Genomic DNA, 54,956 nt, shown 5'->3' with positions numbered 1-54,956 from the left:
ATCGCGACGACGTGCTGCACGCCGAGGCCGATCGTCCGGGGCCAGGTGAGCCGTTCGTCGGGTGCCACGATCGTCGTCGCGGAGACGGTCTTGCCGTCGCCGTGCAGCTTCCACGGAAGTCCCATGCGATGACCGTACCGGCAGCCGTGTGCCGGTGACGACCCGGATCGACCTGCCCCATGGGGTCGGTGGCTATCGTGGACCGCATGACCGACGTCGCACGTGCCTCCGGCATCCACACTGACGAACTCGACCCCGCGGTGCGCCCCCAGGACGACCTGTACCGCCACGTGAACGGGACCTGGATCGAGGCGACGCCGATCCCCGACGACAAGGCCCGGTACGGCTCCTTCACGGTGCTGGCCGAAGCCGCCGAGATCGCCGTGCGCGACATCATCGAGCGCTCGCAGCAGGCCGCCCCCGGCACCGAGGAGCGCAAGGTCGGTGACCTCTTCACCTCGTTCACCGACGAAGCGCGGCTCGAGGAACTCGGCACCGCACCGATCGAGCACCTGCTCGCCGAGATCACCGAGATCCAGTCCGTGCCCGAGGTCATCGCCGCCGTCGGCCGCTTCGAGCGCATCGGCCTGCCGAGCTTCCTGCAACTCTTCGTCGACAACGACCCGGGCGACCCCGAGTCCTACGTCGTGTTCCTGGAGCAGTCCGGCCTCGGGCTGCCCGACGAGTCGTACTACCGGGAAGAGCGCTTCGCCGACATCCGCGAGAAGTACCGCGAGTTCGTCGCGGCGATGTTCCCGCTCGCCGGCCTCGACGACGGCGGTGCCCGCACCGATCACGTCATCGCGCTCGAGACGGCGCTCGCCGCCCAGCACTGGGACAACGTCACGACCCGCGACAGCCAGAAGACCTACAACAAGCTGCCCTGGGCCGAGGTCGCCGCGCTCGCGAAGGGCGTCGACCTGCAGACCTGGTGGCAGGCCATCGACGCCCCGGCAGGCGCCTTCGAGACCGTCGTGGTCCGCGAGCCCTCGTTCATCACCGGCCTGGCCGACCTGCTGAACGACCAGCCGCTCGAGGTCTGGAAGGACTGGCTGCGCTGGCAGGTCATCCGTGGCTCCGCCGCGTACCTGACGAGCGCGTTCTCGGCCACGAACTTCTCGTTCTACGGCACCGCACTGACCGGTGCGCCCAAGCAGCGCGAGCGCTGGAAGCGTGGCGTCTCGCTGGTCGAGGGCGCGATGGGCGAGGCCGTCGGCCGCATCTACGTGCAGGAGCACTTCGACGAGACCTCGAAGGCCAAGATGGACGACCTCGTCGCCAACCTGGTCGAGGCGTACCGGCAGAGCATCACGGCGCTCGACTGGATGACCGACGAGACCCGTGCCCGTGCGCTCGACAAGCTCGACAAGTTCACGCCGAAGATCGGCTACCCGGTGAAGTGGCGCGACTACTCGGCGCTGCCCGTCCTGTCCGACGACCTGGTCGCGAACGTCCGCGCCGTCGCCTCGTTCCAGGTCGACCGCGAGCTCGGCAAGATCGGCAAGCCGATCGACCGCGACGAGTGGTTCATGACCCCGCAGACGATCAACGCGTACTACAACCCCGGCTTCAACGAGATCGTGTTCCCGGCGGCGATCCTGCAGTTCCCGTTCTTCGACGCAGACCGCGACGCCGCCGCGAACTACGGCGCGATCGGTGCCGTCATCGGGCACGAGATCGGCCACGGCTTCGACGACCAGGGGTCGCAGTACGACGGCGACGGCAAGCTCGAGAACTGGTGGACCGAGGCCGACCGCGCGGCGTTCGAGGAGCGCACGAAGGCCCTCATCGCCCAGTACGACGCCCTGGTGCCGACCGAGGTGCCCGACAGTCACGTGAACGGTGCCCTGACCATCGGCGAGAACATCGGTGACCTCGGCGGCCTGTCGATCGCGTGGAAGGCGTACCTGCTGTCGCTCGACGGCCAGGAGCCCCCGGTCGTCGACGGCCTCACCGGTGCCGAGCGCTTCTTCCTGAGCTGGGCGCAGGCCTGGCGCATGGCGATCCGCCCGGAAGAGGCGGCTCGTCTGCTGAGCATCGACCCGCACTCGCCCAACGAGTTCCGCTGCAACCAGGTCGTGCGGAACATCGACGTCTGGTACGACACCTTCGGCGTGACCGAGCAGGACGCGATGTACCTCGACCCCGCCGAGCGCGTCGCGATCTGGTGATGACGGAGCCGGACGCGGCCCGGTCGTCGCGCCGCCGGCGACCGGACGACCGCCCAGCAGGTGGCGGCCGCGGTCGTGGGCGGCACAGCGGCCGGGCCGACGACCGCTTCACCGCCACCACCGAGGCCCTCGGCGCCCTCGCGCTCGAGGGCGCCGGGGTCAGTGCCTCGGTGATCGACACCTCCAGCGGCAAGGCCCTGCTCGCGATCGACGACACCCTGGTGCAGCCGGTCGCGAGCCTGGGCCGCGTCCTGCTGCTCATCGAGGTCGCCGCCCAGCTCGAGGACGGCCGCCTGCACGGTGACCGACTGCAGCGCATGGCCCGCGACACCGCGACCGGTGCCGGCCTGTGGCAGTTCCTGCAGGAGCCGACCATGCAGGTGCCCGACCTGGCGACCCTGGTCGGGGCCACCGCCGACGCCTGGGCCATGAACGCGCTGCTGTCGACCGTCGGCATCGACGCCGTCCGGGAGCGTGCGGAGTCCCTGGGCATCGAGCGCACGGCGTTGATCGACCGCGTGCGGGACCGCCGCGGTCCGGACGACGCCCCCGACGCCTCCGTCGCACCGACCGGGGAGCTGTCGTGGGTGATGCGCGGACTGGCGCTCGGCGAGGTCGTCGACGAAGCGGTGTCGAACCGGGTGCTCGGCTGGTTGTCCCTGGCGAGTGACCTGAACCTGGTCGCCGGGTCCTTCGGGCTCGACCCCCTGGCGCATCGGGCGCTCGACCACGGGTTGCAGGTCGTCGCGGTCACCGGGTCGAGCACGGGCGTGCGGGCCGAGGCGGGGATCCTGCGGGGGCCCGGGTCGTCGGTCAGCTACGCCGTGACCGTCACGTTCGACGACGCTTCGTTGCAGCGGCGGTTGGCCGTGGTCGAGGCGCTGCGGACCATGGGGACCGAGGTGCTCGAGGCGGTGCACGCCCCGGCTCGTCGCTGAGGCCGCTCGCCGATCGCCGCTCGGCGCCCGCGGGGAGCGTGGACGCCCGGTGTTGTTCGTGGCGGGTGCGGTGTCGCCGGGTCAGGGCCGCGGGACGCAGACCGACTCCGCGCGCAGGCTCAGGCCGTCGACCGTGCCCCGGATGCTCGCCGTGGCTGGATCCGCATCCGTGGACGACGACCAGTAGTCCCGCCCCATCGCCCGGCCGCTGACCTCGAAGCCCTCGGAAGTCCACAGCGCGGTCACGGCGTCGAACGGCCCCTGCGCGTCGTCGACGATCTGGAACACGGGCACGATGCTGAACGCCGTCGCGCGCGTGCCGGTCGCATCGGGTGACCAGGTCGATCCGGGCGGCGCGCACTGTTCGGTGCCCGTGGTCACGGTCGCCGGGACTCCGGCGGCCTCGGCCGAGCGCTCGAGGAACGCCCGGAGCGTCGCTGCGTGGTCGCTCACGTCGGCGGCCACCCAGGGGGTCGGCGACGGTCCCGACGTCGGGGTGCCCGGGGCAGTGGCGTCCTGCGGCTTCTCGGCGTCGAGGGGGAGTCCGAGCCAGCCGTTCGTCCCGTCGAGGCCGACGGAGAACGCGGTGCGCGGAGCGCGGTGTGCATCGGCGGCTTCGTCCTTCGTCCGGACGAGGACGTCGGCGACGGCGCCGAGTCGTTCGCCGTCGATCGACAGGGAAGGCCGTTCGGGCTCGGCAGCCGCTCCGTACTCGTCTGCGGGTGCTTGCGCAGCGTCGGCGTAGGTCGTGCCCGGTGAGTAGTACAGGCCCTCGACGTCTTCGTCACCGTCGCGGTCGAACCCGTCGATCGTGCGCATGAGTGCTCGCCCGGGGTGCGTCGCCGTGATCCCCACCGAAACGTCACCACGGATCAGGGAGGCCGGGTGGTCACCGACGATCGGACGGGCCTGCGCGACGGCGTCGGTGAAGCTGACGCCCGGCACGAGCCAGATCGTGGAACGCGACGGGGTCGCCCGCAGCCGGTGCACGAAGGGCTCCGCGCGCAGCCGTGCGGCCAGGTCGACGACGTCAGGGTCCATCGGGTCGACTGCGACCGGCGCCGACGCCCGGCCGCGGGGCACGTCCACGGTCACCGACAGCGTCGTGCCGGTGACACCCCGCGCTGCCGTGTGCCGGATCCGTTCGGCGACGGCGAGGTCCGTCGTGTCGGCCTGCACCTCGAGCGAGGTGATCCAGTTCTGCGGGTCGTCCTTCGCGTCGACCTGACGGATCTCGCCCTCGGCCGTGTCGACCCCGGGCAACCGCTCGACCCGGGTGATGAGCTTCGCGAGCGCCGGTTCCGACCCGGCCGGCGGTGGTGGCGACGTGCACGCGGCGAGGGCGAGCACGACGCCGAGCGCGGTCGCGAGGGCTGCCGCTGAACGTGTCCGTGCGCGAGCCCCCATGCGTCCGAGTCTAGGAACGGCGCCGTGCGGACGGAATCGGTCGCGGGACCCATCCGTGCTCAGCGCAGGAGCACGAAGGAGCGCAACGGCTGTGGTTCGACGTCGTGGGCCTCGACGAAGCCACGTGACTCGTAGAACGCCCGCTGCCCCGGCTCGTCGTCGGTGAGGAGGACCGTCTGGCGAACGCCGGCGTACCGCTGCAGCACGGCGTCGAGGAGTGCGCCGCCGATGCCGGACCGGTGCGCGGACGGCAGGACGAGGACGTCCTGCACGTACACGATCGTCACGCCGTCGGAGACCGTGCGGAGCAGGCCGAGCAGGTGTCCGTCGTCGTCGCGGGCGGTCAGCACGGTGTGGGAGCCGGCGATCGCCGCGGTGAGGGCTGCAGGGTCCTGCGTGTACGCGGTCCACCCGACGGCGTCGTACAGCGCCACCAGCTCGTCGGTGCCCGGTTGTTCGTCGCTGATCGTGGTGGTCACGGTGCCCATCGTGCCCGAGCCGGACGCGTGATGCGGCCTCGGGATCGCAGCGGGGCGACCGTCAGCGATCGGCGGAGTCCGCTTCGCCGGACTCGACCTCGCGCATGGACGCGGTGATGTCGATCGGTCGGGTGTCGGGGAGCGTGATGTCCTCGGGGCGGATGGGACGCATGCTCACGCCTCCTCGTGGTCGATCACGCGTCGGGCGCCGGCTTCGACGCCCATCGCGACGAGCAGGGTCATGAACCCGGCGAAGCGGACGACCTCGGAGACACCCATCAGGGCGGCCCACGCGGTGAGCTGCGGTGCGCGGGTGAGGGAGTGCCGTCGGGCCGTCGGAGCGGAACGGGGAGCGGTGATGGTCGTCATTGGGTGCCTTCCGGTGGGGTTGGTGCCAATCCTCCGGATCGGGACGCGGCGCCTCGTCGTCGTCACGGATCGTCGAACCTACTGCGTCCGCAGTACGTGTCGACGGGGTGGAGGCAGGAGACTCGGGGGATGACGAACGACGGCGATCTCGTGCTGCCACCGAACCCGTGGTGGCTCCGGTCCCCGGCGCTCCTGCCCGAGCTGGCCGCGGGCCTCGCCGTGGCCGGTGCAGCGGTGGAGATCGTCCGAGTCGTCGTCGCGGGCGCCGGGGTCTTCCCGTTGGTCGGTGTGCTGCTCGGCATCGCCGGTGTGGCCGTGGCTCGTCGGTACCCGTGGCCGGGGGTGCTGCTCACCGTGGTCGGCTGTGCGGTGGCAGCGGTGCAGGGGTGGGATCCGATCGTGGGGTGGACGATCGTGGTGTTCGCGCTGTTCTCCGTCACCCTCCGCGGTGCGGCCCCGTTCCGCATGGTCGTCGCGACCGCGCTGCCGCTCTACCTCGTGGTCGCGGTGGAGTCCGGCGCGGGGCTGGTCAGTCCCGACGCGTTGGCGGCGGTCGCGGCGTGTGCGGCTGCTGGCGCCACGGGGGCCGCGGTCTGGGCACAGCTCCGGTACTGGTCGGCACTGCGGGAGCAAGCCCGCGAGGCGATCGCGTCACGGGACCTCGAAGCCCGCCGACGCGTGGACGCCGAGCGGCTCCGCATCGCCCGCGACCTGCACGACGTCGTCGGTCACCAGATCGCGGTGGCGAGCATGCACCTGGGTGCGGTCGAGGTCACCGTCGACCGCGACCCGGTGACGGCAGCACGCGCAGCAGGTGACGCGCGAGAGGCGTTGCGGATGGTCACCGCCGAGACGCAGCAGATCCTCGAGCTCCTCCGGTCACGGGATGCCGCTCCCGACCAGACGGTCGCCGGGCTCGGCTCGCTGCCCGCGTTGGTGTCGTCGTTCACGTCGATCGGGCTCGACGTCGTGGCCGACGTCGAGCTGCCGGACGAACCGGTCGCACCCGTGGTCGAGGTCACCGTGTACCGCGTCGTGCAGGAGGCCCTGACCAACGCACACCGGTACGGGATCGGCACGGTGACGATCACCGTCCGCGCCGAGCAGGGTCGACTCCACGTGGTCTCCGACAACCCACGCGCGCCGCGGACCAAGCAGACGCAGGGGTCGGGGTTCGGGCTCGTGGGCATGCGCGAGCGCGTCGGGGCCGCAGGCGGGACACTGGACGTCGACGAACGACCCGATCGGTTCGTCGTGCACGCCGTGCTGGCGCTGGACGGAAGGAAGCTGTCGTGACGACGATCCTGCTGGTCGACGACCAGGCGATGATCCGCGTCGGGCTCCGCACCATCCTCGAGGCGCACGACGACCTCACCGTCGCTGGCGAGGCCGGCGACGGCTTCGAGGCCCTGCGGTTCCTCGAGACGACGACGGTCGACGTCGTCCTGTTGGACGTGCGGATGCCGGGGATCGACGGCGTCGAGACCACACGCCGCCTCCGTGAGCGGTTCTCCGCCGAGCAGCTCCGCATCGTCATCCTGACGACGTTCGAGCAGGACGAGATCGTGGTCTCGGCGCTCCGGGCCGGTGCGAACGGTTTTCTCGGCAAGACCATCGGACCCCGCGAGCTCGTGGCGGGCATCAACGAGGTCGTCCTCGGTGGTGGAGCACTCTCCGCGGCTGCGCAGGCCGCGGTCATCGCGCAGGTCAGCTCCCAGTCCGACCGCGTCATCGACACCGATGCGCAGGAACGTCTCCGAGCGCTGACCCCGCGTGAACACGACGTGGTGGTGGCGATCGCCCGCGGTGGCGACAACGACCGGATCGGCCGGGAGATGTTCGTCTCGCCCTACACCGTGAAGACCCACGCCAACCGCGCGATGGCGAAGCTCGGCGTCCGTGATCGCGCGCAGCTGGTGTCCCTCGCCTACCGCGCCGGACTCGTCGACTGACCCGGACCTACTGCGGACGCAGTAGGTCCGTCGCTCCGACGGGACGACGGCCGGACGGAGCGTTGCTCGGAGCATTGAGGAGTACCCGCCGCGACGGTCTCCGCGTGGCTTCCTCTTCTTCCCTCCGGGAGCATCATGCCCAAGGTCCTCGCCGCGATCGGACGCTTCAGCGCCCGGCACCGGCTCATCATCGTCGCCGTCTGGTTGGTGCTCTTCGCGGGCCTCACCGCGGTCACCGCCGCCGGCATGGACACCAGTGCCACCGGCTCGGCCGGCAACACGACCGCCGCCGCGAAGGCGCTCACCGTCGTCAACGAGAAGTTCGACCTCGGTTCCTCGTCGTCGGGCGACGCGAAGACGCTGCAGCTCGTCCTCCAGGCGCGAGACGGAGCGAAGGTCACGGACCAGGCCACCGCCGCCGAGGTGCAGGCAGTCCTCGCCGACGCGAAGAACCTTCCGCACGTGCAGACGGTCTCGGACCCGTTCGCCCAGCGGAACCCGATGGTCTCGAAGGACGGCACCACGGTCATCTCCACGCTGACCTTCTCCGGCGTCACCGAGGCGAACCAGGAGAAGACGTACGACACCGTCCTGGACTTCGCAGCCGACCACCGTGCTGCCTTCCACGCCGAGGTCGGCGGGCACCTGTTCGGTGACACCTACGCCACCTTCGGTCCCGGCGAGGTCATCGGGATCCTGGTCGCGTTCCTGGTGCTGTTCCTGACGTTCGGTTCGCTCCTGGCCGCCGGAGCGAACATGCTCGTCGCGATCTCCGGGGTCGCCGTGGGGACGGTCGGTGTCCTCGCGTACTCCGCGATCAACCCGATCCAGGGGACCACCCTGACGCTCGCGACCATGCTCGGCCTCGCCGTCGGGATCGACTACACGCTGTTCATCCTCACCCGGTTCCGCTCGGAGCTCCGCGAGGGACGCAGCGTCATCGACGCGGTCGCCCGGGCCACCGGCACCGCGGGCACCGCAGTCGTGTTCGCGGGCCTCACCGTCATCATCGCCCTCGTGGGTCTCGTCGTGACCGGCAACGAGGTCATCACCGTGATGGGCTTCGCCGGAGCGTTCAGCGTCCTGATCGCGGTGCTGATGGCCCTCACGCTGCTCCCCGTCATCCTGGGGACCCTCGGGTTGCGCGCCCTGCCCCGGAAGCACCGGGAACTCCTCGCTGCCGGCCAGCCGATCCCGCAGCGTCCCGCGAACCGCAAGAACTTCCTCCGCGGGTGGGCCAGGTTCGTCACCGGACGCCCGTGGCTCGCACTCTTCGGCGCCGTCGTCGTCCTCGGGCTCGTCGCCGCACCGGTCCTCGACATGAAGACGGCCTCCAACATCCCCGGTGGCTCCGACCCGACGTCGTCCGAGCGGAAGGCCTACGACCTGATCGTCGACGAGTTCGGCGGCATCCAGTCCCCGCTGCTCGTGCTCGTGCAGGGCGACGACGTCACCAGCAACCTCACCGCGGTCGAGGACGAGATCACGGGCCTCGACCACGTCGAAGCCGTCGTCCCCGGCCAGGTCACGAAGACCGACGACGCCGCACTCCTCACCGTCATCCCGACCGGCGGTCCGATCGCCGAGAGCACGAAGCAGCTCGTCACGGACATCCGCGACGAGACCACGGCGATCAGCGGCGTGCGCGTCGAGGTGACCGGCGAGACCGCGATCGGGCTCGACGACACCGCGCAGATGAACCGGGCACTGATCACCTACATCATCGTGATCGTCGCGCTGTCGTTCCTGCTCCTGATCGTGATGTTCCGATCCCTGCTCGTGCCCCTGTTCGCCACCCTCGGGTACCTGTTCTCCGTCGGGGCGGCGTTCGGCGCATCGGTCGCGATCTTCCAGTGGGGCTGGCTCGACCCGCTCATCGCCGCGCCCCAGGGTGACCCGATGTTGAGCCTGCTGCCGATCATCCTGGTCGGGGTCCTGTTCGGGCTGGCGATGGACTACCAGGTGTTCCTCGTGTCCCGGATGAAGGAAGAACACTCCCGCGGGCTGAGCCCGAAGGACGCCGTGTTCTCCGGGTTCACCAAGTCCGGCACCGTCCTCGTCGCAGCAGCCACGATCATGGCCGTCGTCTTCGCCGGCTTCGCCACGAGTGAGATGGCCGTCGCAGCGTCGATCGCCGTCGGGCTGCTCGTCGGGGTCCTCGCGGACGCCTTCCTGGTGCGGATGATGATCATGCCGGCGCTCCTCACGCTCTGCGGGGAAGCAGCCTGGTGGATGCCGAAGTGGATGCAGAAGGTCATCCCGAACCTGGACACCGAGGGCCACGGACTCGACCGGGCTCCCGAGCACGACCGGGGGACCGGGGCCGTCCCGGTGCCGGTCAGCTAGTCGGCCAGCACCTGAGGACCGAAGAAGCCGTCCCGCTGCGATCGCAGCGGGACGGCTCCGTCCGTGGCGGCAGCAGCCCGTGCTCGGGACCCGCCGAGACCGCCCGGCTGACCGCTACGAGGTCGCCTGCCCCTCCGGCACGAACGCCTGCACGGACAGCAGCGAGGCATCGGCCGACGCACACGCCTGGTAGTCCGTGTCCTTCACGAACAGGGACTGCTTCGACCCGGGCGGGTACACGCGGAAGCCGTCCGGGGTCTCGGGCGAGCAGTCGCCCGCCGAGTAGTTCTCGGCCCGGACGATCCTGAGCGGTGCGACGGCGGTCTTGCCGGGAGCGAGTGTGACGGTCGGGTGCGGGGAACTCTTCTCCGCGACGGCCGCCGCTCCGATCTGCTTGCCGGTGCCACCCCCGACGAACGAGACCCCGGGCCACCCCTGCACGGTGCAGGTCGTCGACCCGGTGTTCTCGAGCACCAGGTGCACGATGACGCTGCCGGCGGCACCACCACTGCCGGCCTCGATGCGTCCGGCGAGCGACGACACCGCGCACCGGTCGCCGGCAGCCTGGCCGGTGGCACCGGATCCGGCGGACGGCCCAGAACCGGACCCGGACCCGGAGGTCGGTGCCGCCGAGGCGGACTCCTCGGACGACTGCGGCGTGGACGCCGACGCGGACGGCGACGGCGCGGGCGCCGTGACGGTCTCGGTGGCGGCGGGCTGCCCGTCCGAGGCGCACCCCGCCAGTGTCCCGACGGCGACGAGCCCGGTCACGACGAGCAGGAACTTCGATCGGCTGCTGCGTTGCATGGTGCACAGGCAACCACCGAACGCCGCATCCGGTTCGGTCGGCGTCCAGGGACCCCGAGCACACTCCGAGGCAAGCAACCCGAGCAGCGGAGGTCGGACATGACGGGCAAGCACGAACAGGCACGAGGCGACGAAGGTCGCGCGGACGGGGTCGAGCCCCGGGCCGGAGCCTTCACGGACAGCGAGATCCCGGGCGAGGAGCACGTCGAGTCGACTGAGCCCGTCGGCGAGTTCGTCTCGAGCGACATCCCCGGCGAGACGCGTCCGACCGGAACCGGACCCGACGGCGAGTACGTCGACTCGGACATCCCCGGCGAGGCCGAGCCGGCCCAGAACGGCGAGGTCGGGGAGTACACCGACACCGACAAGGCCTGACGAACCCGAGTGGAACGCATCCCATGATCAAGGATAGGCAGTCATCCTTGATCATGGGATGATCCATGTATGGCTTCGTACGAGACGATCCGACGCACGGGCGACCCGGCAGCCGCGACACGCGCCTTCCGGATGCCGATGGTCTTCGAGGCCTACGTGCCGGATCCGCTGCAGGGCCGAACGGTCGAACTCGGACCGGCCGAACAAGCGGCCGTACTCGAGGCCACCGCTGCGGTGACCGAAGCCGAGACGAGATCCACCCTGCTCGGAAGCGGAGACGCACTGGGTCGGATGCTCCTCCGAGCCGAGGCTGTCGGGTCGTCGATGATCGAGGGCCTCGAGGTCTCCCCGCGGAAGCTGCTCGAGGAAGAGGCGCGCGGACGGAGCCCGCTCGGGCAGTGGAGCACCGCAACCGAGGTCCTCGGCAACATCGACGCCATGACCTTCCTCACCGAGTCGGTCGGTCCGGGTTCCCCGGTGACCCTCGACCTGCTCCTCGAGGCGCACCGGCGGCTGATGGAGGCCTCGGCGACCCCCGAGGTCGGGGGCACGGTCCGAGCGGTGCAGAACTGGATCGGCGGACCGACGCCTGCCGCAGCGGTGTTCGTCCCTCCCGTGCCGGAGCGGGTGCCAGGACTCCTCGACGACCTGTTGGCGTTCGTGAACTCGAGCACGCTGCCGACGATCGCCATCGCCGCCGTCGCACACGCGCAGTTCGAGACGATCCACCCGTTCGCCGACGGCAACGGTCGCATCGGACGCGCACTGATCCACGCTGTCCTGCGGTCACGGGGGCTGACCATCGAGTCGTCTCCACCGGTGTCCCTGGTCCTGGCGACCCGTGCTGTCGACTACGAAGCGGGGCTCCAGCGGTTCCGGTCCACCGATCCGCCGGCATCGGAGCCAGCGCAGCGGGCCGTCGGGCAGTTCGTCCGGCTCTTCGCCGAGGCGATGGCCGAGGTCGTGGACCGGATGACGCAGTTCGAGCACGAGCTCGTCCGGATCAAGGAGTCTTGGCGATCTGCGCTCGCCGGAGTCCGCTCTGACTCCGCTGCATGGTCGGCGCTCGAACTCGCGCCCCGCATGCCCGTGCTCACCGCGCAGACGTTCGCCGCCGCGACGGGCCGGAGCGAGCAGGCCGCGAACACGGCCTTGGGGGTCCTCGTCGAGCGTGGCGTCCTGACACAACGGTCGGCGGGACGGCGGAACCGTGTCTTCGAGGCAGACGCCGTGATCGGCGCGCTGGCACTGCTGGAACGCCGTCTCGCCTCTCCGGCTGGTGACACCGGCGTCGTGCCGCCGACCAGACACGTGCCGACAGCTCCGCCCAGGGCCTGACGGTCAGTCGATCAGCTCCGCCGCCACCAGGCGGCGGAGCGTCTCCACGCCCGCAGGCGGGCAGCGGTCCGCGTCGGCGGAGGTGACCCACTCGACCTCGTCCACCTCGGCGGAGGCGACGGGCGTGGCGGAGTCCAGCGGGCCTCCCGGCCGGACCAGGAACAGCGTCATCGCGACCATCGTCCCCGGAGCCTGCCCGTGGGCGGGCTCGAGCACGACGCCGAACGGGTCGACGTCGTCGGCGGTGAGCCGCAGGCCGGTCTCCTCGTAGGCCTCGCGCACGGCGGCCTCGACGTCGGTCTCGTGCGGCTCCGCCTTGCCGCCGGGCAGGTAGAGCACGTCGCGCGCCCGGGCGCGCACCATCAGGACACGTCGGTCACGCACCAGCAGCAGCGCACTCACGCGCAGCGTGGGTGGTTGCGAGCCTGTCTGGAGGCTCAGCTCGCGTCCGCCTGGTCGTCGCGATCCGAGGCGGTCGGGTCCAGTGCCGTGCGGTCGGCCAGCGGGACGACGGGCGACGGCAGCTCCGGCTCGGCCTCCGGCCGGACGCCGTACAGGGAGTCGATCGCCCCGACGAACTCCTCGCCGCGACCGGCGCGACCGAGCTCGCGAGCGCGGACCGAGGGACGGTGCAGCAGGACGCCGACCAGGTGCCGGAGCGCCCGCTCGGTGTGCTCGACGGACTCGCCGTCGGCGTCCGCGCGGCGCTTGGCCCGCTCGATCTCGTCGTCGAGGATGTCGAACACGTGCTTGCGGAACGCCACGAGCGCCGGGGTCGTCGACTGCTCCATCGCCTGGGCGCGGAACCTGGACACGGCGTCGTCGACCATCGCACGGGCCTCGGACTCGGCGTTCAGCTCGGAGATCGGGGCGTGGATGCTGATCGTCTCGAGGTCGAGCAGTTCGACGCCGTCGACGCCGGCGGCCGCGGGGTCGACGTTGCGGGGGAGCCCGAGGTCGATGACGATGCGGCGGACCCCGTCGTCGAGGTCGGCCGGCGCGACGACCGGGACCTCGCTCGAGGTGCAGGTGATCAGGACGTCGCTCTCGCCGATGGCCTGGCGCAGCTCACGGGCGGCGACGAGGTCGTGCTTGGCGGCGAACCAGGGTGCCCGGCCCGACGGCGAGAACACCTGGATGTTCGTGGCGCCGCGGTCGCGCAGGGCGGCGATGGTGGTGGCCGCGTAGCTGCCGGTGCCGACGAGCAGCACGCGGGTGCGGGCCCAGTCGGTGACCCGCGACGAGGCGAGTTCGAGGCCGAGGCGCACGAGGGACCGGCCGGCGGCACCGATGCGGGTGCGGGTCTTGACGCCGCGCGAGGTGTGCGCGGCCTCTTGGAACAGGCGCTCGAGGTCCGAGGTGGTGGTGCCGTTCGACCGGGCGTCCTCGAGCGAGCGACGGACCTGGCCGGAGATCTCGGTCTCGCCGACGACGACGGACTCGAGACCGCTCGACACGGCGAACAGGTGCTGCACGACGTCCTTGCCGTCCAGCACGTGGACGGAGTCCAGGACCTCGGTGGCGTCCAGGTCGCTCGCGGCGGCCACGGCCTGCACGGTGGCGGAGACGGCGGACTCGCTCTCGTCGCCCGCGATGTCGAGGTACGCCTCGAAGCGGTTGCAGGTCGCGAGGACCACTGCACCGTCCAGGACGCCGGCATCCGTGACGAGTCGGCTGGCTGCCGCGGGTGCACCGATGCTCAGTCGCTCCAGGAGATCGAAGCTGGCGTTGCGATGCGACGCCGTGAGACAGATGAGCACGTAGTCAATGGTAACGCGCTCGATGGGAGAATCATCCGGTGACCGAAGCGACGACCACATCCCTCCCCGACTCCCACCCCCTGGCATCAGGGCGGACGAGTGGTTCCCGCCTGGTGCGGGCCCTGCGGGGTGACCGTCCGGAGACGCTCCCGGTATGGTTCATGCGGCAGGCCGGACGGTCCCTGCCGGAGTACCGGGAGCTTCGGATCGGCACAGCCATGCTCGACGCGTGCCTCGACCCGGAGATGGCGTCGGAGATCACCCTGCAGCCGGTGCGCCGGCACGGGGTCGACGCGGGCATCTTCTTCAGCGACATCGTCGTGCCGATCAAGCTCGCCGGTGTGGACGTCGAGATCGTCCCCGGTCGTGGCCCGGTGCTCTCGTCGCCGATCCGCACCCCCGCCGACGTCGACGCCCTCGAGCAGCTCGACCCCGCGGCCCTCGCCCCGATCGAGCAGGCCGTCCGACGCACGGTCGACCAGCTCGGCGACACCCCGCTGATCGGCTTCGCGGGGGCGCCGTTCACCCTCGCCGCCTACCTGGTCGAGGGTGGCCCGTCCAAGGACCACATCCGCGCCCGCACGCTCATGCACGCCGACCCCGAGACCTGGTCGCGGCTGCTCGCCTGGGCCGCCGAGGTGTCCGGGATGTTCCTCCGGGCACAGGTGCTCGCCGGGGCCTCGGCCGCGCAGCTCTTCGACTCGTGGGTCGGGTCGCTGTCCCGCGCCGACTACGTCCGATCCGTCGCCCCGCACTCCGCCCAGGCGATGTCGCACGTCGCCGAGCTCGGGGTGCCGCGCATCCACTTCGGCGTCGGCAGCGGCGAGGTCCTGGCCGACATGACGACCTTCGGCACGGACACCGTGGGCGTCGACGCGGTCGGGGTCGACTGGCGCCTGCCGCTCGACCAGGCGGTCCAGCGCGTCGGCACCGGCGTCAGCGTGCAGGGCAACATCGACCCGGCGATGCTCTCGGCACCGTGGGATGTCCTCGAAGCGCACGTCCGCGACGTCGTCCGTCGGGGTGGTGCCGCACGGGCCCACGTCGTGAACCTCGGCCACGGTGTCCCGCCCGAGACCGACCCGGACGTCCTGACCCGCGTGGTCGAGCTGGTCCACTCGCTCGGCGACGGCCGCGCGGACGACGGTGCAGCGCAGGACGGAGCCGGCGCGTGACCGACGTCGTCGTGGTCGGCGGCGGGATCGCCGGGCTCGTCACCGCCCGTGACCTCGCCAAGGGCGGCGCCCACGTGGTGCTCGTCGAGTCCTCGGGTGAGCTCGGGGGCATGATCCGTCGGCACACCGTCGGCGGGATCGACCTCGACATGGCGGCGGACTCCTTCGCCACCCGCACGGACGCCGTCGGTCGCCTGGCGATCGAGCTCGGGCTCGGCAACGACGTCGTCGCCCCCGACCCCCGCGGCGCCTGGCTGATGACCCGCGACGGCCGGACCTCCCCGATCCCGGCGACCGGGCTCCTCGGCATCCCGAGCACCCCGATGGCCGCCGACGTGCTGGCCGTGGTCGGGCAGAAGGGTGGCCTGCGCGCCCAGATGGACTCGCTGCTGCCGGCACCGGTGGGCGCCAAGGCCTCCTCGCTCGGCGAACTCGTCCGCCGGCGCATGGGGGAGCGGGTGCTCGACGACCTCGTGGTACCGATCGCCGGTGGGGTGCACTCCACACACCCCGACCAGCTCGACCCCGACCGAGTGGCCCCGGGCCTGCGCGCCGCGCTGCTGCGCGAGGGCTCACTCGCCCGGGCCGTCCTGTCGCTGCGGGCACGCGCGGCCGCCGGCACCCCGGTGCAGGGGATCCGCGGGGGGACGGTGCGCCTGGTGGACGAGCTCGTCGCCGACATGGCGACCTACGGGGTCGACGTCCGGCTGCACACCCGGGCGACCCGCATCGAGGCGCACGCGGTCGAGATCGTCGGCGCCGACGGCACGACCGAACGGCTGCCGGCCCAGCACACCCTGTCCTCCGTCGCCGACCCGGAGCGCACCGCCGCGCCCGACCGGACGGGCATCCAGCTCGTCACGCTCGTCGTCGACCAGCCCGAGCTCGACGCCGCCCCGCGTGGCACCGGGATGCTCGTGCACCCGGACGCGCAGGCCGTGTCGGCGAAGGCCCTCACGCACGCGACGGTGAAGTGGCCGTGGCTGGCCGACGTGGCGGACGGACGCCACGTCCTGCGGCTCAGCTACGCGACCACCGCGACGGACCCTGCGGGCGTCGCCACGAGCCTCCCGGTCGACCCGACCGACCCCGTCGGCAGCCGTGCGCTGCAGGACGCGTCCACGCTGCTCGGTGTGCCGATCACGGCCGACCGCGTCAGCGGCGCCGCACGTGTCGGCTGGTACGGACCGGACCTCACCGCGGCCGGGCTGGCCGAGGGCGTCGTCGGGATCGGCGAGGCCTCGACCGGACGCGGCCTGGCGGGGATCATCGCCGCCGCTCGGAAGGCAGCCGACGAGATCCTCGCTTCCTGAGCGGACCGCGCAGCCCCTGAGGGCTACTGTTGGTGAGACCGCCGGACGTATTCCGTTCGGTGCATGACCACCGCACAACCAATGCACGGAGGAATCGCACATGCGCGGAAAGCTCCTGTTCGTCGCCGGCGCCGCACTCGGGTACGTCCTGGGATCGCGAGCCGGACGGGCGCGGTACGAGCAGATCAAGACCGTCAGCGGCAAGGTCTGGAACAGCAACGGCGTCCAGAAGGGCGTGCACGTCGCCGAGGACTTCATCGCCGACAAGACCCCGGACGTCGCCGAGTTCATCGGTGAGACGACCAAGAAGGCCGTCCGCAAGGTCGGCCAGAAGAAGGACACCACCACCTCATGACCGACACCCGCGATCGCAAGTCGCGTTCGCTGTTCGGCCTGGTCGGCGACGTCCCGAAGCTCGTCAAGGGCCTGGTCAAGGGCGAGATCGACCTGCTCAAGGCCGAGATGCTCGCGAAGGCGAAGATCTTCGGCCTCGCAGCCGGCCTGCTGGTCGGTGCGCTCGTCGTCGTGCTCTACGCGATCGGCGTCCTGCTGACCGCAGCCGTGATGGGCCTCGCGACCGTGATGCCGGCGTGGCTGGCCGCACTGGTGGTGGCCGTGGTGATGCTGATCATCGCCGCGATCCTCGGCCTGATCGGCTGGAAGCGCCTGAAGAAGGGCCTGCCGATCACGCCGAAGCGCACGATCGCCAGCGTCAAGGACGACATCAACGCGGTCAAGGGCCTTGGCAAGAAGCCGACCCCGCCGACGCAGTACGGCAGCCGCAAGCCGGACGTCGACGGCCGCTCCTGAGCGTCGACAGCCCCGACAGCCGCACCACCGACGGAGGAACCGTGACCGACCCGCACGACGATCTCGCTGCTCGCGTCGCCGCGACCCGCGCCCAGCTGTTCGACACCCTCGACGCGATCGAGGACAAGCTCAACGTCCCGAAGCAGATCGGGATCGCGGCGTCGAAGTTCAAGCGCGGCCTCGACGAGAAGCCGGTGCCCTACCTGGCCGGTCTCGCAGCCGGTGTAGCGGTGGTCGGGGGTATCGTCGTGATGGTGCTCCGACGGCGGTAGACCGCCCGAGCGCGGTCCACCGGATGCGGGGCGGCCAACACCCTGGCAACCGATAGGACAATGGATCCATGAGCTCCGACGCGCCCACGAACACCGGGCCCGTGCCCGCGCACGACCACCCCCACACGGAACCCGCCGAGACCGGTCAGCCGGACTCCGGGATCGACCCGAACCTGCTGACGGCCTACGCCCTCTGGGCAGTGTTCCGCCGGCCCCTCGGTCCGGTCCACCGCGTCGGCGACGACGCCGTGGCCGAACTCGACACCGTGATCGCCAGCGCCGCCGAGCGCGGGGTCACGATCCGTGGCTTCTACGACGTCTCGGCCTTCCGTGCCGACGCCGACGTCATGGTCTGGCTGCACGGCGACGACGCACAGGCCATCCAGGCCGTGCTGCGCGAGATCCGTCGCACCGGCCTGTTCCAGGACGCCGAGCCGGTCTGGCACGTCATGGCCATGCACCGCGAGGCCGAGTTCAACAAGCGGCACACCCCCGCGTTCCTGCGCGGCAAGGACCCCGAGGCGTGGATCACGGTGTACCCGTTCGTCCGCTCCTACGAGTGGTACCTGCTGCCGGAAGAGGAGCGCTCGAAGATGCTCCGCGACCACGGCATCGCCGGCGCGAAGTACCGCCGCGTGCTCACGAACACCATCGCGACCTTCGCCCTGAGCGACTACGAGTGGATCCTGCCGCTCGAGAGCCCGGACCTCGTCGACCTCGTCGACCTGATGCGCGATCTCCGCTACACCGAAGCGCGCATGCACGTGCGCGAAGAGGTCCCCTTCTTCACGGGTCGTCGCGTGACGACCGCCGAACTCCCGGAGGTGCTGTCATGACCGACACCAGCATGATCACGAACGGCCAGGTCCTCGCCGCCACCCCCGCGGCGGCGTCCGGTCCCGAGCACGTCGAGACCCCGACCGCGTACGACGCGATCCTGCTCGCCGGCTTCGGCGGCCCCGAGGGCCAGGACGACGTCATCCCCTTCCTGCGCAACGTCACCCGTGGCCGCGGGATCCCGGACGAGCGTCTCGAAGAAGTGGCGCACCACTACCGCCACTTCGGCGGCGTGAGCCCGATCAACGCGCAGAACCGTGCGCTCAAGGCAGCGCTCGAGGCCGAGCTGGCGTCGCGCGGCATCGACATGCCGGTCCTCTGGGGCAACCGCAACTGGGAGCCCTACCTGGAGCAGGCCTTCACCGAGGCGGCGGACAAGGGCTACACGAAGCTCGTCGCCATCGCCACGAGCGCGTACTCGTCGTTCTCGAGCTGCCGGCAGTACCGCGAGGACTACGCCCGCGTGCTGAACGAGACCGGTCTGATCGACACCATCCAGATCGACAAGGTCCGCCAGTTCTTCGACCACCCGGGCTTCGTCCGCCCGTTCATCGACGGCGTCCGCGACGGCATGGCCCGCGCGATCGCCGAGAACGAGGGCCTGGACGTCGCGACCGAGCTGCAGGTGCTCTTCTCGACGCACTCGATCCCCTCGACCGACGCCGCCCGCTCGGGCCCCGACTACCGCGGGTTCGACGAGCACGGCGCGTACGAGGCGCAGCACCTGGCCGTCGGCGAGGTCGTCCTCGACCAGGCCTGGGCCGAGCTCCTCGAGCAGCCCGAGCACGCCCACCTGCAGGGCACGTCGAAGCCCGCCTGGAAGCTCGTCTACCAGTCGCGCTCCGGCCCCCCGACGCAGCCGTGGCTCGAGCCCGACATCAACGACTACATGAACGAGGACCTCAAGGGCGGCCCGACGCGTGCCGTGCTGATCGTCCCGCTCGGCTTCGTCAGCGACCACATGGAGGTCATGTGGGACCTCGACGAGGAAGCCACCGAGACCGCCGGTGAGCTCGGCTTCTGGTCGCTCCGCACGCAGACCCCCGGCATCGACCCGGCCTACGTGTCCGGTCTCGTCGACCTGGTGCTCGAGCGGGTCAACGGCACGCCGAAGGCCGAGCGTCCGCACATGACCGACATCGGCCCCTGGTACGACGTGTGCCGTCCGGGCTGCTGCGAGAACGTGCGAGCGGGGTTCAAGCCCGCCGCCGCGGGCGTCGCTCCGTGACCGACACGACCGTGAACGACCCCAGCGCCACAGCGCCCGACGGCCCGGTCCCGATCCGGCTCGGCACCCGTGCCAGCCGGCTCGCGGTCGCGCAGTCGCAGGACGTCGCCGACCGCCTGGCGAAGGCGGCCGGTCGGCCCGTCGAACTCGTCACCGTCACGAGCGAGGGCGACACGAACCGTGCCTCCCTGGCGTCGCTCGGCGGCACCGGTGTCTTCGCCAGCGCCCTGCGTGAAGCCCTGGTCGCGGGCGAGGTCGACGTCCTCGTGCACTCGCTCAAGGACCTGCCGACTGCGCCGTACCCGGGCCTGACGATCGGTGCCGTGCCGAAGCGTGCGGACGCCCGTGACGTCCTCGTCGCCCGCAACGGTGCGACGGTCGACACCCTGCCCGAGGCGGCGAAGGTCGGCACTGGTTCGCCCCGCCGTGCCGCGCAGCTCCGTGCGGCACGACCGGATCTCGACGTCGTCGACATCCGCGGCAACATCGACACCCGCCTCGGCCGGGTGGACGACGACCTCGACGCCGTGGTGCTCGCCGCCGCGGGCCTCGGCCGCATCGACCGCCTGTCGGCCGCCACGGAACTGCTCGACCTCGGCTTCTGGCCGAGTGCTCCCGGACAGGGCGCGCTCGCGGTGGAGATCCGCTCGGACGAGACCGACCGTGGGCTGCTCGCCGCACTCCGCAAGATCGAGCACGCCCCCACCCGCCTGACGGTGACGGCCGAGCGCGAGGTCCTCGCCAAGCTCGAGGCCGGCTGCTCCGCCCCGATCGGTGCGACGGCCGTCGTGGACGCCGAGCTGCTGCTCGTGTCCGCGACCGTCTACCGCCCCGACGGCACCGAGTACCGCACCGCGTCGCACGCGGCCGTGCTCGACGGGTCGGCGCAGGAGCGTCTCGACGAGGCGCTCGCGGTCGGTGGCCGTGTGGCGACCGAGCTGCTCGAGAACGGCGCCGCTGACCTCGCCGACCTGGCGACCACCGTCGCCGAGGACACCACGGACGGGCCGTACACCGCGGGCCCCGGCCTCGCGACGCCGGCCGAGTAGGCGGTCACCACGGAATCCTCCACCACCGCGACGGACGAGGCACGACCCCCGGTCGTCCTCGTCCCGCGTGGCGGTGCGTGGGGGGACCGGGTCGCCGCCGAGGCCAGGGCCCGAGGGCTCGCGCCCGTCGTCGTCCCCCTCATCACGGACGCTCCGCCGTCCGACCCCTCCGCGCTCGACGCTGCGGTCTGCCGCCTGGTCACCTCCGGGGCGGCCGGGAGGAACGGATCACCCGGTCCTGTCGGTGACCGAACCCCTGTGGCTGGTTACGCATGGGTGGTGGTGACCAGTGCGACGGCCGTGACGGTCCTGTCGGAACGCGTGGCGGGCCTCCCGGCCGGGGTGCGCGTCGCCGCGGTCGGCGAGCCGACCGCCCGTGCCGCGCGCGCTGCGGGCTGGGTCGTCGACCTGGTGCCGGACGAGACGTCCGCGGCCGGCCTGGTGCAGGAGTTGCCGGACACCGACGGCACCGTGCTGTTCCCCCGCTCCGAGATCGCGGCACCCACGCTCGTCGACGGCCTCCGTGCCCGCGGCATCGACGTGGACGACGTCGTCGCGTACCGTACCGTGGGGACCGGCGACGAGCCGATCACCCTCGAGACGGCGCCCGCTGCGGTGCTCGTGACGAGCGGCAGCGTCGCCCGCGAGATCGCCCGCCGGATGACCCCGCTCGACTCCCGCACCATCGTGGCCTGCATCGGCCCCGGGACCGCGACCGACGCCCGTGCGGCCGGACTGCCCGTGCACGCCGTCGGACGCACCCGGTCCGCAGAAGCCCTGCTCGACGCCGTCGTCGAGGCACTGAACCCAACCACCCCCCACCAGGAAGGTCACCCGTGACTGGACGCTTCCCCCAGGTCCGCCCCCGTCGGCTCCGCGCCACCCCCGCGATGCGACGACTCGTGGCCGAGACCCGGCTCCACCCTGCCGAGCTCGTGCTGCCGATGTTCATCCGCGAAGGCGCGACCGACGCCGTGGACATCTCGAGCATGCCGGGCGTGCAGCAGCACTCCCTCGACTCGTTCCGCCGCGCGCTCGTCGACGCCGCGTCGGTCGGTGTGGGTGGCGTGAACCTGTTCGGCGTCCCGACCACGAAGGACGCTGAGGGCTCCGGCGCGACCGACCCGGACGGCATCCTCAACGTGGCGATCCGCGTCGCTCGCGAAGAGGTGGGGGATGCCCTCGTGGTGCAGTCCGACCTGTGCCTCGACGAGTTCACCGACCACGGACACTGCGGTGTGCTGGCCGCCGACGGCTCCGTCGACAACGACGCCACCCTGCTGCGCTACCGCGACATGGCGGTCGCCCAGGCCGAGGCCGGTGCCGAGCTGGTCTGCATGAGCGGCATGATGGACGGCCAGATCGCCGCCGCACGTGACGCCCTCGACGGCGCGGGACACAGCGGCACCGCGCTGCTCGCCTACGCCGCCAAGTACGCCTCGGCGTTCTACGGTCCCTTCCGTGAGGCCGTGTCGTCGTCGCTCGTCGGTGACCGCCGGACCTACCAGATCGACGCCGCGAACGGTCGACAGGGCCTCCGCGAGGTCGCGCTCGACGTCGACGAGGGCGCCGACATCGTGATGGTGAAGCCCGCGATGAGCTACCTCGACGTGCTCGCCGAGACCGCTGCGACCTCGCCGGTCCCGGTCTGGGCGTACCAGATCTCCGGCGAGTACGCGATGATCACCGCAGCAGCGCAGAACGGGTGGATCGACCGCGACGCCGCCGCGATGGAGTCGCTCGTCGGCATCAAGCGCGCCGGTGCCGACGCGATCCTGACCTACTTCGCCGTCGACATCGCGCGGAAGCTCAACGAGGAAGCGGGCCTCCGCACCTCGGGCAGCACCGCGGACGTCGCCGGCATCGCCTCGACCGGGAAGGCCCCCGAATGACCACGAACGACCAGCTCTTCGGCCGTGCCAAGAACGCGATCCCGGGTGGCGTGAACTCCCCGGTCCGCGCCTACGGCTCGGTCGGCGGCACCCCGCGGTTCCTGGTGTCCGCGAAGGGCGCCTACGTCACCGACGCCGAGGGCCGCGAGTACGTCGACCTCGTCGCGTCGTGGGGCCCCGCGATCCTCGGGCACGCCCACCCCGGCACGGTCGAGGCCGTGCAGCAGGCCGCCGCGCGCGGACTGTCGTTCGGGGCGTCGACCCCGGGGGAGACCGAGCTGGCCGAACTCGTGAAGCAGCGGGTGTCGGTGGACGGCGACGGCCCCATCGAGAAGCTCCGCATGGTGTCGACCGGCACCGAGGCCACGATGACCGCGATCCGGCTGGCCCGCGGCTACACCGGTCGCGACCTGCTCGTGAAGTTCGCCGGGCACTACCACGGGCACTCGGACTCCCTGCTGGCCGAGGCCGGCTCGGGCGTCGCGACCCTGGCCATGCCGGGCAGTGCGGGCATCACCGCCGAAACCGCCGCGCAGACCCTCGTGCTGCCGTACAACGACCTCGACGCCGTCCGCCGGGCCTTCGACGAGCACTCCGAGCGCATCGCCGCGGTCATCGTCGAGTCGGCCGCCGCGAACATGGGCGTCCTGGCACCGGAGCGCGGCTTCAACCGAGCACTGGCGCAGATCACCCGGTCGCACGGGGCGCTCCTCATCGTCGACGAGGTCCTGACCGGGTTCCGCGTCGGCGCTGCCGGCTGGTGGGGCCTTGAGGCGTCCAAGGTCGTGCCGGACGGCGCCGGGTGGAAGCCCGACCTCATCACGTTCGGCAAGGTCATCGGCGGTGGCATGCCCCTCGCCGCACTCGGCGGTCGGCGCGAGGTCATGGACTTCCTCGCCCCGCTCGGGCCGGTGTACCAGGCGGGCACCCTGTCGGGGAACCCGTTGGCCGTCGCCGCCGGCATCGCCACGCTGCGGGCCGCGACGCCGTCCGTGTACGAGTCGCTCAACCGCACGGCTGCGGTCATCTCCGCGGCCACGTCGGAGGCCCTGTCGGCCGAGGGCGTCGCCCACACCGTGCAGCGCGCCGGCAACCTGTTCTCGTTCGCGTTCACCGAGCAGGCACCGCGGAACTACGACGACGTGCGGGCGCAGGACGTGTTCCGCTACGCGCCGTTCTTCCACGCGATGCTCGACGCCGGGGTGACCCTGCCGCCGAGCGTCTTCGAGGCGTGGTTCGTCACGGCCGCGCACGACGACCGCGCAGTCGGACGGATCCTCGACGCCCTGCCCGCGGCCGCGAAGGCTGCTGCCGCCGCGACCGTGTGACGGGCGCGGAGGCTGCTGCCGCCGCGCCCGCGTGACGGGCGTCGGGGCTCAGGAGCAGTCGGCCTTCGTGAAGGTCGTGTCGACGGTCTTCGACGAGCCCTCGAACTTGTACGTGTACCGCATGTCGACGTCCTCGTCGAGGAGCTTCTTCGTCTCGCTGTTCGAGCAGAGGTTCGGCCCGACGGCGTCGCGGATGGCCCCCTCGGTGATCGAGGCCGGATCGACGTTCGACGACACCGTGTAGTCGTAGTGGATCGCGGCGCCCTCGGCCTCGATCCCGGTCCACGTCGTGACGGAGTCGACCTGCTTGGGCAGGTCGCTCTGCTCGCGGATCTGCTCGACGGCCTTCGAGACCTTCTCTTCGGTGGAGTCGCTGAAGGCTGCGTTGAGGCCCTGGCGGACGAGGAACGCCACCACCACGGCCACGACGACGCCGAGCACCGAGATCAGGACGCGCTTGCCGCGGGAGGACGACGACTTGGGCGGGGGTGCGTAGGGAGCGGCTCCGGCGGGAGCGGCCTGGGCGTACGGCTGGCCTGCGGGCTGCTGCGGCTGCTGCGCGTAGGGCTGGCCGACGGGCTGCTGCTGCGCGTACGGCTGGCCTGCGGGCTGCTGCTGGGGCTGGCCTGCGGGCTGCTGCGGGTACTGCTGGCCGTTCGGCTGGCCGGCGTTCGGCTGCCCGTCGTTCGGCTGCGGCTCGGACCCCGGGTAGGGCGGCGGCGTGTTCGTCATGGTTCCCCCTGGTGACGGTCCGCGGCGTGACACCGTGGTGCGGTGCCGGGTCCCTCCCCGACACGGGCCGCGGACACTGAACGGCCATTCAAGCACGCGTCAGGCGGATCGGCGTGCCGCCCAGCGCCCCTCTGCTCGCAGGATCGCGAGCGGGAAGTCGAACGCGTGCGACACCGCCGACGACGTGATGACCTCGTCCGAGGTGCCCTGGGCCACGACGGCACCGTCGCGGAGCAGCATCGCGTGCGACGTCGAGGCCGGCAGGTCCTCCAGGTGGTGGGTCACCATGACGCTGCCCAGCTCGGGGTGCCGGTGCCGCAGCGCGTCGACGGTCTCGAGCAGGTGCTCCCGTGCGGCGACGTCGAGGCCGGTCGCCGGCTCGTCGAGCAGCAGCAGCTGGGGTTCGGACATCAGGGCCCGGGCGATGAGGGCGCGGCCCCGCTCACCTTGCGAGAGCACCGGCCAGCGGGCGTCCCGTCGTGCCGAGAGCCCGACGTCGGCGATGTGCTGCTCGGCCAGCGCGACCTGCTCGGCCGAGGGCTCCCACCGCATCATGAGGTCCGTCGTGCCGGTCAGTCCGGTGAGCACCGTCTCGAGCACCGTGAGCGGCGAGAGCATCCGGTGCCGGGGGTCGACGTGGCCGATGTGCTCCCGGAGTTCGCGGACGTCGACGCGTCCGAGCCGGCGGCCGAGGACCTCGACCGTGCCGGCGGTGGGGTGCCCGGTCGCGCCGAGGACGGCCAGCAGCGTGGACTTGCCGGCACCGTTCGGTCCGAGCAGCGCCCAGTGCTCGCCGCGGCGGACGGTCAGGTCGACGTCGTGCAGCAGGTCGCGGCCGGAGCGCGTGACGCGGACCCCGGTGGCGTGGATCAGGACGTCGTCGCGCGGGTCGGTCATGACCCCATCGTGCCCCACCGGGCCGTGACGTCGTCCACGTGCGCCCGTGTGACGTCGACGAAGAGCTCGGCTGCCGTCCGTGCGGCCACCGGTTCGCCGCTGCCCGCAGCTGCGTCGAGGGCGGACCAGAGCGCTCCGGCGTCCCACTGCCGGAACGCGGGGGCCTCGGGCAGCGCGTAGACGAGCCGGCCGATCGCGAGGCGAAGGGCGCTTCGTTCCCACCGGTTGCCCGAGTGCTCGGCGAAGAACCGGCTCACGGCGAAGGCGCTGTCCGTGTAGCGGTGGTCACGGACCTCGCCGTCGGTGCGGGCACGCTCGACGAGGTCGTGGAACTCCTCGAGCGCGTCACCGTCGAGCGCCGGGAGCAGACGACGAGCAGCTGCCGTGAACAGTCCCCCGAGCAACTCCATCGCGTCCCGCCAGGCGGTGAGCGACGGCTGGGCGATCCGCACCAGCCCGTGGTCGTCCTCGACCAGGGCGAGGTCGGCGAGGCTCCTCAAGGCGTCCGTGACCTCGGGCGGCGGCGAGCCGGTCCGCGCGACCATGCTCGGGAACGCGTGCGTCGAGCCGACGGGGAGCGCACCGGTGCGGATGTCCCGCAGGAGTGACCGCTCGGTCGCCGACCGACGGTGCCCGAGGGCTGACACGGCGAGGCCGGAGGACCGCGGGATCCCGGCGTTGCGGCGTTGCACCTCGAAGAGTGCGGACAGCTCGTCGACGGCCGTGTCCACGGCGTCTGGCCCGCGGTCTTCGGCGACACGTTCGACCGCGGCCAGCCAGGCGTCGACCTGCGGGACGGTCCAGGGTTGGTTCGGGAACCTCGCCCACCGGAGCCGTTCGAACGCCTGGACGCCCAACGATCGGACGAGGCCGTTCGGGCAGTGCTCGAACCAGAACTGGGCCGTGGTCGCGAACGCCGCGCGGTACTCGGGCTGCCGGAGCGCCGCGAGCGACCGTGTGCTGGCGACGGCGGCGTCCAGACGCTGCACGAGGTCGTCCGACAGCACCGGCAGCGTCGCCCGCATCGCCGGACCCATCAGGGCGACCCAGAGGTCGTAGCCGTCCGAGATGTCCTGGTCGGAGAGCCCGTCGTACTCCCAGGACCCGTCGCTCCCGAGCGTGAACAGCCCGAGGTCCTGCAGGCGGGCTGCCGCGGCGCGCAGCCGTGCTCGGGGTACCCCCTGTGTGGCGGCGAGGTGGTCGACGTCGACGACGACGGCGTCCCCTGGACCGGATCGGACGTGGGCGAGCAGGGCGGCGTAGGCGTCGTCGTTCACCGACGCCCACGGGTCACCCCACTCGCCGGCGACCACGGGTCAGCCGCGGTCGGCGCGGACCGCCTCGATGTGCTGTTCGAAGTTGCGGGTGAGGGCGCGGCCGGCCTCGGCAGCGCCTTCGCCGTCGCGCTCGGTGAGTGCTTCGCGCAGGATCGAGAAGAACGCTTCGGACCCGTACTGCTCGAACGCCGGCGTGGGGTTGAGCGTGAAGCGGACCCGCTCCATGGCACCGACCGCGGCGTTCTGCACCAGGGGGTTGCCGGAGTGCTCGACCGCGAACTCGATGATCTCGTTGAGGGCGCCGCTGAAGCCGTAGTCCCGCACCTTGCGCATGCGGTCGGCCTTGTCGAGCAGAACGGTGAGGGCTTCGACGTCCTCGTCGCTGTACTCGGGGACGCCCCAGCGCAGGCTGAGCTCGAAGAACCCGGCGGTCGCGCGGGTCGCGGTGACCCAGTCCTCGAAGGTCGGGGTGGCGACGCGGGTGTACCGGTTCGCCTCCATCTCGACCAGGCCGATGTCGACGAGCTTCGCGATCGCCTCGCGGATCGGGGTGCGACTCACACCCAGCCACTGGACCAGCTCGTCGTCGTTCAGGCGCTCGCCGTGCTGCAGTGTGCCGTCGCGGAGGGCCGCGAGCATCTTGTCGTACACGACGTCGCGCAGGAGCTTCCGGGGAGAGCTCTCCACGGTGGACTTGGGGACCGGCATGTCATCTCCTCGAGGACGAAATCGACACTCGAAATCCTAGCGTGCCAATATGCAAACGTTTGCTAAAAGAATCGCCCGGAAAGCACACCGGATCAGCCCGTGACGGCGACGACCGTTCGTCCGTGCACCCGTCCCGCGACGACCTCGGCCCCCACCGCGATGGCCTGCTCTGGCGTCACCGTGCGGGTGACGTCGGCCAGGAGCGCCGCGTCGAGGTCGGTCGCCAGGCGGTCCCACGCCCGACGACGGAGCTCGAGCGGGGCGTCGACGGAGTTGATCCCGAGCAGCGACACCGACCGCAGGATGAACGGCAGCACGGTCGTCGGCAGTGCGGAGTCCTGCGCCAGCCCGCACGCCGTCACGGCACCACCCCACCGGGTCGATGCCAGCACGTTCGCCAGCGTGGCCCCGCCGACGCTGTCCACCGCTCCGGCCCAGGCAGCACGCTGCATCGGCTTGCCCGGCTCGGACAGGGTGCCGCGGTCGACCACCTCGGTGGCCCCGAGCCGGCGGAGCGAGTCCGTGTTGGCCGCACGACCGGTCGACGCCGTGACCCGGTACCCGCGGGCCGCGAGGAGTGCGATCGCCACGGTGCCGACCCCGCCGGATGCCCCGGTCACGAGCACCGGCCCGTCGTCCGGCGCGACGAAGCGTTCCAACGCCAGCACACTGAGCATCGCCGTGAACCCCGCGGTGCCGATGGCCGCCGCGAACGAGTCGTCGATCGCCTCGGGCAGCACGACGAGCGACCCGGACGGCACCACGGCCTGCGTTGCCCAGCCCCCGTGCCGGGTCTCACCCAGGCCGGCGCCGTTCAGCACCACCCGGTCACCGATCGCGACCTCGTGCACGCCCGGTCCGAGCCCCGACACCGTGCCGACGACGTCGATCCCCGGCACGAGCGGGTCGAGCCGGGCGACGCCGGGGTTCCGCGCGAGGGCCAGGCCGTCCTTGTAGTTGACGCTCGAGTACGTGACGTCGACGAGGGCCTCGCCCTCGGCCGGATCCGGCAGGTCGACGTCGGTGACGGTGGGCGGGGCTGCACTGGACACGAGGACGGCGCGGGTCATGCGCCGGACGCTACCCCGAGCCTCCCGGCCTTCGGTCCGTTCTTTCCCAGAACGCGCGCGATGCCTGGTGATTCGGGCGTACCGGGGCGGAACAACCGACCAGGTACGCCCGATTCGACCAGGTACGCCCGATCTGACCGGGCGCAGACTCGGCGGGCTCGTCGGCGTGCCCGTTCTTTCCCAGAACGCGCGCGATGCCTGGTGGATTCGGGCGTACCGGGGCAGAAGAACCGACCAGGTACGCCCGATCCGACCAGGTACGCCCGAAACAGCCGCCCCAGCCCGCCCCAACCCCCTCAGCCCCACTCAGCCGAACATGATGGCGGCCTCGTCGAACCGCGCCTGCGGCACGGTCTTGAGCTCCCCGAGCGCCTCCTCGAACGAGACGTGCTCGATCTCGGTGCCCCGGAGCGCCACCATCCGGCCCCAGCGCTCCTCGACGACCGAGTCGATTGCCGCCAGCCCGAGCCGGGTCGAGAGCACCCGGTCGTACGCGGTCGGCGTGCCGCCGCGCTGGATGTGCCCCAGGGTCGTTGCCCGCGTCTCGATGCCCGTCATCTCCTCGATGAGCGGCGCGAGGCGCTCGCCGATGCCACCCAGCCGCGGCCGCCCGAAGGCGTCGAGCCCGCGCTCCGTGTGCGCCGTGTCCTCGTGGTCGGGGACGAAGCCCTCGGCCACCACCACGAGCGGAGCGCGACCGCGGTCGTAGGCGGCCCGCACCCACTTCGCGATCTGTTCCATGCTCGTCTTCTGCTCCGGGATGAGGATCGCGTGCGCGCCCGCGGCCATGCCGGAGTGCAGCGCGATCCAGCCCACGTGCCGGCCCATCACCTCGGCGACCATGCAGCGCGAGTGCGACTCGCCGGTGGTGCGCAGGCGGTCCATCGCCTCGGTCGCGATGGCGACGGCGGTGTCGAAGCCGAACGTGTAGTCGGTCGCGCCCAGGTCGTTGTCGACCGTCTTCGGCACGCCCACGATCTTCAGGCCGGCGTCGGTCAGGCGCTTCGCGGCGGCCAGGGTGCCCTCGCCGCCGATCGCGACGATGGCGTCGATGCCGTGCCGCTGCAGGGTCGCGGAGATGTTCTCGACCCCGCCGTTGGGGCCTTCGAACGGGTTCGTGCGGCTGGTGCCGAGGATCGTGCCGCCCTGCTTCGCGATGCCCTGGATGTCCTTGCGGCCGAGCGGGACGATGTCGCCGTCGACCACCCCGCGCCACCCGTCGCGGAAGCCGACGAAGTCGTGTCCGTAGATGGCGATGCCCTTCAGGACGATCGCGCGGATGACCGCGTTCAGGCCGGGGCAGTCGCCTCCGGAGGTGAGGATGCCGATGCGCATGGGAACTCCGTCGTCGGGTGGTGGGGATCAGTGCCCATCATGACTGACGGTGGTTCCGCATTACCATCCCCGTGTGTCCCTGCTCGCTTCCGCCGTCGACGCCGCTGATGCGTCCGGTAACGCGTCTCGCGTCGACACGGTGTACCGGCCTGGAGGCGCGGTGGACGTCGCGTCGACCCTGCGGCCCCTGCAGCGCGGCTCCGGCGACCCGGCCTTCCAGGTGGTCGGCGGCGTCGTGTGGCTCGCGCTGCGCACGCCCTCCGGCCCCGCTTCCGTGGCGATCCGGCGGGCCGGCGACACCATCGCGGTGTCGGCGTGGGGCAGCGGAGCCTCGTGGGCGGTTTCCCACGCTCCGGAGATGCTCGGTCGCGGCGACGACTGGGACGGGTTCGACGTCACGCGCCACGAGTTCCTCGCCGCTGCCCGCCACAAGCAGCCCGGGCTCCGGCTGCTCCGCACGAACACCGTGGTCGCGATGCTCGTGCCGGCGATCATGGAGCAGAAGGTGACCTCGCGGCAGGCGTGGGGCGCGTGGCGGTACCTGCTCCGTCGGCACGGCACCCCGGCACCCGGCCCGGCACCGGCGGGCATGATGGTGCCTCCGGACGCTCCGACGTGGGCGCGGATCCCGAGCTGGGAGTGGCACCGCGCCGGCATCGAACCGGGGCGCTCGGCCACCGTGATGCGCGCCGTGAAGCTCGCGCCGGCACTCGAACGGACCCTGGCGCACGGGCGCGGTGGCGAGGTCGTCTCCACGAAGCTGCAGTCGATCCCCGGGGTCGGCCGGTGGACCGCCGCCGAGACCGCCCAGCGCTCCCACGGCGACCCGGACTCGCCGAGCGTGGGGGACTTCCACGTGCCGGCGCTCGTCGGGTGGGCGCTCACCGGTGCCCCGGTCGACGACGACGGGATGCTCGAGCTGCTCGAGCCCTGGCGCGGGCACCGGGAGCGGGTCGTGCGGTTGATCGGTGGCTCCGGGTTCCGGAAGCCCGCGTTCGGGCCGCGGATCACGATCCAGGACCACCGCGGCCACTGAGCGCGTCTGTCGGGCGGGTGTGTGGGTCCGCAAAACACCGGTGTTCGCGCATTGCACACCGGCACGTGGGTGTTCGGAGTGCGAACACCGGTGTCTCGCGGGGCGTCAGGGGTGGCGTGTGCCCGCGCCCGCCAGCACGGCGCGGTACCCCTCGCGGAACGTCGGGTACTGGGGTGCCCATCCCGTCGACCGGAGGAGCGCGTTCGACAGGCGCTTGTCGCCGCCGGCCTGCCGCGCGTCACCGTCACCCGTCGACGGCTCGGCGACGTGGAGTTCGTCGGCCAGGAACCGCAGCACGTCGTCCAGCCGGCTCGGCTCGTCGTCCGTCCCCAGGTAGAGCGGTGCCGGGTCCGGCAGGGCCGCCAGGTGCACGAGCGCGGCGGCGGCGTCGTCGCGGTGGATGCGGTTGGTGTGCGGTGAGGTCCCCGGTGCCAGCCGTGCGGCACCGGACCGGACCTGGTCGATGAGTCGCTCGCGGCCGGGGCCGTAGACGCCGGACAGCCGGACCAGCACGGCGCCGGGAGCGCGCTCGCGCAGCAGGACCTCGGCCTCGACCAGGACCTCGGAGGTCGGGGTCGCACCACGGGCGGGGGTGTCCTCGGTGACCTCGCTGCCGTCCGAGACGTCGTACACGGCGGTCGAGGACACGACGAGCACCCGCGGGTCGGCCTCCGAGGCGTCGATGCCGTCGAGCACGTTGCGCAGGCCGTCGACGTAGGTGGCGCGGTACTCGTCGACGTCGCGGCTGCCGGCCGCGAAGGCCACGACGACGACGCTCGTGTCGGCGGGGATCTCGGGGACCTCGTGGCGCAGGTCGACGCTCCGGCCGGTGATCGGCGCGGGGACCAGCTCGGCACGGCGGCGGAGTCCGATCACGCGGTGGCCCTGGTCGGCGAAGCGCAGGCCGGCTTCGGTCCCGAGGTCGCCGCATCCGGCGATGACGACTGTCGTGGAGTTCTGCACGGCTCGACCCTGGCACGGCCGGTTGGTGGAAGGCGGGGAAGCGCGCACATCACGGATCACTAGGGTCGGCGCATGGGGCGGCAGCGGCGACGGGTGGTGCGTGACGTGGCGATCGCCCTGCCCCCGGTCGTCGAGATCGTGCTCGTCGTCGCCGGCTCGATCGTCTCCGTCGGAGCCGAGGGGGAGAGCGCGGAGTCGTGGGCGCCGTTGTCGTGGCCGCTGTACGCCGTCCTCGTGACGTTCCCGTTCGCGGTCGGCGCGCTCGTCGCGGCGGTGCGGCTCCGCGGACTCGAGGCCAGGACGCCGGCGATCTGCTTCGCTGCCCTGTCGGTGGCCGTGGGTGCCATCCCCTTCGTCGGGATGCTGAGCGTCTTCGTACAGTTCTGGAGCGTCTCGTCTAGATGAGAACGGTTATCGTCTAGACGACCGTCATCCGACACTGCACCCCAGGAGCCCCATGTCCGCTCGACCTCCACGTCTCCTCCCCGCCCTCGTCCTCGCGGGGCTCGTCCCCCTCGTCGCCACCGCGATCGCCGTCCCCGCCTCGGCCGCACCCGCCGTGACACGGACCGCCCACCACAGCTGGCTCGTGACGGCTGACCCGACGGCGAAGCGCGTGTACGTCAACGACGCCGTGACCGGTCGGCGGACCGCCACCCTGAGCGGGATCGAGTTCGGCACCCACGCGGGCTCCGTGCAGCTCGGCCACGGGCAGATCGCGTTCATGGACGAGTCGAAGCCGCAGCTCGACGTCCTCGCCATCGGCCCCCGCGGCACGGCGCGCATCGCGCAGCACTACGCGATCCCCAACGCCGACGAGCGCTGGGAGCGTGCCGGCTGGCTGTCGACCGACACCGCGCGCCGGCACCTGGCGGTCGGCTCCGACTTCGACGGCTCCGAGCGCCAGCGGGTCACCGTCATCGACCTGCGGCGGAAGACGGAGCGCACCGCACGGATCGACACCTCGGCGGTGCAGCTCGCCACGACGGGCAAGCGCGGCACCGAAGAGGTCGAGACGTTCCTGGTCGGCAGCCCCCTGCGCCTGGTCGTCACCGCGGGCGGACGCCTCGACGCCTACTCCGTGTCCGCGATCATGCGCGGGGCGACGCACCCGCGTCCCGTCGCGACCACGCCCCTCGGCGCGTACCCGCACGGCCCGATCGTCAACGCCACCGGGACGGTGATCGGCTCCGACCTCGCCGCCGGCGTGCAGACCGTGCGGGTGACGCGGACCGGCTTCACGGGCTCCCGGTCCGTCGCCTACCCGAAGCCGAGCGTGCAGAGCTACCGCCCTCGCATGGCGCCGGACGGGACGACCGTGGTCGGCACCCAGGCCGGGACCACGGCCGCGGGCACCCCGTGGAATGCCGTCCCCGCGTACCTGACCACCTCGTCCACGGCGTCCAGCGGGATCAGCAGCGTCGAGCTCGGCACCGGGTCCTTCACCCGGGTCGCCGTCACCGCCCGGTTCGCCGCCGTCGCGCTGACGTCGGGCACCGGGGACTCGCTCGTCCTGGTGCGGAAGCAGGCCGACGGTGTCTACTCCGGCCCGACGACCTCGGTCGCGCTCACGCCGCTGCGCAAGGGGCCCGTCGCCGGACAGCCGGCCACCGGGGCGTCGGTGCGGTTCACCGCGGCGACCGACGACGGCCACAGTGTGTTCGTGACGCGGGGCGACGAGGGGAAGATCACCCAGATCGACACCACCGGTGCGAAGCCCTCCGTGCTCCGCACCATCACGCTGCCCACGGCGCTCGCCGGGGGTGGGTACCTGACGACGGTCGACTCGACGGTGGCCCCGTACGACCTCAGCGGTCGCTGACCGTTCGGTCGATCGACAACCAGCCGCCGACCGCCCCTCGGGGTGGTCGGCGGCTAGGGTCCTGGTGTGATCGTCTGGTTGAACGGAACCCACGGGGCGGGCAAGACCACGACGAGCCGACTGCTCCAGCCGCTGCTGCCCGGCTCGCGGATCCTCGATGCCGAGAAGGTCGGCGAGGTGTTGATGGACGTCACGCCGGGGCTGCCGGAGAGCGACAACTTCCAGCACTGGGACCCGTGGCGGCCGCTCGTGGTCGAGACCGCTCGCCGGGTGCACGACTACGTGGGCGGGCCGCTCATCATGCCGATGACGGTCCTGGTCGAGGCGTACTGGCGTGAGATCGCCGCGGGGCTCGCCTCTCACGGGATCCCGGTCCGGCACTTCGTGCTGCACGTCGACGAGTCGACGCTCCGCGACCGGATCCAGAACGACCCGATCGTGGGGCCGTCCACGTTCCGGTTCGCGTACGTCGACGCCTACGCAGAGGCGGCTCGCGGCTGGCTGCATGCCGAGGCAGAGGTCATCGACGCGACCGAGGTCCCCGCCACCGAGGTCGCCCGGGCCGTCGCGGACGCGGTGACGTCAGCGAGCTGACAGCACGGCTCTGTCCGCCGCACGCAGCCCCCGGGTTCGCCACCGCCGGGATCATGCCGGAGACTGGTGCGGGTCGCTCACGAAGCCGCCCGCCCCACCACCAGCAAGGAAGGCTCCGAATGCCCGAGCTCCCCGTCGTGTTCGAAGTCGGCTCAATGATCGCCCTGGTCGCGATCCTGCTCGCCGACCTGCTCATCGTCGCGCGCCGCCCGCACGTGCCGACGCTGCGCGAATCCGGCATCTGGGTGGGCATCTACGTCGGGCTGGCACTGATCTTCGCGGTGCTCATGCTGGTCTTCGCCGGTGGCGACTCCGCGGGTCAGTTCCTGGCGGGCTGGCTGACCGAGTACAGCCTGAGCATCGACAACCTGTTCGTGTTCGTCATCATCATGGCGCGCTTCTCGGTGCCGAAGAAGATCCAGCAGGAGGTGCTGCTGCTGGGCATCATCATCGCGCTCGTGCTCCGCGGCATCTTCATCCTGGTCGGCGCGCAGCTCATCGAGAACTTCTCGTGGATCTTCTACATCTTCGGCGCCTGGCTGATCTGGACGGCGATCCAGCAGCTCCGCGGCGAGGACGAGGACGACCAGAAGGACACCTTCATCGTCCGGCTGCTCCGCCGCCGGGTCCGTCTCACCGACACGTACGACGGCATGAAGTTCCGCACCCACCACGACGGTGTCCGGCACTTCACGCCGCTGCTCATCGTGCTCATCGCGATCGGCACCACCGACCTGCTGTTCGCGCTCGACTCGATCCCGGCGATCTTCGGCATCACCGAGAGCCCCTTCATCGTGTTCACCGCGAACGTCTTCGCGCTGATGGGTCTGCGCCAGCTCTACTTCCTGTTGGGCGGCCTGCTCGAGCGTCTGGTCTACCTGAAGTACGGCATCGCCGTGATCCTGGCGTTCATCGGCGTGAAGCTCGTCCTGCACGCGCTGCACGACAACGAGCTGCCGTTCCTGAACGGCGGCCACCACATCGAGTGGGCGCCGGAGATCAACACGTGGGTGTCCCTGCTGGTGATCGTCGCCGCGATGGCCGTGTCGACCCTGGCGAGCCTCGTGCGGATGCGCGGGGAGACCCCCGCCGACGCCGTGACCGCGGACGACACAGCGGCGGACGACGACCGATCCGACGACGACCGATCCGACCAGGACCGCGCCGACCAGGACCGCGCCCGGACCTCCGACTGAAACCCGTTTGAACGATCCGCCCGGCTGCCTCGTCGTCTGGGTATGGCACTCCGCAAACGCACCAAGGTCATCATCGGGATCTCCGCCGGCGTCGTCGTCGTGGCGGCAGCAGCCGTCATCGCCGGCCCGGTCATCTACGCGAACACCGTCAACGGCCAGGCCGCCGCCGCACCCTCGCTGTCGGCGTCCTCGTCCAGCACCCTCGACGCGAAGGACGCCGACGGCACCTGGACGAGCACGAGCAGCTCGTACGCCGGGTACCGGGTGCACGAGGTCCTGCAGGGGAATGATGTGAACGTGGTCGGTCGCACGAAGGACGTCAAGGGAACCGCCGTCGTCGACGGCGGGTCCCTCACCAAGGCGTCCGTCACCGTGCAGGTCGGCAAGATCAGCACCCCCGAAGCCGCCCGCGACGAGTACTTCCGTTCCACCGCGCTGCAGACCGACAAGTACCCCACGGCGACGTTCGAGCTGACGAAGCCCGTCGACGTCACGAAGGCGCTCGACGGTTCCACGCAGGACGTCACCCTGACCGGCACGATGGACCTGCACGGCGTCGAGAAGCCGGTCACGGCCGACGCCCAGGTCGCGGTCGGCAAGGGCGGGACCGTCCAGGTCGCCGGCACCGTGCCGATCACCTTCGCCGACTACGGCGTGAAGGCCCCGTCGCTCGGCTTCGTCACCGTGGACGGGAAGGGCTCCGTCGAGTTCTCCCTCGACCTCGGGAAGTGACCGTGACGAGTCGTTCCGCGGACGAGCTGCTCGCGACGCTGTACCGCGAGCACGGTGACGCGCTCACGCGGTACGTCCGGCACCTCACGCGGGACGGCTCGACGGTCGAGGACGTCGTGCAGGAGACGATGGTCCGCGCCTGGCAGCGCCCGGCCGTGCTCGAACGGGCACCCGACAGCGCACGGGCGTGGCTCTTCACGGTGGCGCGCAACCTGGTGGTCGACGACGCACGGTCGGCCCGCAACCGCCGTGAGCACGGCACCGAGCACCAGGTCGAACGGATCGAGTCGGACAGCACGGACGCCGTGCTGGACCGGATCGTGGTCGCCGACGCACTCGCGTCGCTGAGCCCGGACCACCGTCGCGTGGTGGTGGACGCGTACTGGCTCGGGCACACGGTGCCGGAGATCGCACGACGACACGACATCCCGGAGGGCACCGCCAAGTCGCGGCTGCACTACGGGCTGCGAGCCCTGCGGCTCGCACTGCAGGAACGAGGAGTGACCCGATGAGCGACGACAAGTACGCGGAGTGGGATGCGGCGTACGTCCTGGGGTCGCTCCCGGCCAGTGAGCGGCTGGAGTACGAACGGCACCTCGAGAACTGCGACCGCTGTGCGGCCGCCGTCGCAGAGCTGGTCGGTCTGCCGGGGCTGCTCGGCAAGCTGCCCGCCGACCAGGCGATCGAGATCGCAGAACCGGACGGGAGGCCCGACACCCGTTCCGAGAGCGACCTCGCCTCCGTCGCGCACCGCGTCCGACACCGTCGCCGCCGTCGCCGGGTCTGGGTCGCCGCCACCGCGGGGCTCGCGGTGGTCGCCGCCGTCCTGGGCGGGCTCGCGGTCGGCGCCGCGGGGGAGCGCACCACGGTGCAGGCCGGTGCCGCTCCGACCGCAGCCGCCACCGCCGACCGCTACGACATGACCGGCGTGCAGGGACTCGACGTCCAGCTCGCCATCAGCGGCGAGCAGTGGGGCACCCGCTTCGACTGGGGGTGCTCGTACGGCGGCAAGGAGTGGTCGCCGGACGGCTCGATCCTCTACGACCTGGTGGTCGTCCGGACCGACGGCTCGACGCAGACCGTGGGCTCGTGGACGGCTGCCGGTGCCGATGCGCGCGGACTGTCGGCGTCGACGGACATCCCGCGGGACGAGATCGAGAGCGTGCAGGTCCGGCTGCGCGGTGAGCGCGGCGCGCTCGCCGTCGTCACGCTCTAGCCGACGTCGGCCTCGTCCGAGGCGTCGTCGGGGCCGATGGCGTCCTGGACCCGCGCACTGACGGACCGCAGCGTCTCGGCGTCGGTCCCCACGGGCCTCCAGAACAGGTCCTCGAGCGCACCGGTGTGCGCGCGGATGCCGGCGAGCACCGCGCGACGGCCGTCCGCGGTCATCACCACCCAGCTGCCGCGGGCGTCGCTCGGGCAGTCCGCCCGCTCGACCAGGCCGCGGGAGACCATCCGCGTGACCTGGTGGCTGACGCGCGACTTCTCCCAGCCGATCCCCGCGGCGATGTCCCGGACGCGCAGACGGTGGTCGGGGTCGCGGTGCAGGCCGATCAGGATCTCGAACTCGGGGACGGAGATGCCGGCACCCGCCTGGACGGCGCGGTCGAGCGCCCGGTCGAGTCGTCGCCAGGCGTCGTGGTACGCGTCCCAGGTGGCCCAGTCGTGGCCACCGTTGCCCTCCGTCGACATGCCGACCAGCGTATCCACCGGGCGGACGATCGGACCGCGCCGCGAGCCCTTTCATCCGCTCGGATGACTCCTGGCCGACGTACGGCGTGCTCCGAGGTCGCGTCGGACGTGCGGCATACGATCGGGGGATGCCGAGCGCTCGCCTCCAGGACACCACCGATGACGCCGTCGCGCTCGTGCGCCGGTGGCTGGCGGCGTCCGCCGGGGTGAAGCCCGACCCGGGTGCGGTCCGTCTGGCCGAGGTCCTGCGCGACGAGCAGGGCCTCGACTTCACCCGCGGGTTCGTGGACAAGGTCATCCGCCCCGAAGACCCCCGGGTCGCCGCTCGCAACCTCGAGCAGCTGAGCCGTGACGTCCCCGACTTCCTCGCCTGGTACCTGCGCGGGGCGGTGACGCTCGGCGGCGGGTTCGCCACCATGGCGCCGTGGGCCGTGATCCCGACCGCGCGCCGGATCCTGCGCCGGATGACCGGGCACCTGGTCATCGACGCGAGCACGAGCAAGCTCGGACCGGCCCTCGCCAAGGTCCGCGGTCCGGGCACACGACTGAACGTGAACCTGCTCGGCGAAGCCGTCCTCGGCAGCGCCGAGAGCGACCGACGCCTGCAGGGCACCATGGACCTGCTCGCCCGCGACGACGTCGACCACGTGTCGATCAAGGTGAGCGCCGTCGTGCCGCAGACCTCGCCGTGGGCCTTCGACCAGACGGTCGAGCGCGTCGTCGACCGGCTCGTCCCGCTCTACCGCCTGGCCGCGGCGCCGACGGCCGCCGGACGCCCGGCCAAGTTCATCAACCTCGACATCGAGGAGTACCGCGACCTCGACGTCACCCTCGCCGTGTTCCGGGCGCTGCTCGACCGTGACGAGTTCGCCGACCTGCCGGCCGGCATCGTGCTGCAGGCCTACCTGCCCGACGCAGCGGGAGCGCTCGACGCGCTGACCGCGTGGGCGCAGGAACGCCGGGCGCGCGGCGGTGCCCCGATCACGGTGCGGCTCGTCAAGGGCGCGAACCTCGCCATGGAGCACGTCGACGCGATCCTGCACGGGTGGCCCCTCGCCACCTGGGGCAGCAAGCGCGAGACCGACACCGCGTACCTGCGGCTGCTCGACGCCGCACTGACGCCGGAGCGCACCGACGCCGTGCGCATCGGGGTCGCCGGGCACAACCTGTTCGACCTCGCCACCGCGTGGGTGCTCGCGCAGCGCCGTGGGGTCACCGACGCCGTCGACGTCGAGATGCTGCTCGGCATGGCGTCCACCCACGCCCAGGCCGTCCGGGCCGACGTCGGGCAGATCCTGCTCTACACGCCCGTCGTGCAGCCGGACGAGTTCGACTCGGCCATCGCGTACCTGGCTCGTCGCCTGCAGGAGAGCGCGAGCCCCGAGAACTTCATCGCCGCCGCAGCCGACATCGACCACGACGCCAGCGTCTTCGAGCGGGAGCACAGCCGGTACCTGGCGTCCGTCGCCGCACTCGACGAGCCCGTCCCGGCCACCCACCGCACGCAGGACCGCCACCGGGCTCTCGGCGAACCGGTCCTGCGCGACGCGTTCCGCAACGCCCCCGACACCGACCCGTCCATCGCCGCGAACCGGGCCTGGGCGCTCGACGTCCTGCGCCGGGTGCCGCGCTCGCAGCTCGGCGCGCAGACGATCCGCGGCGCGAAGGTCGCCGACCGCTCCAAGCTCGAGCGGATCATGGCGCGGACCGCCCAGGCCGGCGTGAACTGGGGGCGGCAGGACCCGTCCGACCGTGCCGAGCTCCTCGACCTCATCGGGCACGAACTCGAGACCCGCCGCGCTGACCTGATCGAGGTGATGGCCGCCGAGACGGGCACGACCTTCGCCGAGGCCGACGCCGAGGTGACCGAGGCCGTCGACGCCGCCCACTACTACGCCGAGAGCGCCCGTCGCCTCGGCGACATCGAGGGCGCGCAGTACGTGCCGCCGCGGCTGACCGTCGTCGTGCCGCCGTGGAGCTCCCCCGTCGCGATCCCCGCCGGTGGCGTGCTGGCGGCGCTCGCCGCGGGCAGCGGTGTCGTGCTCAAGCCCGCGCCCGAGGCGAAGCGCTCCGGCGCCGTGCTCGCCGACGTGCTCTGGGACGCCGGGGTGCCGCACTCGCTGCTGCAGCTCGTCGACCTGGCCGAGGACGAACTCGGCCGCGACCTCATCGGCCACCCCACGGTCGACCGCATCATCCTGACCGGCTCGTCCGACACCGCCCGTTCGTTCCGCTGGTGGCGTGCGGGGCTGCCGCTCACCGCCGGGACGAGCGGCAAGAACGCCATCGTCGTCACGCCGAGCGCCGACCTCGACCTGGCGGTGCAGGACATCGTGCAGTCCGCCTTCGGGCACGCCGGACAGCAGTGCTCGGCGGCGTCCCTCGTGATCCTGGTCGGGTCGGTGGGGGAGAGCGAGCGCTTCCAGCGGCAGCTCGTCGACGCCACCCGCACGCTCCGGGTCGCGTGGCCCGACGACCCCACGGCGCAGGTCGGCCCGCTCATCGCCGAACCGCAGGGCGCCCTCCGTCAGGGCCTGACCGAGCTCGGCCCGGGGGAGTCCTGGCTCGTGCAGCCCGAGGCGGTCGACGACTCCGGCCGCCTCTGGTCACCGGGCATCCGCGACGGCGTCCGCCCCGGCAGCGACTTCCACCAGACCGCGTACTCGGGCCCGGTGCTCGGCATCATGCGCGCCGAGACCCTCGAGCAGGCCATCGCCATCCAGAACGGCACCGACTTCGGGCTGACGGCGGGCATCCACTCGCTCGACGTCGACGAGGTGTCCGAGTGGCTGGCCCGGGTCCGAGCCGGCAACCTCTCCGTCAACCGCGGCATCACCGGTGCCGTCGTGGGACGCCAGCCGTTCGGCGGCTGGAAGGGCTCCTCGGTCGGCACCGGCACCAAGGCCGGCGGGCCCATGTACGTCGCGACCCTCGGCCGCTGGCTGCCCACGCCCCGCACCGTGCACAAGAGCATCCAGCTGCACGGCCTGCCCCCGCGCGTCACCGCAGTGATCGAGGCCGCGCGCAGCGGGCTGTCGTTCGAGGAGTTCGACCGCGTCCGCGCCGGGGCACTGAGCGACGTGCACGCACGAGAGACCCTCTTCCGGTCGCGGGACCTGTCCGGGCTCGTGGTGCAGCGGAACGTGCTGCGCCACCGCCCCCAGTCCGTCATCGTGCGCCAGGCCGAGGACGCCTCGACCGTGGACCTCGTCCGGACGCTCGTCGCCGCGACCTCGGCACGTGCGCACGTCCTGCTCAGCACGGCTCGGCCGCTGCCCGGCCCGCTCACGCAGCTGCTCGCGGGGAACCGGTCACCGCTCGACGTCGTCGACCACCTGGTGGAGTCCGACCAGGAGTTCCACGCCCGCGCGTCGTCGGGGGCCGTGTTCCAGGCGGACTGGTCCACCGACCAGGACGACCAGCCCGTCGACGCGCTCGAGGCCGTGCTGTCACAGGGGCAGGACCGCCCGGCGCACACGGCGTTCGGTGGTCCCGGCGCCCGGATCCGGTTGCTCGGCGGTGACCCACTCGCCCTCGAGGAAGCCCTGGGTGCGAGCATCGACGTCGCGATCCACGACGCCCCCGTGGTCGAGGCCGGCGTGATCGAGATGCTGCCGTACCTGCGCGAGCAGTCGGTGTCGATCACGGCGCACCGGTTCGGCGACGTCGACAGCGACTTCTCCGAGCTGCGCGTGTGAGCGCTCGTGCGTTGCGCTTCGCGCGTTTCGCTTCGTGCGTTTCGTTTCGTGAGCAGAAGAGGTCGGGTCCCGTGTGGGAACCCGACCTCTTCTGCTCACGAAGTGCCCCGAGGATCAGTCCTCGGCGTCACCCGCTGCTTCGTCCTCGACACCGGTCTCGTCCATGCGGTCGCGCAGGTGGTCCGCCATCGCGCCGGCACCCTCACCGGCGTGGTCATGGTCGACCTGCTCGATCAGGCCCTGCAGCTTCTCGTGGTTCGTGGCATCGGTGGCACCGTCCATGACGGGCTCGGTCTGCTCGTTGTCGCTCATGCTCCGGACGCTACGCCGCGGTTGCTGCGGAACGGTAGTGGAGCTCGACCGCCCCGCCGTCGAACTGCGTGGTGCCGACGAGCTCGAACACCGGGGTCGGTGCGGCCACCGGCAGCAGGGGCGCTCCGGCGCCGAGCGCGACCGGCATCACGGTGACCCGCAGCTCGTCGAGGATGCCCGCCTGCTGGTACTGCGCCGCGAGCAGTCCGCCGCCGACGACCCAGACGTCACGGCCGTCGGCCACGCTCTCGAGGTCGGCCTGGTGGTCGCCGACCTCGCCGGAGACGAAGCGCACGTCGGCACCGTCCGGCACCGGCAGGTCTCGCGTGGTGAACACCCACGTCGCCAGGTCCGGGTACGCCCACGTGTCGTCGTGCTCGAGCAGCCACTCGTACGTCGTCGACCCCATCGCGATCGCGCCGACGCCCGCGTAGAACCGGTCGTGGTGCTCCTGGAACGGTTCGAAGCCGAACTGCAGCAGCCAGTCGAGGTCGTCGTCGGGCGCGGCGACGAAGCCGTCCAGCGAGGACGCGACGGAGTAGATCGTGCTCATGCCGGGGACGCTACCGAGCACCCCCGACAGGACTCAGCGGCGCCCTCCGCGACCGACGACCGCTGCCTCTGCGATCGCCAGGACGGCGGCGATCCAGAGCTGGTCGACCGCGAACCGGCGTCGACGGGGATTGCCGACGGCCAGCGGCACCATCGTCGCGCCGTGCAAGGTGTCCACGACGGCGCTCAGGGTGTGCGCGTTGCCGGAACCAGCCCGCGCGACGAGCGTGGCCTGTGCGAGCTGTCGGACCCCGAGCACGCCGTGCAGCACCGCCTGGTCCGACCCTCGGGCCGCACGGCTCAGGTGCCACAGGCCGAGCCCGGCACGGGCCAGCTCGACGACGGCTGCCCCGTTCACGGTCGACGACCGGCGGCTCATCGTCGGCGTCCCGCGACGAGTGCAGCGGCCCCGGCGGCACCGAGCACGGCCCCGATGATGCCGTTGCCGACCCGGCGGTGCTCCACCCACCAGGTCTGCGGCGACCAGGCGTGCGCTGACTCGTCGAAGACCCCGTGCGCGCCGTGGTCGCCCGGAACCGGCTCGTACAGGTTGTCCCGCATCTCGAGGCCGTCCTTGTCGGGGGCCTGCTGCCCGTCGACCAGGGTCTTGGCGGCGTACCAGTCGGCGAAGCGTCCGCTGATCCGGTTGCCGAGGATCGTGTAGACCGTCGACTCGCCCACCCAGGTGCGGCTGCGCGGTCGTTCGGCCACGGCGGCGATGGCCCGGGCACCGACCTCGGGCTGGTAGATCGGGGCGACCGGCTGCGGGTGGTGCGGCAGCTTCGACTTCACCCACTGGAACTGGATCGTGTTGAGCGCCGGCATGTCCACGCGGGACACCTTGACCTTGCTGCCCTGTTCGCGCAGCTCGGAGACGACGGACTCGGTGAACCCGACGATCGCGTGCTTCGCACCGCAGTACGCGGCCTGCAGGGGGATCCCGCGGAACCCGAGCGCCGAGCCGACCTGGATCACGTGCCCACGACCGCGGGGGACCATCCGCGACAGTGCCGACCGGGTGCCGTTCACGAAGCCGAGGTAGGTCACGTGCAGCGCCCGCTCGAAGTCCTCCGGGGCGGTGTCGAGGAACTTCCCGAACACCCCGACCATCACGCCGTTCACCCACAGGTCGATCGGTCCGAGCTCCTGCTCGACCCGGTCGGCCGCAGCCTCGACGGCGTCGCGGTCGGAGACGTCGGCGACCAGGGCCAGCCCGCGGCGCCCGGCGGCCTCGACCTCGGCGACGGCGGCGTCGACGCCCTCCTGCCCGCGGGCCAGGACGGCCACGTCCCACCCCCGTGCGGCGAGCTCCCGGACGGTCGCCCGTCCCAGTCCTGCGGATCCACCGGTCACCACTGCCACTCGAGTCATGGCTCCCTTGTACCTGCGGTCGACCGTGCACCACTCAGCCGCTGTCCCCCGACGTTGCCGTTCCGAACGACGCACCCACCGATCGGACATCATGGCCAGGTGGAGACCCGAGACCCCGACACCGCCGGCCCCGCCGAGGAGGCGCCGCCCGGTTGGGTGCTCAACACACCGAACCGGCTGCTCGAGGTCTGGACGTACCCGGTGCTCGAGGTGCTCCTCGCCGCCGCACACGTCGCCCTCGGCATCGCGTTCGGGGGCACGTTCGCGCTCGTCGTCGGCGTCGCCGCTGCGGTCGTGTTCGTGATCGGTTCGATCGCGCTGTTCATCACGGGCTGGCGCGCGTACGACCAGCAGACTCGCAGCGCGTCGTGGCGCTGCCACGTCACCCGTGTGGTGGTGGCGGTGACCAGCGCGGCCGTCGTCGCGGTGGCGAGCCTGATGGTCGGGACCCCGCTGGGATTGGTGTTCGGCGCGATGGCTGGTGTCCCCATGGCTTTCCGGTTCGCGCGCACCGTCCCACGCGTCGACTACCTCGTCGTCGCATGGGGTTCCGTGTGCGTGGCGGTGACCTGCACCACCCTCGCCGTGATCGGGTTCACCGTCGCCGACCTCCCCGAGTACCGGACCACCGCCTGGGTGTCGGGGTCTTTCTTCGCACTGTTCTCCGCCGTGGTGGCCGTCCACCAGTTCCGGTCTGCTGCCCGAGCACCGCTGGACGGGCCGGAGTCCGGCGTCAGCGCCCCCGACCGAACCGCGTCGTGACCCCCGGCGAGTAGAGCACCGAGTCCGGCTCGAGCTCCGTCAGCCCGAAGGGCAGCCCGGCAGCCCCGACCAGATCGTCCCGCAGCGACACCACCGAGGCCCGGTGCAACGGCCACGACTCGTGCTCGTTCGGCCAGAACCGCGTCCGTCCGGCCCGGTGCACGTGCATGCCCCACCGCGCCGTCAGGAACGTCTCGAGGGGCCCCGGCTCGTCGAGTGCCGCACCGATCCGGACGTCGAGCATCGACCGCAGGTGGGTGCCGTGCCGACGCATCGCGTACCCCACGCGGCCGTCACCGCTGCGCGACTCCGCGACCGCCCACCGGTACGGCAGCCCGGTCGCGACGCGCGCACCGATGGTCGGCAGGAGCTTGCCGGCGTCGAGCGACAGGAACACCACCCCGCGCTGCCCCTGTTCGTCGACCGTGTAGACGCGGACGTTCAGCTCGACGAAGTCGCCGATGCTCCCGGTCGAGAACGGCGGGAACCGCGTGTCCTCGAACCGGAACGCGATGAGGCCCACCCAGGTGGTCACCCCGTCGTCGGTGCCGTCGAGCGCCATCGTGTCGGGCCGCGTGCCGGCCGGCAGCAGCGGGGCCACCGCCGACACGTCGACGCGCCAGTGCACGAAGACGACGTCGAGCCAGTCCTGCGAGATCCAGGGGCGGCCCGGCAGGCCGGGGGCGACGGCCGGGAGGCCCGGGGTGCTCTGGGTTGGTCGGGTGTCGGTCACGATGTGGTCGCCTCCGGTTCGATGTGGGCTGCGACGGGTGCGTCGTCCCACCCGCGCTGCGGGGTGTCGCAGGTGCCGCGGAACACGTACTGCGAGGGTCGCTTCCGCTCGCTCGACGTCCAGTCGATGGCCGGCCGTCGTCGTTCCGGGGGCAGGTACCCGATCCGGTAGACGGCCATCAGCTCGAGCGACTCGGGCACGCGGAGCAGTCCCTCGATCTCCTCCCACGCGCCGGGGGTCTCCATCGGGAAGGACACGAACTGGATCCCCAGGCCGAGCTCGGTCGTCGCGAGCCAGATGTTCTCCATCGCCGCGCCCATGCTGAACACCGAGTAGAAGCCGGACAGCTCCTCCTTCCGGTACTCGTGGCGGTCGAGCATCACGCCGAGCAGCAGCGGCGACCCGGCGACGAGCTTCCGGTTCTCCTCACCCAGGGTCTGCGGCACCCGGAGCGTGTTCATGAGCAGCTGCCCGCGCTTCGTGAACACCTGCTTCGTGAACGGCCGAAGCGGCCCGGGGAGCTTGTCGAACAGCATCCCGTCGCGCCGCTCGTCCATCTCGGCCTTCGAGAACCGGAAGTACGGCTTGTACCGCTCGAAGAACGTGCCCTCGGCCATGGTGCGGGTCATCGAGCTGCCGCTGATCTCGGCGACGCGGTCGATCGTCTGGCGTTCCTCGATCAGCACGAAGCGCCACGGCTGACTGTTGAGCTGCGACGGCGCCCGGCCGGCGAGCTCCATGAGCAGCCGCTGGTGCTCGTCCGACACCGGATCGGGCAGGAACGGCCCGTTCGTCGTGCGTCGTCGTCGGATGGCCTCGAACAGCTCCACTGCTCACCTCTCTGATCGCCTGCGGGCGAGCACGGCCCCCAGGTAGGACGGTGCGGCGGCGACCGCGACCTTCCAGTGTGCTCCGGAGCGCGGGTCGGTGCGTGGAGCGACCGCCAGCGGCACGAGTGCCGGCAGCAGGAACAGTGCGGTCCGGTCGCGCGTCCACGCGGGGGTGGTCGCGGCGACGCCGGTCAGGGTCGCGGTCACGACGAACAGCCCGTGGTGCACGACGCGGAGCTTCTTCGTACGGATCAGCCGCACGGCGACCGCGGTGCCCCACAGGCAGTTCGCGACGTAGGCGAGGCCCGCAGCGGTGACCAGCTGCCGGGCCGGACGCGATCCCGTGGGTGCCGAGTCGCGCCTCCAGACCGCCTTCTGTCCCATGCGTGGGACGTTACGCGGTCTCTCGACTGACGAGCTTGGAGAGCACGATCGCGGAGCGGGTGTGGTCGACCTGGGGTGCGAGGCGGACCTTGTCGAGCGCCTCCTCGAGCGCGGACAGGTCCTTCGAGCGCATGTGCACGACGGCGTCGGCGCTGCCGGTGACCGTGCCGGCGTCGATGACCTCGGGGACGGTGTCGAGCAGGGCGCGCAGCTCGTCGGGCGAGACGGTGCCGCGGCAGTAGAGCTCGACCCAGGCCTCGGTGCCGCGGTCCTCGACGGCGGGGTCGACCTTGATCGTGAAGCCCTGGATGACGCCGTCACCGACCAGCCGGTCGACACGGCGCTTGACGGCCGAGGCCGAGAGTCCGACCACCGACCCGATGTCGCCGTAGCCGGCGCGGGCGTTGTCCCGGAGCTGATCCAGGATGCGGTGGTCGAGCGTATCCATTTGTCCCCATCGTACGCGGACTTGTTGCGAGGCTGGTGGGTCTCGCGCACGAAACGTGCGTCACCCGAACGGGTGTCACGCCGTCAGAGCCCCGGTACTGCACTTGCTGGACGGTGTGTGTCAGGATCGGAGTGGCGTCGATGCTTGAGTGTCACTGTTCCGCTGCGGCGAGTCTGTGGAAGGATCGACTCGGCGTCGACCTGGTCCGCTGCGGTGAGTGAGCCTGCATCTCACCGGAGCTCTTCTCCTCGTTCCGTTTCGGTTCCTGGCAGGCTCGGGCCCCGGTCCCTTCCAGGAGGACTGATGTCGAACACCGCACCCGCCCCCGAGTCCGTCGCCACCCCGGCCCGTGTCGCCACCAAGCGCACGATCCTCATGTGCAAGCCGGACTTCTACACCGTGAGCTACCGGATCAACCCGTGGATGCACCCGGAGGAGCCGACCGACACGTCGAAGGCCGTCGAGCAGTGGGAGTCGCTCGTCGCCGTCTACGAGCAGCTCGGCTTCGACATCTCGTACATCGACCCCATCGACGGCCTGCCGGACATGGTCTACGCGGCCAACGGCGGGTTCGTCCTCGACGGCATCGCGTACGGCGCGAAGTTCCAGTACCCCGAGCGCCAGCCCGAGGGCCCCGCGTACATGGACTGGTTCCGCCAGGCCGGTCTGACCGTCGCCGAGCCGGAGCAGACCAACGAGGGCGAGGGCGACTTCCTGCTCATCGGGGACACCATCTTCGCCGGCACCGGCTTCCGGTCGGACAGCACCTCGCACGACGAGCTCGCGAAGATCTACGGCCGCGAGGTCGTGACGCTCAAGCTCATCAACCCGAGCTTCTACCACCTCGACACCGCGATCGCCGTGCTCGACCCCGAGCCCGCCGTCGACGGGACGAGCAACATCGCGTACCTCGAGAGCGCCTTCGACGAGCCGTCGCTGGCGATCCTGCGCGAGCACTTCCCGGACGCGATCATCGCCACCGAAGAGGACGCCGCGATCCTCGGTCTGAACTCGTACTCCGACGGGTACAACGTCGTGATCGCCGCCCGGGCTGTCCGGTTCGCCGAGCAGCTGCGCGAGAAGGGCTACAACCCGATCGGCGTCGACCTGTCCGAGCTGCTGCTCGGCGGTGGCGGCGTGAAGTGCTGCACCCTCGACCTGCACCCGGTCGGCACCGGCACCTCGGTCGCGCGTTCGCTCGGGGTCAGCTGATGTCGGCGGCAGCGTCGCTCGGGGTCAACACCGCGGCGGCGCTCGCCGTCGAGGACCGCGCCCTCGCGCACAACTACAGCCCGCTGCCCGTCGTCATCGCGTCGGGCGCCGGAGCGACCGTCACCGACGTCGACGGCAAGCAGTACCTGGACGGCCTCGCCGCGTACTCGGCGGTGAACTTCGGTCACGGCAACCCGCGGCTGCTCGACGCCGCACGGGCGCAGCTCGACCGCGTGACGCTCACGAGCCGTGCGTTCGTGAACGACCAGCTCGGGCCGTTCGCCGCAGCACTGGCAGCGTTGACGGAGACCGAGATGGTCCTGCCGATGAACACCGGTGCCGAGGCCGTCGAGTCCGCGATCAAGGTGTCCCGCGCCTGGGGCTACCGCGTCAAGGGTGTGCCGGCCGAGCGGGCGACGATCATCGTCGCGTCCGGGAACTTCCACGGCCGCACCACGACGATCATCTCGTTCTCGGACGACCCCTCGGCCCACGACGATTTCGGGCCGTTCACGCCCGGCTTCCGCACGGTGCCGTACGGCGACGCTGCGGCCCTGCGCGAGGCGATGGACGAGACCGTCGTCGCCGTGCTGCTCGAGCCGATCCAGGGTGAGGGCGGCGTGGTCATCCCGCCGGAGTCGTACCTGCCTTCCGTCCGGGAGATCTGCGACGAGTTCGGTGCGCTGTTCATCGCCGACGAGATCCAGTCCGGCCTCGGTCGCACGGGGCGCACGCTCGCGGTGCAGCGCGTCGGGGTGCGTCCCGACCTGATCACGCTCGGCAAGGCCCTCGGTGGGGGCATCGTGCCGGTGTCCGCGGTGGTGGGCTCGCGCGATGTCCTGGGCGTCCTGCGCCCCGGCGAACACGGATCGACCTTCGGCGGCAACCCGCTCGCCGCAGCCGTCGGCGCCGAGGTCGTGGCGATGCTCGGTGAGGGCACGTTCCAGCAGCGGGCCCTCGACGGCGAACCGCTGTTGCGCGGCCTGCTCGACGACCTGCTCGGCAAGGGTGTCGTCTCGCACCGGGTCGCCGGACTCTGGGCCGGGATCGACATCGACCCCGCGCTCGGCACCGGCAAGGCGATCTCGAAGGACCTCGCCGACCGCGGGCTCCTGGTGAAGGACACCCACGGGTCGACGATCCGCTTCGCGCCGCCCCTCGTCGTCACCGACGACGAGGTGCGCTTCGCGATCGGAACCCTGGCCGACGTGCTGACGGCGCGCGCCTGACGCGCTCGCGCGCCCGCGCCGCGGGCGCGCTCGCGCGCGCTTCGTGAGCAGAAATGGTCGGGTCGCCACACGGCACCCGACCATTTCTGCTCACCAAGCGCGGCTCACACCGCCCAGCGCGCCGCCAGCTCGTCCATCAGGACATCGAGCCGCTCGTCGACGACCTGCTCCTCGGGGTGCGCCTCGTACCAGGCGATGACCTCGCGCACACCCTGCCGGTAGGTCGTGCGCGGCCGGTACCACGGCACGAGCGACCGGACCTTGCTGTTGTCGAACACCGAGCTGTTCGCCTTGTCGCCGAGCAGTGCCGCGCCCCACTCGGGGTCGACGGCGTTGATCGCGTCCGCCGGCACGTGCACGATCCGCAGGTCCTCGACCCCGGCCGCCGCAGCGATCTCGTGCGCGATGGCGTTCCACGTCGGCGCCTCATCGCTCGTGATCGTGAAGGGCTCACCGATCGCCTCGGCCCGGTCGAGCAGCCCGGTGAACGCGACCGCGAAGTCACGGCTGTGCGTCAGGGTCCACAGCGAGGTGCCGTCGCCGGTGATGATGACCGGCTTGCCGGCACGCATCCGAGCGACCGCAGTCCAGCCGCCGGTCAGCGGCAGCTTCGTCTCGTCGTAGGTGTGCGACGGCCGCACGATCGTCACCGGGAAGTCCTGCTCCCGGTACGCCTCCATCAGCAGCTCCTCGCACGCGATCTTGTCGCGCGAGTACTGCCAGTACGGGTTCTTCAGCGGCGTCGACTCCGTGATCGGCAGGTGCGTCGCCGGCGTCTGGTACGCCGAGGCCGAGCTGATGAACACGTACTGCCGCGTCCGCCCGGCGAAGAAGTCGACGTCGGCCTGCACCTGGTCCGGCGTGAAGGCGATCCAGTTCACGACCACGTCGAAGCGCTGGTCGCCGAGTGCGTCTGCCAGTGCGCTGCGGTCCGACACGTCGGCCTGGAGGCGCGTCACACCCTCCGGGATCGGCCTGCCCCCGGTGGTCCCCCGGTTGAGCACGGTCACGTCGAACCCCTGCTCGACGGCTTCCCGGACGCAGGCGGCGCTGATCACGCCACTCCCGCCGATGAACAACACGCTCGCTCCGGTCATGGATGCTCCCTCGCTTCCGGCGGCACCGCTCCGTGCCGCAACCCTTTCGATCCTGCACCTCAGATGCTGGGTCGGGCATCGAGCACGGCCGCCGTCTCCTGGTGACGGCAAGGCGTTCGACGGTGCGGAGGACGAACTCGCCGACGCGAAACGCGTGGAAGAGGAGACGGAGGGTGCCGTCGAGATCGTCGGGCAATTGAAACGGTGTCATGACCTTGCCTATGCACCGCGCTCGGCGTTGTGGGAACGTAGTGCTGTAGACCCCGGAACGATCACTGGCCCAGGCCACATCGCCGGGGTTTCGTCCTGCCGCCCGGGACTGCCGCTGGGTCCCGGCATCGACCCGCGGACTACCGTCACCGTTCGGGTCGCACCGACGCGCCCCACGACAGGAGTGACACGCACATGGAGTACCGCTACCTCGGCAACTCGGGCCTCAAGGTCTCCGAGATCACCTACGGCAACTGGCTCACCCACGCATCCCAGGTCGAGAACGACGCGGCGATCGCCTGCGTCAAGGCCGCCCTCGAGGTCGGCATCTCGACCTTCGACACCGCCGACGTCTACGCCAACACCGGCGCGGAGACGGTCCTCGGCGAAGCGCTCAAGGGGGAGCGGCGCCAGTCCCTCGAGATCGCCACGAAGGTGTTCGGGCCGACCGGTCCGAAGGGCCACAACGACACCGGGCTGTCCCGCAAGCACATCCTCGAGTCGATCGACGGCTCGCTGCAGCGACTGCAGACGGACTACGTCGACCTGTACCAGGCGCACCGCTACGACCACGAGACCCCGCTCGAAGAGACGATGCAGGCCTTCGCGGACATCGTGCGCCAGGGCAAGGTCCTGTACGTCGGCGTCAGCGAATGGACCGCGGACCAGCTGCGGGCCGGCGCTGCGCTCGCGAAGGACCTCGGCTTCCAGCTCATCTCGAACCAGCCGCAGTACTCGGCACTGTGGCGGGTCATCGAGGACGAGGTCGTCCCCACCTCGAAGGAACTCGGCATCTCGCAGATCGTCTGGTCACCGATCGCCCAGGGTGTGCTCACCGGCAAGTACAAGCCGGGTCAGCCGCTGCCCGAGGGCTCCCGCGCGACCGACGACAAGGGCGGCGCGGACATGATCAAGCGGTTCATGCGCGACGAGGTGCTGTCCTCGGTGCAGGAGCTGCAGCCGGTCGCCGACGAGCTGAACCTGTCGATGGCGCAGCTCGCGGTCGCCTGGGTCCTGCAGAACGAGAACGTCGCCTCGGCGATCATCGGTGCCTCGCGTCCGGAGCAGGTGCACGACAACGCGGGCGCTGCCGGCGTCACGATCCCCGCGGAGCTCATGTCGCGGATCGACGATGCCCTGGGCGCCGTGGTCGAGCGCGACCCCGCGAAGACGAACGACAGCAGCCCGAAGACCCGCGAGGCCTAGCCGGTCCGCAGAACACCGGTGTTCGCCCGTTGAACACGCGCATGCCGCGGCTCGATGCGCGAACACCGGTGTTTTGCGAGCAGGTCACACCGGCCAGACAACGGAAAAGGCCCCCTGCCGAAGCAGGGGGCCTTCACCGGTGGCTGGACACGGCATCGATCCGTGGACCTTTCGATTTTCAGTCGAACGCTCTACCAACTGAGCTATCCAGCCGTGGCGACCCTGACGGGACTTGAACCCGCGACCTCCGCCGTGACAGGGCGGCACGCTAACCAGCTGCGCTACAGGGCCATATTGTATTGTGTCTTGCTGTGGTGTTGTTCAGTACTACTTGCTCGCTCACTCAAGGAGTGACCCCAACGGGATTCGAACCCGTGCTGCCGCCGTGAAAGGGCGGTGTCCTAGGCCACTAAACGATAGGGCCGCAAGCAGTGCATCGCGCTACCGATGGACAAGCATACGGATGCCCCCCGGGTTTCACAAATCCGACCCCGCCAACCGTGCATCCCCGGCGTGTCGCGGCGTCAGCGCACGGGTCTCCGATGCTGTCGGTGCGAGCATCGTCGGCGGCCGCACCCCTCGTCCGAGGGGCTGTCGAGCCTGCGACCCGTGTTGTTACTGTTGCACCTGTTAACAGTGTTACGTGCGTGAGCCTTGCCGCGCTGTTACGAAATCGAGATACATGTCGACCTCCACTCCCTTCTCCCTCCGCTCCCGCAGCCGCCTGATCGCCGCCGCGGTCGCCGTCGCGCTCACGGCCGGCACGCTCGCGGTCCTCGCCCCGGCCTCGTCCGCCAGCGCCGCGAGCTACCCCAGCTGGGACGAGGTGCAGCAGGCGAAGTCGTCGACCAGTGCCCAGCAGGCCAAGGTCAGCGAGATCAAGTCGCTCATCTCGTCGCTGAAGAGCGAGGCCGCTGCCAAGCAGAAGGCCGCACAGGCCGCGGGCGAGGCGTACCAGGCCGCGCAGAACAAGTACGACGAGGCGACGCTCAAGCAGAAGAAGTTCCAGTCGCAGGCCGATGAGGCCAAGCAGACCGCCGCACGGTCCGAGGAGCAGGCCGGTCAGCTCGCCGCTCAGCTCGGTCGCACCAGCGGTGACGACGTGACGACGGACATCCTCACGCACCCGTCCGACTCCGGCGACCTGCTCTACGAGCTCGGCGCCATGTCGAAGCTCAGCGAGCAGTCCGAGGGCATCTACGCGCAGGCTTCGCAGGACCGCGGTGTGGCCCAGGGCCTCGCCGACAAGGCCGACCGCGCCAAGCAGGCCCTCGGGGACCTGGCCGACGCCGCACAGTCGAAGATGCAGCAGGCCCAGGGTGCCGCCGACGCCGCACAGACCGCGGTGGAAGCCCAGAACGACAACGAGTCCCGGCTCGAGGCACAGCTGACCGCGCTCACCTCGAAGCAGCGCGGCGTCGAGGCCGACTACCGCAAGGGCGTCGCCGCCGAGAAGGCCCGCCAGGCCCGCCTCGCAGCCGCCGCCGCGAAGGCAGCAGCCAAGGCCGCGGCGACCAGCCAGGGCGGCACCGGTGGCGGCAGCGCCAACCCGGCGGGCTGGGTCCGACCCGCCGGCGGGTTCCAGACCAGCCCCTACGGCTACCGCGTCGACCCCTACACGCACGTCAGCGCCCTGCACGCGGGCGTCGACCTGGCCCCCGCTTGCTACGCCCCGATCTACGCGGCGCACGACGGCACCGTCACCTTCGCCGGCAACGGTGGCGGGTACGGCAACGAGGTCATCCTCGACAACGGCGGCGGCATCTCCACCGCGTACGGCCACGTCGTCGACGGCGGGATCATGGTCACCGCCGGCCAGCACGTCACCGCGGGACAGCAGATCGCCAAGATCGGCTCGACCGGCTGGTCGACCGGGTGTCACCTCCACTTCGAGACCCGGATCAACGGCGCTGCCGTCGACCCGGTCCCCTTCATGGCAGCGCGGGGGATCTCGGTATGAGCATCAGCGCCACCAGAAGGCGTCGACCCACGTCATGACCACCTCCGCTCGCTCGTTCTCCTGCGGGATCGCGACCATCGCCGTGCTCGGCATCGGCCTGTCGGTCGTCATCGCTGGACCGGCCCAGGCCGCACCCTCGGGTCCGTCCTGGGACGACGTCAAGGCCGCCAAGTCCGATGCGGCCGACGCCCAGCAGACGGTCGACGAGCTGAGCGACCGGCTCGGCACGCTGCAGGACGCCGCCGACCAGGCCGGTGTCGCCGAGCAGCAGGCCGGGCAGGCGTACGCCCTCGCGGCGTCGCAGCAGCAGGAGGCGAAGGACACCCTCGCCGACCTGTCCGCGCAGTCGAAGCGTGCGAAGGCCCGGGCGGACGACTCTGCCGGCCAGGTCGCCGGGCTCGTGGTCGAGCTGTCCCGCACGGGCGGCGGTGACCTGTCGACGACCATGCTCATGGACTCGTCGGACTCGAAGGACCTGCTCTACCGCGTCGGCACGATGTCGCACCTGTCCGAGCGCTCCGCGACCGTCCTGGCCGAAGCACGCGCCGACCAGAAGACCGTCGAGTCCCTGGCCGCGCAGCAGTCCGCGGCAGAGAAGGCCCTGCGCAAGGCGACCGAGGCGACGAAGACCACCTTCGCGACGGCCAACGACGTGGCCGCAGGCGCCCAGGCCCGGGTGCAGAAGGAACAGGACCAGCAGGCCGAGGTCCTGCGCCAGCTCGCGTACCTGAAGGGCACGAGCGTCGCGACGGAGACCGCGTACTGGAGTGCGCAGCAGGCGAAGGCCGCCGCGGCCGCCATCGCGAAGCAGACGCGCGACGCCGGCACCGGCACCGGGAACGCCACCGGCGGCAGCACGAGCGGCGGCAACACGGGCAACACCGGCAACACGGGCGGCACCGGCAGCACCGGCGGCGGGACCTCCACCCCGGCCGTCCCGAGCACGCCGTCCAAGCCCAGCACCCCGTCGAACCCCGGCACGCCCGCGAAGCCGAGCACCCCGAGCCGGCCGGCACCCGCGCCTGCTCCGGCACCCGCCCCTGCTCCGGCAC

Annotated in this window: 57 protein-coding genes and 3 tRNA genes (1 of these 60 running past the window's edge); 33 read left to right on the top strand and 27 right to left on the bottom strand. The window is 71.4% G+C overall.

Going from position 1 to position 54,956, the window contains the following annotated elements; translation table 11 throughout:
• Positions 1–125 carry the start of a uracil-xanthine permease family protein gene (locus DEJ02_RS06955; RefSeq protein WP_111032453.1) on the bottom strand. It extends 1,213 nt beyond the left edge of the window, so 125 of the gene's 1,338 nt are visible here — the first part of the coding sequence; it begins with the start codon at positions 123–125; the stop codon falls past the left edge of the window.
• Positions 126–206: 81 nt separating this feature from the next.
• Here DEJ02_RS06955 and DEJ02_RS06950 point away from each other — a divergent pair, with 81 nt between their 5' ends.
• Positions 207–2,171 (top strand): M13 family metallopeptidase, encoded by a 1,965-nt coding sequence (locus DEJ02_RS06950; RefSeq protein WP_111032531.1) that lies wholly within the window; start codon positions 207–209, stop codon positions 2,169–2,171.
• On the top strand, positions 2,171–3,109 hold the full coding sequence (locus DEJ02_RS06945) for a serine hydrolase (RefSeq protein ID WP_071404465.1): 939 nt from the start codon (positions 2,171–2,173) through the stop codon (positions 3,107–3,109). The genes DEJ02_RS06950 and DEJ02_RS06945 overlap by 1 nt, the downstream gene beginning before the upstream one ends.
• 81 nt (positions 3,110–3,190) lie before the next feature.
• Here the strand turns inward: DEJ02_RS06945 and DEJ02_RS06940 are convergent, their stop codons facing one another.
• The 3 genes from DEJ02_RS06940 to DEJ02_RS06930 all read right to left on the bottom strand — a co-directional run bounded on the left by DEJ02_RS06940 (position 3,191) and on the right by DEJ02_RS06930 (position 5,364).
• Positions 3,191–4,516: a hypothetical protein gene (locus DEJ02_RS06940; protein WP_111032452.1), complete on the bottom strand. Its 1,326-nt coding sequence runs from the start codon at positions 4,514–4,516 to the stop codon at positions 3,191–3,193.
• A 59-nt stretch (positions 4,517–4,575) separates the two neighbouring features.
• On the bottom strand, positions 4,576–4,995 hold the full coding sequence (locus DEJ02_RS06935) for a GNAT family N-acetyltransferase (protein WP_111032530.1): 420 nt from the start codon (positions 4,993–4,995) through the stop codon (positions 4,576–4,578).
• A 174-nt stretch (positions 4,996–5,169) separates the two neighbouring features.
• Positions 5,170–5,364, bottom strand: coding sequence for a hypothetical protein (locus DEJ02_RS06930; protein ID WP_111022407.1), 195 nt, complete (start codon positions 5,362–5,364; stop codon positions 5,170–5,172).
• A gap of 129 nt (positions 5,365–5,493) precedes the next feature.
• Between DEJ02_RS06930 and DEJ02_RS06925 the strand changes: the two genes are divergently transcribed.
• The 3 genes from DEJ02_RS06925 (at position 5,494) to DEJ02_RS06915 (ending at position 9,662) form a co-directional block, all read left to right on the top strand.
• Positions 5,494–6,660 (top strand): sensor histidine kinase, encoded by a 1,167-nt coding sequence (locus DEJ02_RS06925; RefSeq protein WP_111032451.1) that lies wholly within the window; start codon positions 5,494–5,496, stop codon positions 6,658–6,660.
• Positions 6,657–7,316: a response regulator transcription factor gene (locus DEJ02_RS06920; protein ID WP_111032450.1), complete on the top strand. Its 660-nt coding sequence runs from the start codon at positions 6,657–6,659 to the stop codon at positions 7,314–7,316. The genes DEJ02_RS06925 and DEJ02_RS06920 overlap by 4 nt, the downstream gene beginning before the upstream one ends.
• A 135-nt stretch (positions 7,317–7,451) precedes the next feature.
• Positions 7,452–9,662, top strand: coding sequence for an MMPL family transporter (locus DEJ02_RS06915; protein ID WP_111032449.1), 2,211 nt, complete (start codon positions 7,452–7,454; stop codon positions 9,660–9,662).
• 114 nt (positions 9,663–9,776) lie between these two features.
• Here DEJ02_RS06915 and DEJ02_RS06910 read toward each other — a convergent pair whose 3' ends face one another.
• Entirely contained in the window at positions 9,777–10,469 is a 693-nt protein-coding gene (locus tag DEJ02_RS06910) for a DUF4232 domain-containing protein (RefSeq protein ID WP_111032448.1), read from the bottom strand.
• A gap of 99 nt (positions 10,470–10,568) precedes the next feature.
• Between DEJ02_RS06910 and DEJ02_RS06905 the strand changes: the two genes are divergently transcribed.
• Positions 10,569–10,844, top strand: a complete 276-nt coding sequence (locus DEJ02_RS06905) for a hypothetical protein (RefSeq protein WP_071404469.1) — start codon at positions 10,569–10,571, stop codon at positions 10,842–10,844.
• Between the two features lie 69 nt (positions 10,845–10,913).
• Entirely contained in the window at positions 10,914–12,182 is a 1,269-nt protein-coding gene (locus DEJ02_RS06900) for a Fic family protein (protein ID WP_220038367.1), read from the top strand.
• Between the two features lie 3 nt (positions 12,183–12,185).
• Here DEJ02_RS06900 and DEJ02_RS06895 read toward each other — a convergent pair whose 3' ends face one another.
• A complete protein-coding gene (locus tag DEJ02_RS06895) occupies positions 12,186–12,584 on the bottom strand; it encodes an NUDIX domain-containing protein (RefSeq protein WP_083404464.1) in 399 nt (132 codons plus the stop codon).
• A gap of 35 nt (positions 12,585–12,619) precedes the next feature.
• Positions 12,620–13,942 (bottom strand): glutamyl-tRNA reductase, encoded by a 1,323-nt coding sequence (locus DEJ02_RS06890; RefSeq protein WP_111032447.1) that lies wholly within the window; start codon positions 13,940–13,942, stop codon positions 12,620–12,622.
• Between the two features lie 38 nt (positions 13,943–13,980).
• On the opposite strand from DEJ02_RS06890, the gene hemE reads away from it, so the two are divergent.
• From hemE to hemL, 11 genes are all read left to right on the top strand, one after another.
• Positions 13,981–15,117, top strand: a complete 1,137-nt coding sequence (gene hemE, locus DEJ02_RS06885) for a uroporphyrinogen decarboxylase (RefSeq protein WP_111032446.1) — start codon at positions 13,981–13,983, stop codon at positions 15,115–15,117.
• A complete protein-coding gene (locus DEJ02_RS06880; protein ID WP_111032445.1) occupies positions 15,114–16,430 on the top strand; it encodes an NAD(P)/FAD-dependent oxidoreductase in 1,317 nt (438 codons plus the stop codon). Before hemE ends, DEJ02_RS06880 begins: the two co-directional genes overlap by 4 nt.
• A 100-nt stretch (positions 16,431–16,530) precedes the next feature.
• A complete protein-coding gene (locus DEJ02_RS06875; RefSeq protein WP_017887727.1) occupies positions 16,531–16,785 on the top strand; it encodes a hypothetical protein in 255 nt (84 codons plus the stop codon).
• Positions 16,782–17,240, top strand: a complete 459-nt coding sequence (locus tag DEJ02_RS06870; RefSeq protein ID WP_071404474.1) for a phage holin family protein — start codon at positions 16,782–16,784, stop codon at positions 17,238–17,240. The genes DEJ02_RS06875 and DEJ02_RS06870 overlap by 4 nt, the downstream gene beginning before the upstream one ends.
• Before the next feature lie 41 nt (positions 17,241–17,281).
• A complete protein-coding gene (locus DEJ02_RS06865) occupies positions 17,282–17,512 on the top strand; it encodes a DUF3618 domain-containing protein (RefSeq protein ID WP_027467026.1) in 231 nt (76 codons plus the stop codon).
• Between the two features lie 68 nt (positions 17,513–17,580).
• The gene (hemQ, locus tag DEJ02_RS06860) at positions 17,581–18,348 is read left to right on the top strand and encodes a hydrogen peroxide-dependent heme synthase (protein ID WP_175330816.1); all 768 of its coding nucleotides are present in this window, start codon (positions 17,581–17,583) and stop codon (positions 18,346–18,348) included.
• The gene (locus DEJ02_RS06855) at positions 18,345–19,577 is read left to right on the top strand and encodes a ferrochelatase (RefSeq protein ID WP_110863600.1); all 1,233 of its coding nucleotides are present in this window, start codon (positions 18,345–18,347) and stop codon (positions 19,575–19,577) included. The genes hemQ and DEJ02_RS06855 overlap by 4 nt, the downstream gene beginning before the upstream one ends.
• Entirely contained in the window at positions 19,574–20,626 is a 1,053-nt protein-coding gene (gene hemC / locus DEJ02_RS06850; protein WP_258378678.1) for a hydroxymethylbilane synthase, read from the top strand. Before DEJ02_RS06855 ends, hemC begins: the two co-directional genes overlap by 4 nt.
• A 258-nt stretch (positions 20,627–20,884) precedes the next feature.
• Positions 20,885–21,466 carry a uroporphyrinogen-III synthase gene (locus DEJ02_RS06845; RefSeq protein WP_258378677.1) on the top strand — a complete coding sequence of 194 codons (582 nt, stop codon included), beginning with the start codon at positions 20,885–20,887 and terminating at the stop codon, positions 21,464–21,466.
• Entirely contained in the window at positions 21,463–22,518 is a 1,056-nt protein-coding gene (hemB, locus tag DEJ02_RS06840; RefSeq protein ID WP_258374827.1) for a porphobilinogen synthase, read from the top strand. Before DEJ02_RS06845 ends, hemB begins: the two co-directional genes overlap by 4 nt.
• Entirely contained in the window at positions 22,515–23,846 is a 1,332-nt protein-coding gene (gene hemL, locus DEJ02_RS06835) for a glutamate-1-semialdehyde 2,1-aminomutase (RefSeq protein ID WP_111032442.1), read from the top strand. The genes hemB and hemL overlap by 4 nt, the downstream gene beginning before the upstream one ends.
• 48 nt (positions 23,847–23,894) lie before the next feature.
• Here the strand turns inward: hemL and DEJ02_RS06830 are convergent, their stop codons facing one another.
• From DEJ02_RS06830 to DEJ02_RS06805, 6 genes are all read right to left on the bottom strand, one after another.
• Positions 23,895–24,578: a hypothetical protein gene (locus DEJ02_RS06830; protein ID WP_111032441.1), complete on the bottom strand. Its 684-nt coding sequence runs from the start codon at positions 24,576–24,578 to the stop codon at positions 23,895–23,897.
• 99 nt (positions 24,579–24,677) lie between these two features.
• A complete protein-coding gene (locus tag DEJ02_RS06825) occupies positions 24,678–25,475 on the bottom strand; it encodes an ABC transporter ATP-binding protein (RefSeq protein ID WP_111032440.1) in 798 nt (265 codons plus the stop codon).
• The gene (locus tag DEJ02_RS06820) at positions 25,472–26,788 is read right to left on the bottom strand and encodes a hypothetical protein (RefSeq protein ID WP_111032439.1); all 1,317 of its coding nucleotides are present in this window, start codon (positions 26,786–26,788) and stop codon (positions 25,472–25,474) included. Before DEJ02_RS06820 ends, DEJ02_RS06825 begins: the two co-directional genes overlap by 4 nt.
• Positions 26,789–26,791: 3 nt before the next feature.
• Positions 26,792–27,460, bottom strand: a complete 669-nt coding sequence (locus tag DEJ02_RS18430) for a GntR family transcriptional regulator (protein ID WP_111028750.1) — start codon at positions 27,458–27,460, stop codon at positions 26,792–26,794.
• 92 nt (positions 27,461–27,552) lie between these two features.
• Entirely contained in the window at positions 27,553–28,530 is a 978-nt protein-coding gene (locus DEJ02_RS06810) for an MDR family oxidoreductase (RefSeq protein ID WP_111032438.1), read from the bottom strand.
• A gap of 306 nt (positions 28,531–28,836) precedes the next feature.
• On the bottom strand, positions 28,837–29,865 hold the full coding sequence (locus DEJ02_RS06805) for a 6-phosphofructokinase (protein WP_027467034.1): 1,029 nt from the start codon (positions 29,863–29,865) through the stop codon (positions 28,837–28,839).
• 73 nt (positions 29,866–29,938) lie between these two features.
• Between DEJ02_RS06805 and DEJ02_RS06800 the strand changes: the two genes are divergently transcribed.
• Positions 29,939–30,901 (top strand): DNA-3-methyladenine glycosylase, encoded by a 963-nt coding sequence (locus DEJ02_RS06800; RefSeq protein ID WP_111032437.1) that lies wholly within the window; start codon positions 29,939–29,941, stop codon positions 30,899–30,901.
• Positions 30,902–31,006: 105 nt separating this feature from the next.
• Here DEJ02_RS06800 and DEJ02_RS06795 read toward each other — a convergent pair whose 3' ends face one another.
• On the bottom strand, positions 31,007–31,864 hold the full coding sequence (locus DEJ02_RS06795; protein WP_111032436.1) for an NAD-dependent epimerase/dehydratase family protein: 858 nt from the start codon (positions 31,862–31,864) through the stop codon (positions 31,007–31,009).
• A gap of 72 nt (positions 31,865–31,936) precedes the next feature.
• Here DEJ02_RS06795 and DEJ02_RS06790 point away from each other — a divergent pair, with 72 nt between their 5' ends.
• From DEJ02_RS06790 to DEJ02_RS06760, 7 genes are all read left to right on the top strand, one after another.
• Positions 31,937–32,269: a hypothetical protein gene (locus tag DEJ02_RS06790; RefSeq protein WP_111028745.1), complete on the top strand. Its 333-nt coding sequence runs from the start codon at positions 31,937–31,939 to the stop codon at positions 32,267–32,269.
• A gap of 52 nt (positions 32,270–32,321) precedes the next feature.
• Positions 32,322–33,686 (top strand): hypothetical protein, encoded by a 1,365-nt coding sequence (locus DEJ02_RS06785; protein WP_111032435.1) that lies wholly within the window; start codon positions 32,322–32,324, stop codon positions 33,684–33,686.
• 66 nt (positions 33,687–33,752) lie between these two features.
• Entirely contained in the window at positions 33,753–34,280 is a 528-nt protein-coding gene (locus DEJ02_RS06780) for an AAA family ATPase (protein ID WP_111032434.1), read from the top strand.
• Positions 34,281–34,399: 119 nt separating this feature from the next.
• Positions 34,400–35,476: a TerC family protein gene (locus DEJ02_RS06775; RefSeq protein ID WP_111032433.1), complete on the top strand. Its 1,077-nt coding sequence runs from the start codon at positions 34,400–34,402 to the stop codon at positions 35,474–35,476.
• Between the two features lie 42 nt (positions 35,477–35,518).
• Positions 35,519–36,208: a YceI family protein gene (locus tag DEJ02_RS06770; RefSeq protein ID WP_111032432.1), complete on the top strand. Its 690-nt coding sequence runs from the start codon at positions 35,519–35,521 to the stop codon at positions 36,206–36,208.
• Positions 36,205–36,720 carry a sigma-70 family RNA polymerase sigma factor gene (locus DEJ02_RS06765; RefSeq protein WP_071404491.1) on the top strand — a complete coding sequence of 172 codons (516 nt, stop codon included), beginning with the start codon at positions 36,205–36,207 and terminating at the stop codon, positions 36,718–36,720. Before DEJ02_RS06770 ends, DEJ02_RS06765 begins: the two co-directional genes overlap by 4 nt.
• A complete protein-coding gene (locus tag DEJ02_RS06760) occupies positions 36,717–37,424 on the top strand; it encodes a zf-HC2 domain-containing protein (RefSeq protein ID WP_111032431.1) in 708 nt (235 codons plus the stop codon). The genes DEJ02_RS06765 and DEJ02_RS06760 overlap by 4 nt, the downstream gene beginning before the upstream one ends.
• On the opposite strand, the gene DEJ02_RS06755 is transcribed toward DEJ02_RS06760, so the two are convergent.
• Positions 37,421–37,900, bottom strand: a complete 480-nt coding sequence (locus DEJ02_RS06755; RefSeq protein ID WP_071404493.1) for a MarR family winged helix-turn-helix transcriptional regulator — start codon at positions 37,898–37,900, stop codon at positions 37,421–37,423. The two genes, DEJ02_RS06760 and DEJ02_RS06755, sit on opposite strands and share 4 nt — an antisense overlap.
• 128 nt (positions 37,901–38,028) lie before the next feature.
• Here DEJ02_RS06755 and DEJ02_RS06750 point away from each other — a divergent pair, with 128 nt between their 5' ends.
• Positions 38,029–41,598 (top strand): bifunctional proline dehydrogenase/L-glutamate gamma-semialdehyde dehydrogenase, encoded by a 3,570-nt coding sequence (locus DEJ02_RS06750; protein ID WP_111032430.1) that lies wholly within the window; start codon positions 38,029–38,031, stop codon positions 41,596–41,598.
• A 114-nt stretch (positions 41,599–41,712) separates the two neighbouring features.
• Here DEJ02_RS06750 and DEJ02_RS06745 read toward each other — a convergent pair whose 3' ends face one another.
• From DEJ02_RS06745 to DEJ02_RS06730, 4 genes are read right to left on the bottom strand one after another with little or no spacing between them, the layout of a single operon-like run.
• Positions 41,713–41,910, bottom strand: a complete 198-nt coding sequence (locus DEJ02_RS06745) for a hypothetical protein (protein ID WP_111032429.1) — start codon at positions 41,908–41,910, stop codon at positions 41,713–41,715.
• A 10-nt stretch (positions 41,911–41,920) separates the two neighbouring features.
• Complete coding sequence (locus DEJ02_RS06740; protein ID WP_111032428.1) at positions 41,921–42,463, bottom strand: dihydrofolate reductase family protein; 543 nt, start codon at positions 42,461–42,463, stop codon at positions 41,921–41,923.
• 33 nt (positions 42,464–42,496) lie between these two features.
• The gene (locus DEJ02_RS06735) at positions 42,497–42,841 is read right to left on the bottom strand and encodes a hypothetical protein (RefSeq protein WP_111032427.1); all 345 of its coding nucleotides are present in this window, start codon (positions 42,839–42,841) and stop codon (positions 42,497–42,499) included.
• A complete protein-coding gene (locus tag DEJ02_RS06730) occupies positions 42,838–43,833 on the bottom strand; it encodes an SDR family oxidoreductase (protein WP_111032426.1) in 996 nt (331 codons plus the stop codon). The genes DEJ02_RS06735 and DEJ02_RS06730 overlap by 4 nt, the downstream gene beginning before the upstream one ends.
• 99 nt (positions 43,834–43,932) lie before the next feature.
• On the opposite strand from DEJ02_RS06730, the gene DEJ02_RS06725 reads away from it, so the two are divergent.
• Positions 43,933–44,595 (top strand): hypothetical protein, encoded by a 663-nt coding sequence (locus DEJ02_RS06725; protein ID WP_111032425.1) that lies wholly within the window; start codon positions 43,933–43,935, stop codon positions 44,593–44,595.
• Here the strand turns inward: DEJ02_RS06725 and DEJ02_RS06720 are convergent.
• From DEJ02_RS06720 to DEJ02_RS06705, 4 genes are read right to left on the bottom strand one after another with little or no spacing between them, the layout of a single operon-like run.
• Positions 44,567–45,328 (bottom strand): YqjF family protein, encoded by a 762-nt coding sequence (locus DEJ02_RS06720; RefSeq protein WP_209080659.1) that lies wholly within the window; start codon positions 45,326–45,328, stop codon positions 44,567–44,569. The genes DEJ02_RS06725 and DEJ02_RS06720 overlap by 29 nt on opposite strands.
• Positions 45,325–46,158 (bottom strand): nitroreductase family protein, encoded by an 834-nt coding sequence (locus tag DEJ02_RS06715; RefSeq protein WP_027467047.1) that lies wholly within the window; start codon positions 46,156–46,158, stop codon positions 45,325–45,327. Before DEJ02_RS06715 ends, DEJ02_RS06720 begins: the two co-directional genes overlap by 4 nt.
• 3 nt (positions 46,159–46,161) lie before the next feature.
• Positions 46,162–46,542, bottom strand: a complete 381-nt coding sequence (locus tag DEJ02_RS06710) for a hypothetical protein (protein ID WP_111032424.1) — start codon at positions 46,540–46,542, stop codon at positions 46,162–46,164.
• A 10-nt stretch (positions 46,543–46,552) separates the two neighbouring features.
• On the bottom strand, positions 46,553–46,990 hold the full coding sequence (locus tag DEJ02_RS06705) for an Lrp/AsnC family transcriptional regulator (RefSeq protein WP_017887694.1): 438 nt from the start codon (positions 46,988–46,990) through the stop codon (positions 46,553–46,555).
• A gap of 303 nt (positions 46,991–47,293) precedes the next feature.
• Between DEJ02_RS06705 and ddaH the strand changes: the two genes are divergently transcribed.
• Positions 47,294–48,202, top strand: coding sequence for a dimethylargininase (gene ddaH, locus DEJ02_RS06700; protein WP_111032423.1), 909 nt, complete (start codon positions 47,294–47,296; stop codon positions 48,200–48,202).
• Positions 48,202–49,431, top strand: a complete 1,230-nt coding sequence (gene rocD, locus DEJ02_RS06695; RefSeq protein WP_111032422.1) for an ornithine--oxo-acid transaminase — start codon at positions 48,202–48,204, stop codon at positions 49,429–49,431. Before ddaH ends, rocD begins: the two co-directional genes overlap by 1 nt.
• A gap of 104 nt (positions 49,432–49,535) precedes the next feature.
• On the opposite strand, the gene DEJ02_RS06690 is transcribed toward rocD, so the two are convergent.
• Positions 49,536–50,528: an NAD-dependent epimerase/dehydratase family protein gene (locus tag DEJ02_RS06690; RefSeq protein WP_111032421.1), complete on the bottom strand. Its 993-nt coding sequence runs from the start codon at positions 50,526–50,528 to the stop codon at positions 49,536–49,538.
• Positions 50,529–50,933: 405 nt separating this feature from the next.
• Here DEJ02_RS06690 and DEJ02_RS06685 point away from each other — a divergent pair, with 405 nt between their 5' ends.
• Positions 50,934–51,944 carry an aldo/keto reductase family protein gene (locus tag DEJ02_RS06685; protein ID WP_071404504.1) on the top strand — a complete coding sequence of 337 codons (1,011 nt, stop codon included), beginning with the start codon at positions 50,934–50,936 and terminating at the stop codon, positions 51,942–51,944.
• Between the two features lie 140 nt (positions 51,945–52,084).
• Here DEJ02_RS06685 and DEJ02_RS06680 read toward each other — a convergent pair.
• The 3 genes from DEJ02_RS06680 to DEJ02_RS06670 all read right to left on the bottom strand — a co-directional run bounded on the left by DEJ02_RS06680 (position 52,085) and on the right by DEJ02_RS06670 (position 52,368).
• Positions 52,085–52,157, bottom strand: a tRNA-Phe gene (locus DEJ02_RS06680).
• A 1-nt stretch (position 52,158) separates the two neighbouring features.
• A tRNA-Asp gene (locus DEJ02_RS06675) sits at positions 52,159–52,235 on the bottom strand.
• Positions 52,236–52,295: 60 nt separating this feature from the next.
• Positions 52,296–52,368, bottom strand: a tRNA-Glu gene (locus tag DEJ02_RS06670).
• 258 nt (positions 52,369–52,626) lie between these two features.
• Here DEJ02_RS06670 and DEJ02_RS06665 point away from each other — a divergent pair.
• Together DEJ02_RS06665 and DEJ02_RS06660 are read left to right on the top strand one after the other, a co-directional pair.
• Complete coding sequence (locus DEJ02_RS06665) at positions 52,627–53,904, top strand: M23 family metallopeptidase (protein WP_111032420.1); 1,278 nt, start codon at positions 52,627–52,629, stop codon at positions 53,902–53,904.
• A 34-nt stretch (positions 53,905–53,938) separates the two neighbouring features.
• Positions 53,939–54,956: hypothetical protein (locus tag DEJ02_RS06660; protein ID WP_146249234.1), on the top strand; the 1,018-nt coding region annotated here is incomplete at its 3' end.

The organism is Curtobacterium sp. MCLR17_042, from assembly GCF_003234695.1.
GTDB classification, from domain to species: domain Bacteria; phylum Actinomycetota; class Actinomycetes; order Actinomycetales; family Microbacteriaceae; genus Curtobacterium; species Curtobacterium flaccumfaciens.
Note: the sequence above shows the minus strand (reverse complement) of the source record. Positions and strands in the feature narration are given on the sequence as shown.

What these genes read in the sequence shown, in the direction of transcription:
- DEJ02_RS06905 (WP_071404469.1), top strand. Translation starts at nt 10,569, where the DNA reads ATGACGGGCAAGCACGAACAGGCACGAGGCGACGAAGGTCGCGCGGAC.
- DEJ02_RS06790 (WP_111028745.1), top strand. Translation starts at nt 31,937, where the DNA reads ATGGGGCGGCAGCGGCGACGGGTGGTGCGTGACGTGGCGATCGCCCTG.
- DEJ02_RS06685 (WP_071404504.1), top strand. Translation starts at nt 50,934, where the DNA reads ATGGAGTACCGCTACCTCGGCAACTCGGGCCTCAAGGTCTCCGAGATC.
- DEJ02_RS06900 (WP_220038367.1), top strand. Translation starts at nt 10,914, where the DNA reads ATGGCTTCGTACGAGACGATCCGACGCACGGGCGACCCGGCAGCCGCG.
- DEJ02_RS06740 (WP_111032428.1), bottom strand. Translation starts at nt 42,463, where the DNA reads ATGAGCACGATCTACTCCGTCGCGTCCTCGCTGGACGGCTTCGTCGCC.
- DEJ02_RS06755 (WP_071404493.1), bottom strand. Translation starts at nt 37,900, where the DNA reads ATGTCGACGGAGGGCAACGGTGGCCACGACTGGGCCACCTGGGACGCG.
- DEJ02_RS06870 (WP_071404474.1), top strand. Translation starts at nt 16,782, where the DNA reads ATGACCGACACCCGCGATCGCAAGTCGCGTTCGCTGTTCGGCCTGGTC.
- DEJ02_RS06775 (WP_111032433.1), top strand. Translation starts at nt 34,400, where the DNA reads ATGCCCGAGCTCCCCGTCGTGTTCGAAGTCGGCTCAATGATCGCCCTG.
- DEJ02_RS06875 (WP_017887727.1), top strand. Translation starts at nt 16,531, where the DNA reads ATGCGCGGAAAGCTCCTGTTCGTCGCCGGCGCCGCACTCGGGTACGTC.
- DEJ02_RS06855 (WP_110863600.1), top strand. Translation starts at nt 18,345, where the DNA reads ATGACCGACACCAGCATGATCACGAACGGCCAGGTCCTCGCCGCCACC.
- DEJ02_RS06940 (WP_111032452.1), bottom strand. Translation starts at nt 4,516, where the DNA reads ATGGGGGCTCGCGCACGGACACGTTCAGCGGCAGCCCTCGCGACCGCG.
- DEJ02_RS06950 (WP_111032531.1), top strand. Translation starts at nt 207, where the DNA reads ATGACCGACGTCGCACGTGCCTCCGGCATCCACACTGACGAACTCGAC.
- DEJ02_RS06805 (WP_027467034.1), bottom strand. Translation starts at nt 29,865, where the DNA reads ATGCGCATCGGCATCCTCACCTCCGGAGGCGACTGCCCCGGCCTGAAC.
- DEJ02_RS06690 (WP_111032421.1), bottom strand. Translation starts at nt 50,528, where the DNA reads ATGACCGGAGCGAGCGTGTTGTTCATCGGCGGGAGTGGCGTGATCAGC.
- rocD (WP_111032422.1), top strand. Translation starts at nt 48,202, where the DNA reads ATGTCGGCGGCAGCGTCGCTCGGGGTCAACACCGCGGCGGCGCTCGCC.
- DEJ02_RS06710 (WP_111032424.1), bottom strand. Translation starts at nt 46,542, where the DNA reads ATGGGACAGAAGGCGGTCTGGAGGCGCGACTCGGCACCCACGGGATCG.
- DEJ02_RS18430 (WP_111028750.1), bottom strand. Translation starts at nt 27,460, where the DNA reads ATGCCGGTCCCCAAGTCCACCGTGGAGAGCTCTCCCCGGAAGCTCCTG.
- hemQ (WP_175330816.1), top strand. Translation starts at nt 17,581, where the DNA reads ATGAGCTCCGACGCGCCCACGAACACCGGGCCCGTGCCCGCGCACGAC.
- DEJ02_RS06915 (WP_111032449.1), top strand. Translation starts at nt 7,452, where the DNA reads ATGCCCAAGGTCCTCGCCGCGATCGGACGCTTCAGCGCCCGGCACCGG.
- DEJ02_RS06925 (WP_111032451.1), top strand. Translation starts at nt 5,494, where the DNA reads ATGACGAACGACGGCGATCTCGTGCTGCCACCGAACCCGTGGTGGCTC.
- DEJ02_RS06785 (WP_111032435.1), top strand. Translation starts at nt 32,322, where the DNA reads ATGTCCGCTCGACCTCCACGTCTCCTCCCCGCCCTCGTCCTCGCGGGG.
- DEJ02_RS06745 (WP_111032429.1), bottom strand. Translation starts at nt 41,910, where the DNA reads ATGAGCGACAACGAGCAGACCGAGCCCGTCATGGACGGTGCCACCGAT.
- DEJ02_RS06750 (WP_111032430.1), top strand. Translation starts at nt 38,029, where the DNA reads ATGCCGAGCGCTCGCCTCCAGGACACCACCGATGACGCCGTCGCGCTC.
- DEJ02_RS06810 (WP_111032438.1), bottom strand. Translation starts at nt 28,530, where the DNA reads ATGACCCGCGCCGTCCTCGTGTCCAGTGCAGCCCCGCCCACCGTCACC.
- ddaH (WP_111032423.1), top strand. Translation starts at nt 47,294, where the DNA reads ATGTCGAACACCGCACCCGCCCCCGAGTCCGTCGCCACCCCGGCCCGT.
- DEJ02_RS06665 (WP_111032420.1), top strand. Translation starts at nt 52,627, where the DNA reads ATGTCGACCTCCACTCCCTTCTCCCTCCGCTCCCGCAGCCGCCTGATC.
- DEJ02_RS06735 (WP_111032427.1), bottom strand. Translation starts at nt 42,841, where the DNA reads ATGAGCCGCCGGTCGTCGACCGTGAACGGGGCAGCCGTCGTCGAGCTG.
- DEJ02_RS06825 (WP_111032440.1), bottom strand. Translation starts at nt 25,475, where the DNA reads ATGACCGACCCGCGCGACGACGTCCTGATCCACGCCACCGGGGTCCGC.
- DEJ02_RS06705 (WP_017887694.1), bottom strand. Translation starts at nt 46,990, where the DNA reads ATGGATACGCTCGACCACCGCATCCTGGATCAGCTCCGGGACAACGCC.
- DEJ02_RS06910 (WP_111032448.1), bottom strand. Translation starts at nt 10,469, where the DNA reads ATGCAACGCAGCAGCCGATCGAAGTTCCTGCTCGTCGTGACCGGGCTC.
- hemL (WP_111032442.1), top strand. Translation starts at nt 22,515, where the DNA reads ATGACCACGAACGACCAGCTCTTCGGCCGTGCCAAGAACGCGATCCCG.
- DEJ02_RS06945 (WP_071404465.1), top strand. Translation starts at nt 2,171, where the DNA reads ATGACGGAGCCGGACGCGGCCCGGTCGTCGCGCCGCCGGCGACCGGAC.
- DEJ02_RS06930 (WP_111022407.1), bottom strand. Translation starts at nt 5,364, where the DNA reads ATGACGACCATCACCGCTCCCCGTTCCGCTCCGACGGCCCGACGGCAC.
- DEJ02_RS06770 (WP_111032432.1), top strand. Translation starts at nt 35,519, where the DNA reads ATGGCACTCCGCAAACGCACCAAGGTCATCATCGGGATCTCCGCCGGC.
- DEJ02_RS06730 (WP_111032426.1), bottom strand. Translation starts at nt 43,833, where the DNA reads ATGACTCGAGTGGCAGTGGTGACCGGTGGATCCGCAGGACTGGGACGG.
- DEJ02_RS06830 (WP_111032441.1), bottom strand. Translation starts at nt 24,578, where the DNA reads ATGACGAACACGCCGCCGCCCTACCCGGGGTCCGAGCCGCAGCCGAAC.
- DEJ02_RS06760 (WP_111032431.1), top strand. Translation starts at nt 36,717, where the DNA reads ATGAGCGACGACAAGTACGCGGAGTGGGATGCGGCGTACGTCCTGGGG.